This is a genomic window from Methylobacterium sp. 88A (genome assembly GCF_000376345.1).
GTDB classification, from domain to species: Bacteria; Pseudomonadota; Alphaproteobacteria; order Rhizobiales; family Beijerinckiaceae; genus Methylobacterium; species Methylobacterium bullatum.
In genome coordinates this window covers 1,053,480-1,108,752 of sequence record NZ_AQVT01000001.1, presented here as the reverse complement: position 1 = coordinate 1,108,752, position 55,273 = coordinate 1,053,480, and the positions used below count along the sequence as shown (strand labels likewise).

Genomic DNA, 55,273 nt, shown 5'->3' with positions numbered 1-55,273 from the left:
TTCCATGTCGGCATAGGTGGACAGGATGCGCCTTGCGCGCCTCACGGTGGGCAGATGGACGGGATCGCAGGACCGAGGCATCGTCCTGGAGACCGAGCGCAGCACGTTGATGGCGGGGTAGCGTCCCCGCTCGGCGATGCCGCGCTCCATGACGATATGGCCGTCGAGGATGCCGCGCACCGCGTCGGCCACCGGTTCGTTGTGGTCGTCGCCTTCCACCAGCACCGTGAAGAGGCCCGAGATCGCGCCCTGCCCCGTTCCGGGGCCGGCGCGCTCGAGCAGGCGCGGCAACTCGCTGAAGACCGTCGGCGTGTAGCCCTTGGCGGTCGGCGGCTCGCCCGCGGCGAGGCCGATATCGCGCTGGGCCATGGCGAATCGGGTGATCGAATCGATCATGCAGAGCACCTGCGCGCCCTGATCGCGAAAGTACTCGGCCATGGCCAGGGTGACGTAGGCCGCGTTGCGCCGCATGAGGGCCGGCTCGTCCGACGTCGCCACCACCACCACGGACCGGGCGAGGCCGGCGGGGCCGAGATCGTCCTGCAGGAACTCCTGCACCTCGCGCCCGCGCTCGCCCACGAGGCCGATCACCGCCACGTCCGCCGCCGTGTAGCGCGCCAGCATGGACAGGAGGACGGATTTGCCGACTCCAGAGCCGGCGAAGATGCCCATGCGCTGGCCGGCGCACATGGTGATGAAGGTGTTGATGCAGCGGATGCCCAGATCCAGGGGCGGGCCGACCCTGCGCCGGGCATGGGCCGGTGGCGGGTCCGCGCGCAGGGGGTAGATGGCCGGGCCGGGCGGCAGCGGGCCGAGACCGTCCACGGGTCGACCGAGGGCGTCGATGGTTCGTCCGAGCCAGCCGGCGGACGGACGAATCGCGCCGGCCGCCTCGTCGCGCACCATCGCCGGACATCCGCGACGGACGCCCTCGAGGGATCCGAACGGCATCGCCAGTGCCCGGTCGCCTTGAAAACCGATGATCTCGCAGGGAACGGCGCCTGTGGCGTTCTCCACCATGATGTCGAGGCGCCCTCCGAGGCGCATGGCGCCCACCGGCCCTGCGACCTCGACCAGCAGCCCCTTGATGGCGACCACGCGACCATAGGTCTCCAGCGTCTCGATTCCGGCCAGGGCGGCCTGGGCCGAGGCCAGATTGAGTGTGGAGGAAACCCGGGGTCGCACGGTCATCTGCGCTTCTCGCAACGTTTCGTTTACCTCCCTCCTTAACACTGCGTATATCGGGCACGAAGCGGTCCGTCGTCATTGGGTGGCGGATGCCTTTCGGTACCGGTCACGATGTGCCGCTTGGGAGTGTCTCTTGAGTTACATGTGACGACAAAGGCAAATCGATCAAGTGCTTAGCGGAATGTTTTGATGTAATGCATCTGCCGGCTCCTCACCTCGCGGGGCCAAATGACCGATCTGCGGCAGCATCATTTCTCGAGACATTCAAATCTGTGCTTGCCACCGAGAATCAGGTTTTGTTAACGATTAACCATTAGCGTTTCACGTCTATGACGAGGGAGCGTCCGCCACGGGCCGGTGGTGGACGAACGGCGGGGGCTTGCCCGAACGCTGAATACGGCCGGCTGGGCTGGGGACCGACGATGCGGGTACTTCTGATCGAAGACGACAGCGCGACCGCGCAGAGCATCGAACTGATGCTCAAGTCGGAGAGCTTCAACACCTACACGACGGATCTCGGCGAGGAAGGAATCGACCTCGGCAAGCTCTACGACTACGATATCATCCTTCTCGACCTGAACCTTCCCGACATGTCGGGCTACGAGGTGCTGCGCAACCTGCGCGTGGCGAAGGTCAAGACGCCGATCCTGATCCTCTCCGGCATGGCCGGCATCGAGGACAAGGTGAAGGGCCTCGGCTTCGGAGCCGATGACTACCTCACCAAACCTTTCCATAAGGATGAGCTGGTCGCTCGCATTCACGCGATCGTCCGCCGCTCGAAGGGCCACGCCCAGTCGGTCATCACCACCGGTGACCTGATCGTGAATCTCGATCAGAAGACCGTCGAGGTGACCGGCAGCCGGGTCCATCTCACCGGCAAAGAATATCAGATGCTGGAGCTTCTCTCGCTGCGGAAGGGCACGACTCTGACGAAGGAGATGTTCCTCAACCACCTCTATGGCGGCATGGACGAGCCAGAACTGAAGATCATCGACGTTTTCATCTGCAAGCTGCGCAAGAAGCTCGCCAACGCCTCCTCCGGCAAGAACTACATCGAGACCGTCTGGGGACGCGGCTACGTGCTGCGCGAGCCCAACGAAGGCGAAGAGCGCATCGCCGTCTGATCCTCCTCGCTTCGGAACTCGAAAAAGGCCTCGCGTGAGCGGGGCTTTTTTGTTGGGCGATGGTCGCGATGACGCCCAGTCGGAGAACACGTACGGTTCGAGCGGCTTCAACCCGGTGCAGTTCGTCGCGTGCGGTGATTTCATCCGGCCATGCCCAGCGCTCGATGGAAGAAGTCGATCAGGCAGCGGTTGTAGGAATTCTCATCCTCACCCATGGGGTTATGGTCTTGCTCGGATAGGAAGTGCACCTCCGGTGTACGACCGTGCTGCCGCAATCGTGCTTCCAGGCGCTGAGTCATCGAGACAGACCACATCGTGTCTTTCATCCCGTGCGTCAGGAGCAATGGTCCCTCGTACCGCTCGATCTCGATCGGCATCGTCGGCAACAGATCGTCCGATACTCCCCGCCACGTCCAAGCACGTTGGGCCGGATCCCAGCTCTGCCAGCCAGGATCTCCGCTGTCCCGCCAATTCGCACCGATGAAGGCGCCGCAGATTACGTCGGAGGCAGCATGGGCTGCAACGGCATCGGGGAGACCCGGAACTTTGTCCCGCGCCATCAACGCCGTCACGAGTAGGGCGTGTTCGGCACCTCGGGACACGCCGTAGAGGCCAACCTTCCCCGATACCGGTAGAGCACGAAGAGTCGCGAGGGCCTCAGCAGTTCGATCGAGGGGCACGTTCAGGATGTCGCCCGCATTCCAAGCGTTGCCACCCACGGAGTAGCCGAAAGGGACGGCCAAAAATCCATGTGCAGCCAGTATGGCGGCGGACAGATAGCTGTAACCGGACCAAGCACCCTCAGAGCCGTGAAGCACCATGACGGTGGGGAATGGCCCTTCGCCTAGTGGGCTGTAGCAATGGCCCAGGCCGGGCAGTGGGCGATTGATGATCCTGAGCATCACCATCCGAACCTAAGGAGAAACATACGAGAGCGCATGTCGGTTCATGCGCACAAGATCCGCTCACCAATTTGAGCGAACCGTCCGTCAACGCAATGGACGCGGCGCCCCCGACGGCAAACACGCGTTCGTGGAAACCTCGTTGCCCGGCCTGATTTCATCAGCCGTTCGGGCGAACCTCGCGGTATGAATGCCGCTACCCGAAAGCTCGTATGCGGGTGCCCGGCCCGCCGGGGATGTATCGGGGCATCATGCTGGCGCTATGCAGCTTCCTGGCCTCGATCGGCCCCGGCCGGCAGGTCCCGGGCTACAATCCCACGACTTTCCGCAGCGGAAGCGGCGGCTGGGTGGCCAGGCCCGGCCGTGCGGCGCTCGGCGCTTGGCCATATAGACCGCGATGCTGCGGGTGCGGTACGAGCCGGTCGGTGAGACCGATGACCGTCTCGGCGGCGCCGAGAAGAACGACGCCGTCCGGGGTCAGGCTGGAACTGAGACGTCCCAAGACGTCGCCCTTCGTCGGCGCGTCGAAATAGATCAGCACGTTGCGGCAATAGATGATGTCGAACGTCCCGAGCGAATCGAACGGATGCAGCAGGTTCAGGGGGCGGAAATCCACCATCTGGCGCAGGCTCGCGGAGATCCGCCATTGCTCGCCCAACTGCTCGAAATGCTTCAGCAGGGATTGCACCGGCAGGCCACGCTGGACCTCGAAATGGCTGTAGAGGCCGGCCTTGGCCTTCTCCAGCACCTCGGTGGACAGGTCGGTGGCAACGATGTCCACCTGCCATCCGGCGAGGCGCGGCGCCGCGTCCTGGATCAGCATGGCCAGGGAATACGGCTCCTGGCCCGTGGAGGACGCCGCGCACCAGATCCGCAGGCGGCGCTGGGCCGCACGGCGGACCAGGGCTTCCGGCAGCAGCACGTCCCGGAACAGGTCGAAGGGGACGCGGTCGCGGAAGAAGAAGGTCTCGTTCGTGGTCATCGCCTCGACCACCGCGCGTTCCAGGCTCTGGTCGCGTGATGCCTTCAGCATGGTGACGAGATCGTGGAGGGTCGCGAGATTGAAGCGACGGCAAACCGGCGTGAGCCGGCTTTCGATGAGGTAGCGCTTCTCGGCGCTGAGGGCGAGGCCAGAGCGCGTCTTGAGGTAGCCGCGCAGGAAGTCGAACTCGAGGTCGGTCATGCGCCATGCCCCGTCAGGAGGTTGCGGAGTGCCGATCCGAGCTCACCGAGCGGCAGGACGGCCTGGGCGAGGCCCGCCTTTGCGACGCTGCCGGGCATGCCCCAGACGGTGCTGGTCGCCTCGTCCTGGGCGAGCACGGGCGCACCGGCATCCGTGAGGGAGCGCGCGCCGTTGGTCCCGTCCGATCCCATTCCGGTGAGGATCACGGCGAGGGCCGCCGCGCCGTAGAGGGCGGCGGCATCGTGGAACAGCACGTCCACCGCGGGTCGGCAGAAATTCACGACCGGTCCGTCGTCGAGCCGGATCGAGAGGTCGTTTCGGCTTCCCTGCAGGCCCATATGGCGGCCCCCCGGCGCCACGTAGATGCGGCCCGGCTGGATACGCTCGTCGGGCTTCCCTTCCGCGGCCGGCAGGCCGACTCTGGCACCGAGATGTTCGGCGAACACCGCCGTGAAGACCGGGGGCATGTGCTGGACGATCAGCACCGGGAACTGGCGCAGGGTGGCACTGCCGATCTTCTCCAGTACTTCGCCGACCGCGCGCGGGCCGCCCGTGGAGGAACCGATGAGGAGGCAGCGCGGCGGGATCCCGGTGCGGGCCTTCGGGCGCAGGACGAACGGCGTCGCCGGTCGTTGAGCCGGCGCCGGGGCGATGTGGACCGCTCCCACCGCAGCCGGAGCCGCATGCGGTCGTCGCCGGGCACGGGCGGCTCCGAACACGCGGACGCGCTCGATCAGTTCGACGCGGAACGTGTCCGAGGTGGTGACGCCGCGATTGCTCTCCGGCTTGGCGAGGTAGTCGACGGCGCCGAGGGCGAGACATCGCAGGGAGATGTCGGCGTTGCGCGTCGTCAGCGTCGACATCATGACGACCTGGACGCCCGGGCTCTTGGCGAGAATCAGAGGCAGGGCCTGCGTCCCGTCGAGTTCCGGCATGTCGATGTCGAGGAGCACCACGTCGGGATCGGTGCGCGCCATGGAGTCCAGTGCGATCCGGCCGTTGGAGGCGGTCGCCACCACCTCGAATCCCGCCTCGCCGATCCATCGGGCGACGAGGCCGCGAACGACAGCCGAATCGTCGGCGATCATGACGCGCACACGAGCGGCGTTGTTCGCGGTGCCTCCCGCGGAGGGAGCGAAGACTGGAACGGAGGCGGCAGCGGCCATGGAACTCTACGCTTCGTCGTGATGACGGGGACTATTCAGCGACGATCCTGCGAGACCAGAGATCCACGCCGCCTTCCGTGTCAGGCGGCGTCGGCCTCCTGGCCGAAACCCACCTGTTCGAGCTTGGCCGTGACGATGTCGCGGTCGAAGGGCTTCATGATGTACTCGTCGGCGCCGGCATGCAGGGCCCTGGCGATGGCGCCGACGTCGTTCTCCGTGGTGCAGAACAAAACCTTCGGCACCATCCCGCCGGGGGTCTGGCGCAGGGCACGGAGGAACTCGTAGCCGTCCATGGTCGGCATGTTCCAGTCGAGCAGGATCACGTCGGGCATCGCTTCGATGCAGGCCGTGAGGGCCTTGGCGCCGTCCTCGGCTTCACCGACCTTGAAATTCATGGTCTCGAGGATGCGCCGCGCGACCTTCCGGATGACGGCGGAATCGTCGACGACGAGACAGTTTTTCATGGGGCTGTCCTCGATCTCGAAGGTCAGGCGGCGCCAGCGATGTCGCGCTGCGTTCCGAAGGCGAGAAGCGCATCGACATCGAGGATGACGAGGAGCCGGCCATCGAGGCGGTGCACACCGAGGGAGAGATTCCGCCAGCGGGAATCGAGGTTGATGGGCACCGGCTCGTGCGTGTCGCCTCCCAGCTTCAGCACCTCGCCGACACCGTCGACCACGAGGGCGAAGGTTTCTCCGCCCTGCTCGAGCCCGATCGCCATCTTCTGGCTATCGTCGGCACGATCCGGGAGACCGAGACGACGGCGCAGGCAAAGGGCCGTGACCACGCGTCCGCGCAGGTTGAGAAGACCGACGATCTCCGGCGGAGCCAGCGGTACGGGCGTCACCCCGGCGGGGATGAAGACGTCGTGAACCCGGTCGATGGCGAGGCCGAACATGGTGTCGGCGACGAAGACCGTGATGAAGTCGGTGATGGCGCCGTTCTCGACGCCCTTGTTGCTGTTGGCGGCCTGCATCATGGCTCAGATTGTCCGATCTCGTTCGAGGGCCAAGTTCAGGCGGCTTTGGGAAGGCTGACGATGTCGACTTCGCCGAGGGCCGAAATCAGCCCGCTGCGGTCGAACTTCGCCACCAGATCGAGGATCGAGAGGGATCGAGCCCGTTCGATGGCGTCGACGCCGACAGTGCCGGAGAGGCCGATGACCGGTAGCTGGGAGAGACGCTCGTCACCCTTCCGCATGGCGGCCACGAGGTCGAAGCCGTTTCGGCCCGGCATTTCCAGGTCGCACACCACCACGTCGATACGACCGTTGGCCATCAGCGTGGTGAGGGCGGCTTCCGCGCTTCCGGCGGTGATCACGTTGTAGCCGGCGGCCTTCAGGACCGGGCTGAGCATGTCGCGGAAGAAGGCCGAATCGTCCACGAGAAGCAGCGTCGCATTGCGCTTCTCGGGCTTGTGCGCGCCCCGTGCCCAGTCGTCATAGGCCAGCGGCAGGAAGTGGGCGATGTTGATGATCTCGGTGGCGCGTCCGCGCAGGACCGCCGAACCGATGAGGTCCGAACGCTCGGCTGCGATCTCCACGTCGAGACGCTCCTCGACGATGTCGATGATCTCGTCGACCACGAGGCCCATGGCCCGTTCGCCGTCCGAGAATACCACCAGGGCCTGCGTGCCTTCGCTCCTGATCTCGATCGATTGATCGGCCGGGACCAGCGGCATGAGCCGGCCGCGATACTGGATGAGCGGGCGTCCGCCGACCCACTCGATCTTGTCGGCTTCGATCTCCTCGAGCCGCGTGACGAGGGAGAGCGGTACCGCCTTGAAGCTGCCTCCGCCGCCCTTGAACACCAGCAGCGTCGCCTTGGCATCGGCGGCATCGGTCTCCTCCGGCTCGGCATCCACCGGGATGGCGCCCGTCTGCGTGCCCTGGCTGACCTGACGGGCGATGCCGTTGGGATCGACGATCAGGACCACCGCGCCATCGCCGAGAATGGTGTTGCCGGCGAAGAGCGGCAGGTGGCGCAGCTTGGACGACATCGGCTTCACGACGATCTCTTCCGTGTGGAAGACTTCGTCCACCAGGATGCCGAAGCGCTGGCGACCGACCTGTGCGACCACCACGAAACCGGAATCGATGCTCTCGGCATTCTCCTTCTGACCCAGCACCCCGGTGAGGGTCACGATCGGCAGAAGGCGCTCGCGCAGGCGCAGCACCGGCGAGCCGTTGATGCGCTCCACCTTCTGGGCGGTGGCCTTGTCGACGCGCACGAGTTCTAGCACGGCCACCTGCGGCACGGCGTAGCGAAGGTCGCCAGCCTTGACGATGAGGGCGGCGATGATCGCCAGGGTCAGCGGGATCTTGATGGTGAAGGTGGTGCCGCGGCCGAGCTGCGTGTTGATGTCGATGACACCGCCGATCAGCTCGATATTGGTCTTCACCACATCCATGCCGACGCCGCGGCCGGAGACGGAAGTGACCGCCTTCGCGGTGGAGAAGCCGGGATGGAAGATGAACTTCGCCACCTGGGCGTCGGTCATCTTGTCGATGTCGCTCTGACTCGCGACGTTGCGCTCCACGGCCTTGCGGCGGATGGCGGCGAGATCGAGGCCCTTGCCGTCATCGGCGATCTCGATCGTGATCGTGCCACCCTCGTGATAGGCGGCCAGACGGATCGTGCCGCGGGCCGGCTTGCCCGCCGCCTTCCGGTCGGCGGTGGATTCGATGCCGTGATCGGCCGAATTGCGCACCATGTGGGTGAGCGGGTCCTTGATGACCTCGAGGACCTGACGGTCGAGCTCGGTCTCGGCGCCGCTCATGATGAGCTCGATCTGCTTGCCGAGTTCCGACGAGAGGTCGCGGACCACGCGCGGCAGCTTCTGCCAGGCATTGCCGATCGGCTGCATGCGCGTCTTCATGACGCCTTCCTGCAGCTCGGCCGTCACGTGGCTGAGGCGCTGCAGGGGAACCTTGTAGGTCGAGTCGTCGTGGCGGCGGGCGATCTCGAGGAGCTGGTTGCGGGTCAGCACCAGCTCGGACACCATCGTCATGAGGTGTTCGAGCGTGTCGACGTTGACGCGGATGCTCTGAACCTTCGAGGCGCCGCCCTCGGATTCTCCTGAGGGAGCGTCCGACCCGTTCTTCCGGTTGGCGCCCTTGGAGGACGAATCCTCGGCGAGCGACGCAGGTTCGAACTCGGGAGCGGTGAATTCGGGCTGCTTCGGTTCGGCCATGGCGACGGGTGCCGGCTCCAGGGGGAGCGGCTCCGACAGGTCGGGACCTTCGGCTTCGAGGAAGGCGCGCTCCAGATCGTCGAGGGAGACTTCGCCGGGCTTCAGCTCACGAACGACGGGGTCGGGGAGTTTCGTTTCGACCACCGGGGCCGGCGCTACGAACGGGGCGGCCGACATCGCATCGAGGGCGTTGATCAGGTCGTCGTCGTTGCCGGTCGGCTCGGTGCCGGTGATTTCGAGATCGCCGAGGATCTGCTTGAGCCTGTCCAGCGTCACGAGGATGAGACTGACGGCGGGGCTGCTCACCGGCATGCCGTCGCGGAACTGGCCCATCAGCGTCTCGGCCGCATGCGCCAGCGCTTCGAGGCGCGGCAGGCCGAGGAAGCCGCACGTCCCCTTGATCGTGTGGACGAGGCGGAAAATGTTCCGGAGGATCGTCTGGTTGTTGGGATCCTGCTCGAAGCGGACGAGCTCGGCGTCCACGGTATCGAGATGCTCTGCGCTCTCGGTCAGAAACTCACGCAGCAAGTCATCCATTAGAGGCACTCGGTCCAGACGCGCACTAGGTTTGTGCGAGTTCCACCTTGAGGCCGACAGGTTAGTGAAGAGTTTCGAGAGAGAGACAAATTCACAAGTCGCGGCAGGATTTGATCCAGCCTGCCGCGACGGTCGTTCCGGCGATCAGGCGAGCGACGTCTCGGGCGGCTCGCTGTCGGAGGGGCGCGTGTCCTCAAGGGGGCGCCCGGCGGGTGCCGCAGCCGGTGCGACGGTGGCGGCCACGGGCTCGGCGCGGATCGTCACTTCGTCGCCCTCGATTCCGAAGCGGACGTTCATCGCGGCCGCGCGGGCCACGAGCCCGGCATAGAACGGCAGGATGCTGTGGGCGTCCACCGCGCCGTTCTCCGGCGTTCCCGCGATCAGATCCTCCACATGGGCGGGGATTCGGGCGTGCGACCCCTTCGATGTGATGACGATGGAGGGGGCCTCCCCGTCGCCGCTGACGAGCACGTCGATCCGGCCGCCACGGGGAATGGTGGTGGTGGCGATCATCACGAGGTTGAGGAGGAGCTTGACCTTGTTCTTCGGATAGAGCGCCTGCGGTGCGCTCCAGGCCAGTTGGGTCTTCTCGTCGCCGAACATCCCGCGCGAGACTTTCTCGGCATCGGCCAGGTCGATCGACGCGCCCGCGGATCCGGCGGCGCCGAACGCGATGCGGGCGAATTGCAGCCGTGCCGAGGCCTGCTTCGCGCTCTTGCCGATCAGTTCGAGGGCGAATTCCCGCATCGAGGTGTCGCTCTCGTCCTCCAGGACTTCGAGCCCGTTCACGATGGCGCCGACCGGGCTGATGACGTCGTGGCAGACGCGCGAGCAAAGCAGCGCGGAGAGATCGAGGGAATCGAGATCGACGGGGGTCATCGTGCTCTCCGCACAGGGCAATGAAGGGGCCGCGGATGCGGCCGGTCCGTCGGCTTCGAGAGATGAAACCAACCGAGGGCGGCACCGATAGACGGCACAGGATGCTTTGAAAAGCGACGCGAGGAGTGCGTAGTCCGCTTCGGAGCCGACTCTAGAGTCGACAAGGCGCGGCTCGCAAGGCAAGACTTTCCTATGCCCCTCGATCCGCGGATGCGCGACAGCATCGCGACGACATTGACCGACATCGCCTGCGAAGCCGGCGACATCCTCCGCCGACATCATGGTGGCGACTGCGCGCACGTGATCAAGCCGGACGGGACTCCGTCGAGCGTCGCCGACATCGCATCCGAAAAGCTGATCTTCGATGCCCTGAGGCAACGCTACCCGACGATCCCCATCGTCTCCGAGGAATCCACTCACGACCTGCCGCCGGCCGACTTGTTCTTTCTCGTCGACCCTCTGGACGGCACGCGCGACTTTCTGGCCGGAAACCCGGATTACAGCGTCAATATCTGCCTGATCGAAGGGAACAGGCCGGTCGCATCGGCCGTGGCGGGTCCGGGCATCGGCCGCGTCTGGGGGGCCGGCGCCACGGCCTTCGAGGCGGTGATCCATCGCGGGCGACCGACGACGCGGAATGCGATCCGGGTCCGGAAGGTGCCGGAGGACGGACTCGTCGCCCTGGTCAGCCGGCGCCACGGCGATACCGAGACGGAGGCCTGCCTCGCGGGACTTCCCATCGGCCAGAGGCGCGGCGTCGCATCGGCCTTGAAATTCTGCCTCATCGCGTCCGGCGAGGCCGACATCTACGTCCGCTGCGGCCCGACCATGGAATGGGACACCGCCGCCGGGGACCATGTGCTGACCACCGCCGGCGGCTGCGTCATCGTGTCGTCGGGGCGTGAGATCACCTATGGCCATTACGGCATTTTCTACCGTAACGGCCCTTTCGCAGCCCTCGGAGATCCGAGCTATACGGGTCGCCTCGGCCTGCCCGATCGCGGGCCGAGCACGAGTACGGTCCGCCAGGGATCTGCCGCGCAGACCACGCCTCCCGTGTGAGAACGCCGTCTCAGGGTGGCGCGCCATCCTCGGTGAGCTTGCGCAGGGCCGGCCATTTCTCCTCCGCCGCCACGACGATGGCCGGCGACGCGACGACCCTCGAACGGTGTTCCCGATTGCGGAACAGGTAGAGACCCTCCCCCGCCGGACCGGCCAGGATCGCGAAGATCTGCGGGTCCGTGTCCACGATCCGGCCATCGAGCACCCCGATCGGATCGTAGCCGGACAGACGCGGCGCATAGGCGGAGGGCGCATCGCGGAAGGCTGCGAGGTTTCCCGGGCGCGAGAAACGCCAGGTCCGACCTTTCCAATCCCATTCGAAGGCCGGTTTGCCCGGCACCGGCTGTCCCTCGGGATCGAGGAAATAGCTGACCGCGTCGAACCCATCGAGGGCGATGAGTCCTGGCCGCGCGAAGGAGGCACAAGGTGCGACGAGGCACGATGCCAGCGCGATTCCTGCAAGGTTACGGCGCGTTAACCCTATCATGCGGTACTTCATGCTCTAATCGGCGCTACGCGGGCTCGTGCCTCCGCTTGTCCCGGCTCGGACAAATCCGGCCAGGAGAATGTCGGCGAACGGGACGGATGTCGAACCTTGTGATGGGCGAACATGGTGCTCCGGATGACAGATCCTTCGAACCCCCTCGCCGCATCGGGCGAGCCCTCGCCGCTCACAGCCCGGCGCCGCGCTCTCATCCTCGGTGCAGCCGCAGCCGCCCTGCTCATCGCGGCGCCCGTAGCTCCGGCCCTGGCCTTCGACGAGCCGCCCCCCGGACGGTTCCGGTCCGCCGAGATCGTGGATAACGGGCATAAGTTCTTCGGCTCGATGTCGCGGGGTCTCGCCCTCACCGTGGAAGAGGCGACCCGGCGCTGGGGCGAGCCCAACGGCTACATCCTCGGGCAGGAAGCGTCCGGCGCCATCGTCGGCGGCGTCCGCTACGGCGAAGGCACACTCTATACACGCAATGCCGGGCAGCGCCGGATCTACTGGCAGGGACCGTCCATCGGGTTCGACCTCGGCGGCGACGGCGATCGCACGATGATGCTTCTCTACAACATGCCCTCGGTCTCCGGCCTCTACCGGCGCTTTGCCGGGGTCGACGGCTCCGCCTATTTCATCGGCGGGTTCGGGATGACCGCCGTGACGAATGACGGAATGGTGGTGGTGCCGATCAGGACCGGCGTCGGTGCGCGCCTGGGGATCAATGTCGGCTATCTGAAATTCACGTCGAAGCCGACCTGGAACCCCTTCTGATCCGACCCGACTCGTGGGCCTCGGCCGGCGGCGGTTCGTCTCGAACCCGTCAAAGGATTGGTCTCGCCTGGGGGATATGGTCTAAAGACATGCACGTCGCGGTCTGTCCGACCGCGCCAGGGGCTAGGAAGAGCATTCCCGCGTGATCGAAACCGTGATGATCTTCGCGCTCGGCTTCCTCGCTGCGAGCCTGTGCGCCCTCATGGTCCTGCCGGCCGTCAATGCCCGGGCGACCCGCCTCGCCAAGCGCCGGCTCGAAGGCCTCGTTCCCCTCTCCGCCTCCGAAATCGCCGCCGAGAAGGATTATCTGCGTGCGCGTTTCGCCGTCACCCAGCGCCGCCTCGAGCGGAAAGTGGAAGCGGCGCGCGCCAGCCGCCATGCGGATATGGCGGCCATCGGCGCGCGGACCCTCGAGATCGCCGCTCTGTCGCGGAACGTGGAGGAGCGGGATGCCGCCCTGGCATCGACGCGGGCGACCCTGGACGGTGTCGAGCGCGACCTCGCCACCGCGCGCGCGGAGGGAACCCTCAGCCTCGCCACGCTCGAAGTTCTCGAGAACGCCCATCGCGATCTCCTCGACGATCTCCACGCCCTGCGCGAGGCGCGAGCGGCGCAGGCTGACGCGCCAGCCGACGACGAGGCGGGGCAGGACCTGCAGGAGCGCTACTCGGCGCTCCTCGCCGAATGTGAGGCCCTGCGCACGGCAAAGGCGTCTCCCGACGCTGAGATCGCCGCCCTTCGCCAGCGCATCGTCGAGGTGGCGGATTCGCTGCTGCGACAGAACCGGCTTCCGTCCGTCGATGTTTTCGCCATGCCTGGCTCGCAGGCCGGTTCGATTCCGGTGAAACAGACCGAACCCGTCTGATTTACCCGCGGGTGGAGAGAGGGCCGTTGCAGGCGGCCGGAGGAGTGGCGTAGAAGCCGCGTCTTCATGGGATGACCACCGGCGTGCCTTGTTTCGACCATGCAAAGGCATCATCGGGTTCGTTACATCCTCACTGTCTGAGACGGATCGCGTTCCCTATGACTTCCAAGATGACTTCGCTTGCCCTCGCACTCGTGACAGTGTCCGTGTTCTCGTCGGCGGCGGCCTTCGCCCAAGCCGCTCCCCAGACGAAGCGGGGCAACGAGACGCTCAAGAAGTATTGCACCGGCGATTACCTCACCTATTGCGGCAACCTCTCTCCCGACGATCCGGCGGTGGACAAGTGCTTCCAGACCAACTGGACCAAGCTGTCCGAGAATTGCCGCCGCGCTATCGACGCCTACGAGAAGACGGGCGGCAAGAAGGGCTGATCCCCTTCATTGAGGCCCCGGTGCCTCAGGCAGCACAAAGCGTGGCCGTTGCGCTCGCATCAGCGGGACGCAACGGCTATGATGCCGACGCCCGAGGCTCCGGACCCACGTTGATGTTGTTTCGTTCCCGACTGACGCTGCTCCTCGTTCTGGGCTGCGTGTCCCTGGCCGGCTCCGGCTGCGGGCGACGCGGTGCCCTGCAGGCCCCCGATACGCGGGCACCGGTGCAATCCTCCGGAGTCGGGCTCGGATCGTCCCCGGTGGCGGATTCCACCGCCGTGGCCGACGGCGACGACCTCGACCCCTCGGCGATTTCCGGCACGCCTCAGGCGATCAAGGAAGCGCCCGTGCAGACATCGAAGGGCGTCAAGCGCGGCTACACCATTCCCAAACAGCCCTTCATCCTCGATCCGCTGCTGTAGAGGATCGCCGGCGGGCCGACCGCCGCGCTCTCCTTTTCAGATCCGCGTTTCAGGATCCGCGTCCCAAGGCCCGTCGATGCACCATTTCCATTATCGCGACGGCCTTCTGGCGGCCGAGGATGTCGATCTGACCGGCCTGGCCGCCGAGGTCGGTACCCCGTTCTATTGCTACTCCACCGCGACGCTCGAGCGGCATTACCGCGTCTTCGCCGAGGCCTTCGCCGGGGACGACGCCCTCGTCTGCTACGCGATGAAGGCGAATTCGAACCAGGCGGTGCTCACCACGCTGGCGCGTCTCGGCGCGGGGATGGACATCGTCTCCGAGGGCGAGCTGCGCCGCGCCCTTGCCGCCGGCGTCGATCCGCAGCGGATCGTGTTCTCCGGCGTGGGCAAGACCCGCGAGGAGATGGCGGCGGCGCTGCATGCCGGCATCTACTGCTTCAACGTGGAGAGCGAGCCCGAGCTCGAAACCTTGTCGGAGGTGGCCTCTTCTCTTGGCGCGACCGCTCCGGTCTCCGTCCGGGTTAACCCGGACGTGGATGCCGGAACCCACGCCAAGATCTCCACCGGAAAATCCGAGAACAAGTTCGGCATCCCCATCGGGCGCGCGGCCGATGTCTATGCCCGCGCGGCGTCCCTGCCGGGGATCGCGGTGTCCGGCGTCGACATGCATATCGGCAGTCAGATCACCGATCTCGCGCCCTTCGCCCATGCGGCCGGGCTGCTGGCGGAACTGGCGCGCAGCCTGATGGCGCAGGGTCACCCCCTGCATCACATCGACTTCGGCGGTGGCCTCGGCATTCCCTATCGCGAGGACAACGCCCCTCCCCCCGAGCCCGCCGCCCTTGCGGAGATTCTGCGCCCGCATTACCGGTCTCTCGGCCTGCGCCCGGTGTTCGAGATCGGCCGCATGATCGCCGGCAATGCCGGCATCCTCGTCACCCGCGTCCTCTATGTGAAGCGCACGGAGGGCCGGACCTTCGTCATCGTCGACGCGGCGATGAACGACCTGATCCGCCCGACGCTTTACGAGGCCTACCACGCCCTCCGTCCGATCATCGAGCCCGGTGCCGAGACGTCCCGCCTCGTCGCCGATGTGGTCGGACCGGTCTGCGAGAGCGGCGATTACATCGCGCTGGGCCGCGACATTCCCGATGTCGCACCGGGCGACCTCGTCGCCGTGATGACGGCGGGCGCCTACGGGGCTGTCCAGGCCGGAACCTACAATACGCGCCGCCTCGTGGCCGAGGTTCTGGTGAGCGGCGACCGCGCGGCCATCGTCCGGCCGCGTCAGACCTACGACGACCTCATCGGCCTCGACCGCGTGCCCGACTGGCTGCGGTCGGAATAGCCGCGCGCCCGCGATGCGGGTGGGCCGATTTGACCCGATCGCCGTGCGCCGCCACCATGCTAGGCTGACAGCGCGGGATGCGGCGAGCACTCACCGCCTCGGGAGCCCAGCAGAATGGACGAGGCCGACGCGACGACCTCCGGTGCGACCCAGATGACGACCCCGAAGCCGCCGGCCGCGCGAAGCCGGCTCGATCGGCTCGTGTCGCGTTCGCAGGCCGCCGGGCTGTGGGAGCGGGCATGGCCCCTGCTCTGGCGAGGGCTCGCCGTGATCCTCGCCTTCCTGGCGGTCTCATGGCTGGGGCTCTGGCTCGATCTGCCACCGATCTGGCGGATCTCGGGGCTTTCCGCTTTCGCCGTCGCACTCCTCGCCGCGTTGGTTCCCTTGATCCGGCTCTCCCGCCCGAGCCGCCGGGATGCCCTCGCGCGGCTCGACCGCGATGCCGCTGCGGGCAATTCCAGCCTGTCCCACAATCCCGCTTCCGCCATCGAGGATACGCTCGCCGTCGGTTCGTCCGATCCGGCGACACAGGCTCTCTGGGCCCTGCACCAGCGCCGTGCGGCCGAGGCGGTCGCACGATTGAACGTCGGCCTACCCCGTCCGGGCATGCCGCGCCGCGACCCCTTCGCCCTGCGCGCGGGCCTCGTCGTGGCGGCGGTCGCCAGCCTGTTCGTCGCCGGCCCGGAATGGCGCCAGCGCATCGGCAGCGCCTTCGACTGGCACGAGGCCGCCGGACCTGCACCGAGCTTTCGGGTGGATGCCTGGATCGATCCGCCGCTCTACACCCGGCTTCCGCCCCTCGTCGTCACCATGAACGGCACCGAGCAGCGCCTGCGCGCACCGGTGAACGCGACGCTGATCGTCCGGATCGCCGGCCAGGGCGATGTCGTGCTGACCCCGAATGCCGGTTTCAAGCCACTGCCTGGCAAGGAAGCGCGTCCAGACCTCCGTGAGGACCGCTTCCAGCTCGTCGGTGGCACCGCCGATCTCGTCATTGCCGCGGGCTCGGCGCCCACGCAGCATCTCATCGTCGAGACCATCCCCGATCTCGCCCCGGAAGTCAGGCGTATCGGCGGCCTGGAGGTAAATGCACGCGGTACCTTCAACCTGACCTACCGTGCCAAGGACGATTACGGCATTGCCTCTGCCGACGGGATCATCGAGCCCCTGGCCGGCGGGCGCTCCCTGGTTCCGGTGCCGAAGATGCCACTCGCCCTGCCTTCCGATGTGAGCGGGGACACCGACACGAAGACGCTGGTGGATCTTACCGACAATCCATGGTCCGGCGCGCGTGTCCGCCTCACCCTCGTGGTCAAGGACGAGGCCGGCCAGGAAGGGCGGACCGAGACGGCGGAGATCACGTTGCCGGCGCGGCCGTTCCGCGAACCTCTGGCGCGCGCCTTGGCGGAAGAGCGCCGACGCCTCGTCACCGCTCCCGACGAAAGCCGGCGCCGGGTGCAGACCGCCCTCGACGCGCTGATGATCGCGCCGGACCAGTTCACACCGCAGCCGTCGATCTTCCTCGGGCTGCGCACCGCATCCCGCCGGCTCAAAGCTGCGCGGACCGACGAAGCCCTCGTCGAGGTCGCCGACCTGTTGTGGGAGATGGCGCTCAAGATCGAGGACGGCGATCTGTCCGACGCGGAGAAGAGCCTGCGCGCCGCACAGGACAAGCTGAAGGACGCCATCGAGCGCAACGCGCCGGACGAGGAGATCAAGAAGCTGACGGAGGACCTGAAACAGGCCCTCGACAAGTTCATGAAGCAGATGGCCGAGCGCCAGCAGAAGCAGCCCCAGCAGCAGGGCGAGAAGGGCAAGTCCCAGCAGAACGCCAAGACCGTCACCCCGGACGATCTGAACAAGATGCTGAAGGACATGGAAGAGGCGATGAAGCGCGGCGACACCGCCGAGGCGCAACGCCTGCTCGAAGAGCTTCGCAGCATCCTCGAAAATCTTCAGACCGCCGAGCCGGGAGCCAAATCCGACCCGAATGGCCGTGAGATGAGCAAGCAGGCCGAGGAACTCGACAAGATGTCCCGCGAGCAGCAGGCGCTCCGCGACGAGACTTTCAAGGATGGCCAGAACAAGCGCGGCCAGCAGCCCGGGCAGAAGCAGGGCCAGAAGCCCCAGCGCGGCCAGCAGGGGCAGCAGCAGAATGGCGATCAGGGCCAGCAGGGCGGAGAGCAAGGGCAGCAAGGTCAGAAGGGCCAGAAAGGCGAGCAGGGCCAGGGCGGCGCCGGCGAACGCCAGCAGGCCCTGCGCCAGCGGCTCGAGGATCTGCAGAAGCGAATGAAGGAGCTCGGGATGCAGGGCGAGGAAGGCCTCGCCGACGCCGAGGAGGCGATGCGCGACGCCGAAGGCGCCCTCGGCGAGGGCAAGGAAGGCGATGCCGTCGACGCTCAGGGCCGCGCCCTCGATGGCCTCAAGCGCGGGGCCGACGGGATGCAGAAGCAGATGGAGGAGATGGCCCAGGGCGAGGGTGAAGGCGAGGGCGAGCAGGAGGGCGGCGAGAACCCCAGTCAGCAGGGGCAGGCCGGCAATCGCGACGACGATCCGCTCGGCCGTCCGACGAAGGGCCGCGACCTCTCCGACGGACGTGGCAAGGTTCCGACCGCCGACGAATCCGCGGTCCAGCGCACGCGCCGGATCATGGAGGAGTTGCGCCGCAAGCTCGGCGATCCGAGCCGGCCGAGAGAAGAGCTCGACTATTTCGAGCGACTGCTCCGGCGAAACTGAGGAGCGCATCCGTTCATCGGGTGCGATGCCCTGCCCTATGGGCTAGGGTAACACCGGAGCCATATGGGCTTCGTCCCCGCGTTCCGAGCCCGAGCCGTCATGTCCTCCAACTCCCTCGTCCTCGTCGCCTGTCTCGCCGTGGCCGTCGTGCTGTTGCTCGGCCTCGTCAACATGATGCGCGGCGGCAGCGCCAACACGTCCCAACGCCTCATGCGTCTGCGCGTATTGCTGCAGTTTGTGGCGATCGTCTTCATCATGGGCGTGGTGTGGTGGCGCTCCGCCTAAGCCACGATCACATCTCGGTGAGTGTGGCGGACGGGCCTCACACGCGATCTAACACGATGACGAGGCGGGATTACTGAGCCGCCGGACTGCCGCCAGCGTATTTCCGCGTGGTAGGAAGGTTCCGTTCACTTTGGATCCGTCATCGATGCAAGCCATCTGCTCTCGCCTGGTCGCCGGCATTCTCGCCCTGCCTGTCGTGTGTTCCGCCCAGGCCGCCGATCTTGGATCGCCGCCTCCCGCTGCGGCCTACGTCACGCCTGTCCAGCCGCTGAGCATCGTCTCCGAGGTGCGTATCGGCGGGGCCGTCCAGGATCCCGGCAGCGCCGAGAAGAACACCAACGCCATCAACGGCGAGATCCTGTTCTACAAGCCAATTGTGAGCCTCGACCCGTTCTGGCAGGCCTTCGTGGCGCGCCCAACCGTGGGCGGCAGCTACAACTTCGATGGCCGCACCAGCTACGCCTATATCGGCCTGACCTGGACGGTGGACCTCTTCCCGCAGACCCTGAACAACCGGGTCTTCCTCGAAGGATTCTTCGGCGCGGGCGCGCATAACGGCTATACCGGCCTGAAAGCCAACGCACCGGCCGGCTTCAACTCCCTCGGTTGTAATCCGCTGTTCCGCGAAGCCGCGGCGCTCGGCTATCGTCTGACCGAGCATTGGAGCATCATGGCCACCGTCGAGCACATGTCGAATGCCGGCCTGTGCCACGAGAATCGCGGCCTGACGAATTTCGGCGGCAAGATCGGTTACACGTTCTAAGCCCGACGCCTGGATCTGAGATCGGATAACCCTTGGTCACCCTGAACCGCATCTATACGCGAACCGGCGACAAGGGCTCCACAGCGCTCGCCAATGGCGAACGTCGCTCCAAGGCGGATCTGCGGGTCGAGGCCTACGGGACGGTCGACGAGACCAATGCCTGCATCGGCCTCGTCCGGCTCCATGCCGATATCGTCCTCGACGCCATGCTCGGCCGCATCCAGAACGACCTGTTCGATCTCGGTGCCGATCTCGCCACCCCGGAAAGCGACGAGCCGCCGGCTTACGAGCCCCTGCGTATCGTCGCCAGCCAGGTGAAGCGCATCGAGGCGGATATCGACCTGCTCAACGCCGAGCTGTCGCCGCTGAAATCCTTCGTGCTCCCCGGCGGTTCGGCAGCCTCCGCCGCGCTCCATCTCGCCCGCACGATCTGCCGCCGGGCCGAGCGCCTGACGGTGGCCCTCGCAGCCGTGGAAGGCGAGCGCGTCTCGCCGGAGGCACTGCAATACCTGAACCGCCTGTCGGACTTCCTCTTCGTGGCGAGCCGCACGGCCAATGCCAATGGAGCCGACGACGTGCTCTGGGTTCCGGGCAAGAACCGCTGAAGCGGGATATCTGGTAGACCGCATACAAGACGGCCCGGATTTCAAACCCCATGTGTTCGACGCGGGGCTAGACTGTCGCACGCGTTGACAAGTCTGAAATCCCCCCGTTACGGTCCGCCGCTTCATTCCAAGAGGGTGCCCGGACCTTCGACCGCGTCGAAGGCCCTTCGCGCGCTGCGCCGGCCCTTGCCAAGAAAATCATTGGAGGATTGTGACCGCCATGAAGGTTCTGGTGCCCGTCAAGCGGGTCGTCGACTACAACGTCAAGATCCGCGTCAAGGCCGATGGTTCGGGTGTCGAACTCGCCAACGTCAAGATGTCGATGAACCCCTTCGACGAGATCGCCGTCGAAGAGGCGATCCGTCTCAAGGAAAAGGGCAAGGCGACCGAGATCGTCGCCGTGTCCATTGGACCGCAACAGGCGCAGGAGACGTTGCGCACGGCTCTGGCCATGGGTGCCGACCGGGCGATCCTGGTAAAGACCGACGGGCTCGTGGAGCCGCTGGCGGTGGCCAAGATCCTGAAGGCAATCGTCGAGAAGGAGGCGCCCGGCCTCGTCATCCTCGGCAAACAGGCCATCGACGACGATTCCAACCAGACCGGACAGATGCTGGCCGCCCTGCTCGACTGGCCACAGGGCACCTTCGCCTTCAAGCTCGAGTTCGGCGAGGGTTCGATCGACGTCACCCGTGAGGTCGATGGCGGCCTGCAGACCGTCACCCTCGCCCTGCCGGCGATCGTGACCACGGATCTGCGCCTGAACGAGCCGCGTTACGCGTCGCTTCCTAACATCATGAAGGCGAAGAAGAAGCCTCTCGAGGAGCTCAGCCCCGATGCCCTCGGCGTCGACGTGACGCCCCGGGTCAAGGTGCTGAAGACCGTCGAGCCGGCCGGACGCAAGGCGGGCATCAAGGTCGGCTCCGCGGCCGAACTCGTCCAGAAGTTGAAGGGCGAAGCCTCGGTCATCTGAGCTTCGCGCTCGCGCATCGGCCGTCGCAGGATGGCCGGTGCCGGCCCACAATCCCTCCCTTCGGCCGCAGACCGGCGCGACGCCGCGACGGATGCCAGGCCGCACCGCATATGAGGTTCGACGCATAGCATGGCCATTCTCCTCCTCATCGAGCACGATAACGGCGCCGTGCGCGACGCCAGCCTGAAGGCACTCTCCGCCGCCAAGGAAATCGGCGGACCGATCCACGCCCTGGTCGCCGGTGCGGCGAGCCGCCCGGCAGCCGATGCCGCCGCCGCTCTCGACGGTGTCGACAAGGTGCTGCTGGCCGAAGACGCCGCCTACGACCACGCCCTGGCCGAGCCGACGGCCGCGCTGATCGTCTCGCTCGCGGGCGATTACGACGTGATCATCGCCGCCGCCTCCACCACAGGCAAGAACGTGCTACCGCGCGTGGCCGCCCTCCTCGACGTGGCGCAGATCTCGGACATCATGAGCGTGATCTCGCCCGACACGTTCGACCGGCCGATCTATGCCGGCAACGCGATCCAGACCGTCCAGGCCGCCGAGGGCAAGAAGGTCATTACGGTCCGCATGGCGGCGTTCAAGGCCGCTGCCGCCGGGGGATCGACGGCCCCGGTGGAGCCGGTCTCTGCGAGCGCGCCCGCTTCCTCCAAGTCTACCTTCAAGGGCGAGGAGATCGCCCAGTCCGACCGGCCCGAGCTGGCCGCCGCCAAGATCATCGTTTCGGGCGGCCGCTCGCTCGGCTCCTCGGACAAGTTCAAGGAGCTCATCGAGCCACTGGCCGATGCCCTCGGCGCGGCGGTGGGTGCCTCGCGCGCCGCTGTCGATGCGGGCTACGCTCCCAACGACTGGCAGGTCGGACAGACCGGCAAGGTCGTGGCGCCGGACCTCTACGTGGCGGTGGGCATCTCCGGCGCAATCCAGCATCTGGCCGGAATGAAGGACTCGAAGGTCATCGTCGCCATCAACAAGGACGAGGACGCGCCGATCTTCCAAGTGGCGGATTACGGCCTGGTCGGCGACCTGTTCCAGATCGTCCCCGAGCTTCAGGCCGAGATCGCCAAAGCCAAGGGCTGATCCCGGGTCCCGGAACCACGACAGGACTTCGCCGCGGGCATCCGCGACGGAGTTCTTTTCCCATTTAAGCGCTTGCCCGGGCTGCACCTCAGCGAGAAAATGATCTAGGAATTTTGTGCGCCGCATTTCAATTGCGGTGCCAACGCCTCGATCGCTAGGCGGGCGTTCTGCGGCCGAACCGGCCGCGCCTCAGGGGTGCGAGTTCAAGCGATGGCCATCGAGATCAAGACCGTCGGAATCATCGGCGCCGGCCAGATGGGTAGCGGCATCGCCCATGTCTGCGCCATGGCCGGGCTGGACGTGCGGCTGAACGACCGCGACACCGCCCGCATCCATAGCGGGCTCGCGACGATCGACGGCAATCTGGCACGTCAGGTCTCCAAAGGCACGATCACCGATGAGCAGAGGCGCAGTGGCGTCGCCCGTATCCTCGCCGCCGAAAGCTACGACGACCTCGCCCCCTGCGATCTCGTCATCGAGGCGGCGACGGAAGACGAGGCGACCAAGCGCCAGATCTTCACCGCCCTGTGCCCGTCGCTGAACCCTGATGCCATCGTGGCGACCAACACGTCGTCGATCTCGATCACGCGCCTCGCAGCCGCGACCGACCGGCCGGAGCGGTTTATCGGCATCCATTTCATGAATCCGGTTCCGGTCATGCAGCTCGTGGAGCTGATCCGGGGCATCGCCACGGCGGACCCGACTTACGTCTCCGCTAAGGCCTTCATCGCCAAGCTCGGCAAGACCTCCACCATGTCGGAGGATTTCCCGGCCTTCATCGTCAACCGCATCCTGCTGCCGATGATCAACGAGGCGATCTATACGCTCTACGAGGGTGTCGGCTCCGTGGAGGCCATCGACACCGCGATGAAGCTCGGCGCCAACCATCCGATGGGCCCGCTGCAGCTGGCCGATTTCATCGGTCTGGATACCTGCCTCTCGGTGATGCAGGTGCTCTACGAAGGTCTGGCGGATTCGAAGTACCGTCCCTGCCCGCTTCTGGTGAAATATGTCGAAGCCGGCTGGCTCGGCCGGAAGACGAAGCGCGGCTTCTACGATTATCGCGGCGAAGTCCCGGTTCCGACCCGCTGAGAGGCGGCAGGCCGGGAAAGCTCAAGCCCAGAGTGAGAGTCGTGGCTCATCGGGCGAAGATTTCTTGCGAGTGATCTCGCCAGATCAACGACGCTTCTCAAAAAAAAACGCTACGGCTTGGAAGCGGTTAAGTCCGCTGCAATGCCGTAGCGCGCTGTCGTCGTTGCCGGTCGTTAGAACCGACATGACGTCTGGCCTATTTCTGGCCACCGTTAGCCGACGGCTGGGCCGGCGCCGGGTAGGCCGGGTTGCCAGCGGGAACGTTGCCGGTGTTCGCCGACGAGGTTCCGTTTCCAGACCCGTTCACGGAGCCGGTGACCTGGCCACGGGAAGCGTCCTGGCTCTGTGAGGCGTAATCCTTCGGAGAATTCGCACCCTGCCAGGTCATCAGACCGGTGATGGCGATGGCGAGGAGGACGAGGCTGCCGATCAGCACGTAGAGGACAGGCTTGCCCTTTTTGCCCTGACGCGCGTCCTGACCTTCGAGTCGTTCTGCCATGAGATACCTTTCCGAGCTCGGCCGGGGACGGCCGTCATGTTCATCCTGAGACGCGGGTGTCTCATTTGGTGGATTGAACGCGACGGCCGAGGTGCCTGTTCCGAGGCGATCGGCCCTGGCGGTGGCATCTGACGGAAAAGCCGCACCGCTATCGAGGTGAAGTCCTGGTTCAGCGCCCGGTCGTCAGCATGATCTTGCCGAGATGCGCGCTCGACTCCATGAGCGCATGGGCCTCGGACGCCTTCTCCAAAGGGAAGGTGGCGTGGATGATCGGCTTCATCCGGCCGTCGGCGAGGAGTGGCCAGATATCCCGACGCAGGCCCTCGGCGATGGCCGCCTTTTCTGCTTTGGGACGCGCCCGCAGGGTCGCACCGGTGAATGTGAGCCGCTTCATCATGATCGGCGTCATGCTGAAGCTCTCGACCTTGTAGCCTTGCATGAAGGCGATCTGCACGAGGCGTCCCTCGATCGCCAGGGAGGCGAGGTTGCGGGCGAGGTAGGGCGCGCCCACCATGTCGAGGATGACGTCGACGCCCTTGCCCTCGGTGAAGCGCTTGATCTCCTCGGCAAAATCCGTCTCGCGGTAATTGATCGCCTCGTCGGCGCCGAGCTCCTTGCAGAACGCGCATTTCTCGGTCGAGCCGGCGGTGGCGAAGACCCGAGCGCCGTGCAGCTTCGCCATCTGGATCGCCGTGGAGCCGATGCCGCTCGATCCGCCATGGACGAGGAAGCTTTCGCCCGGCTTCAGGCGTCCGCGCTCGATAACGTTGCTGTAGACGGTGAAATAGGTCTCCGGCAGTCCGGCGGCCTCGATCAGCGAGAGCGGAGCCGGGCGCGGCAGGCATTGTCCGGTCTCGGCCACGGCGAATTCGGCATATCCGCCGCTGATGGTGAGGGCGCAGACCTCGTCGCCGATGGCGAAGCCCTCAGCCCCCTCGCCGAGGGCCGCGATCCGGCCGGCGACTTCGAGGCCCGGGATTTCGGTGGCGCCCTTCGGCGGCGGATATTTGCCTTCGCGTTGCTGGATGTCGGGCCGGTTCACGCCGGCCGCGACCACTTCGATGAGCACCTGGCCGGGACCGGGCTGGGGCCGCGGCACCGTCTCGAGCGTCAGGACGTCCGGCCCACCTGCTCCCGCGAACCGGATCTGGCGCATGGTCTCTGGCAGGTCTGGGCTTGACGTCATCGCATCACATCTCCGGTTGGCGTGACCCGTCATGTGCGGCCGGAGGGCGGGTTGGCAAGGGCGCAGTTGGTAAGCGAGGACTGTCTCAACGGGTGCCGTACATCCGGTCGCCGGCATCGCCGAGTCCGGGCACGATATAGCCGTGGTCGTTGAGGTGGCTGTCGATGGAGGCGGTCCAGACCGGCACGTCGGGATGCCTCGCCTGGAGCTTGGCGACGCCTTCCGGTGCCGCCAGGAGGCAGACGAAGCGCAGGTCGCGCGCGCCGCGCTGCTTCAGGAGGTCGATGGCGGCGATGGCCGAATTGGCCGTGGCGAGCATAGGGTCGAGGACGAGGACGGTGCGGTCGGCGAGGTCGGACGGTGCCTTGAAATAGTATTCCACCGCCTCAAGCGTCTCGGGGTCGCGATAGAGCCCGACATGGGCGACGCGCGCGGAGGGCACCAGCGAGAGCATGCCGTCGAGGAAGCCGACGCCCGCGCGCAGGATCGGGGCGAGAACCAGCTTCTTGCCCGCGATCTGCGGCGCTTCCATCGCCTGGATCGGGGTTTCGATCGTCACCCGCTCCAGGGGAAGGTCGCGGGTGACCTCATAGGCGAGGAGCATCCCGATCTCGTTGAGGATCTGGCGGAAGCCCTTGGTCGAGCGCTCCTTCTGTCGGAGCAGGGTCAACTTGTGCTGGACCAGGGGATGGTCGACCACCGTGACCGTCGCGCGGATCTCCGCGCCGGTAACGTCCGTATTCGCCATCGCCTTCACTCCCCCGAGAAGCGGCCTACCGTGCCACGAGCGGCACCGGACCGACCCCACCCTCTTTTGAACTCCCGCCCTTATGGCCCCCCAGGGCATGAAAATCCGATAAAGAAGCGCGGCCATGACGCGGCGGGGGCGCGTCCCGGTCGTCGGAGCGAGGCAAACAGGGTGGTCCGGATCGTCGATGAAACTTATCCGAAACAGCACGCCCATGAGCAAGTCCGCCCGTAACGACCGGGTCCGCTATCGCGCCACGTTCCTCAACACGCTCGGGGCGTCCCTGGTGATGGTCGGCTTCTTCCTGCCAGGGATGCGGCTCTACGAGGGGTATGACCACCGCCTGTCCCGCGCCGAGGCGTGGAGCGTCTCGCTGCGGTTCTTCCAGACCGAGCCGGGTGCGGTGAGCGTGACGGCCCTGATCCTCGGCTTCTGCCTGCATTTCATCGCCCTGCATCACCTGAAGAAACTGCAGGATTGATCGGGCCGCTGGACGAACGAAAAAGGGCTCCCGGCATTGCTGCCGGAAGCCCTCCGTGACCCCGGATGGGGTATCGATCAGACGTTCTGCGTCGAGCCGCTCGTATTGCGCTTGGCCATGAAGGCGTCGAACTGCTCGCGGTCCTTGGCGCGCTTCAGTTCTTCCACGAACTCGGCGAAGGCACGGCTCTCCTCCTGCAGCGCCTTGCGCTGGGCATTGAGCCGGTCGAGTTCGGCGCGGCGGTAATCGTCGAAGGCGAGGTTACCGGTGCCGCGCAGATCCGCGGCCTCGAACGCCTGAGCGAAGCGCGATTTGCGCATGCCCGCCTGCCAATCGGACCCACGGCCGATCATGCCGCGCAGTTCGGACAATGCCGGGTAACCCGCCACCTTCCAGGCGATGTAGGCCGCCGCCAGCGGCCACCAGTAGAAGAACGCGACGACGACGGCGCCGATCTCGAAAGAGCGGCGGGCAAACGGACCGCTGCGGCAGGCTTTGCCGGTGGCCCAGGGAGAGGTCGAGGAAAAGCTCACGGCTCACAGCTCCGATGTTAATGTGAACCACATTTACTTGCGAACGCGACGTGGTGGTTTCAAGGGTCGTTTTCAGAGAGTGTCAGGCCGAGTGTCGGGGACGACCCGCGCCATGGACGAGGGCCAGCACTCCGGCACGTAGCAGCTCGTATTTGTCTGGCATGCCCGGCCCCTTCGGCAGATGGCCGGAGGCCGAGAGCGTGGCGAGCCCGTGCGAGAGGGCCCAGACTTCCAGGGCGACGAAACGAGGCTCGACTCCGCCGAAGCCATCCGGAAACGTCGATTTCAGCGCTTCGAGCAGAAGGTCGAAGGGGCTGGGCCTCGGCGGGACGTCGGAGGCTGCTTGCTCCGCCGTCATCGGGGCGCCACGCGTCTCGAAGATGGCGGCATAATAGCCGGGCTCTTCCTCCGCGAAGGCGAGATAGGCCTCCCCCATTCGGGTGAAGCGCTCCAGTGGTGTTCCGCGTGAGGTGAGTGAGCGTGCCAGACGCTCGGCGAGGTCGGTGAAGCCACGGCCGGCCACCTCCTCCAGCAGAGCTTCGCGACCCCGGAAATGGCGATAGAGCGCGGCCGGTGTCACGCCGACGAGGCGTGCCGCATCCACCAGGGTGAAACCGCCCACACCACGTTCGGCGATGAACCGGCGCGCCGCTTCGATCAGCGCCTCTTTGAGGTTGCCGTGATGGTAGCTTCGCCGGTCTCCCGGTCCTTCTCGCCAGGGTCGCACTGGATTCCATCCTCGGGCGATCGCCGGCCAGCGGCTGCACCTTTGCCGCGACTCTGCCGGGATGGCCCTCCCCTAACACGCGGAGCGCGCTTTTCGACCCTCCTCTGTCTACCCGTGGACAGAGATTTTCGAACGGCGATTGACAAGCACGATCCTACAAAATGTAATGGTATTACATTGCATTGTGGATATCCGATGAGCCAGCGCGATCACCGTCTCCCCGTCACCGTCCTTTCCGGCTTTCTCGGTGCCGGCAAGACGACGCTGTTGAACCACATTCTCAACAACCGCGAGGGGCGACGCGTCGCCGTGATCGTCAACGACATGAGTGAGGTGAATATCGACGCCGCCTTGATCCGCGAGGGCAGCGCCAACCTCTCTCGCACCGACGAACGCCTGGTGGAGATGACCAATGGCTGCATCTGCTGCACGCTGCGGGACGACCTCCTGGCCGAAGTCCGGACGCTCGCGGAGGAAGGGCGGTTCGATTACCTCCTGATCGAAGGCACGGGCATCGCCGAGCCGCTGCCGGTGGCGAGCACCTTCTCCTTCCGCGATGAAGACGGGGCTGCGCTGAGCGATATCGCCCGCCTCGACACCATGGTCACCGTGATCGACGCCGTGAGTCTCCTGCGCGATTACGGTTCGACGGCGTTCCTGCGCGACCGGGGCCAGACCGCGGGAGAGGAGGATGCCAGGACCCTCGTTGACCTTCTCGTGGAGCAGATCGAGTTCGCCGATGTGGTCGTCGTCAACAAGGCGGGTGATGTCGGGGCGGATCAGCTCGCTCTGGTCCGCTCGGTGATACGCGGACTCAATGCCGATGCCCGCATCATCGAGGCTTCCCATGGCCGCGTCGCGCTCGATCAGGTTCTGGATACCAGCCTGTTCAGCGAAGAGAAGGCGCAGAAGCACCCGCTTTGGTTCAAGGAGCTCTACGGCGCCGCCGAGCATGTGCCCGAAACCGAGGAATACGGAATTGGCTCCTTCGTCTACCGCGCCCGCCGTCCCTTCGCCCCCGAGGCATTCGACGCTTTCACCAAGACCACATGGCCGGGCCTCATCCGCGCGAAGGGGCATTTCTGGTTGGCGACGCGGCCGGACTGGGTCGGCGAATTCTCCCTTGCCGGTGCCATCGCGCGGGTCTCGCCGATGGGGGCGTGGTGGGCCTGTGTGCCGAAGGCCCGCTGGCCGGAGGATGCGGAGTGGCGCACCCATTTGTCCCGGACCTGGAGTGAGCCCTGGGGCGACCGCCGCCAGGAACTCGTCTTCATCGGAACGGGCCTCGATCGCGTGGCGATCACCGCCGCACTCGATGCCTGCCTAGTTGGTTCCGAGGATGTGACGCGGTTCGATCCGGCGCCGTACCGCGCCCTGCCCGATCCGTTTCCCGCCTGGCAGCGTGCCGCCGCCTAATGGCGTTCTTTTCCCTCAAGGATGCCCGCGCTCGCTCGGCCGCACGCTCGGCCGATGCGGCGAGCCTCAAAGGCGAGCTTCGCCTGGGTCTCGGGCTCGGCGAGGATGACGTCCTCGCCGTCAACGAAATCGCCTGTGGCGAGCCCGGCTGCGCCGATCGCGAGACCATCGTCCTGGTGATGCGGGTCGGCGAGCCGACGCGGGCGCTGAAGATCGCGCGTGGACTGGAGGCGGTCGAGCCCGACGACATCGCCCGGCTGGGGGCGGAAGAGGATGCCATGAGGCGGGAGGGCGCGACCCCGCCCGGAGCTTCCGCGCCTATAGTTTGAAAATCGAGGATGCCCGGTCCAGGGCGGTCTTCTTGCCCGTTCGGGCCGATTCCAGCCGCTCGATCTCGGCGCGCAGCAGGGCGATCCGTTCGGCGATCTCGTCGAGGGAGAGGGTGTCGAGGCTTTCGCCGATCGTATGGGAGACCGTGCGCTTCGGCCGGTCCGTGTCGTCGTCGCGCATGGCTCGTCCCCCTGTCATCCGGCGCTCGCCTAACGGTCCCACCGCGAGACCGAGCGAACGTGCTGCTGAGTGCCGGCATATTGCTTGAGGAATGTCGTCATTTCCGACAGTTCCGGCGCCTTCGAACGGAAGGTGACCGAGAGGGCTAGAAGCGTGTCGGCATGGTCGAGACCGGGATAGATCCGCTCCTGCACCGGCACGCGCACCGCGCGCAGCCGCGCCGCGAGGCTCTGGGTATTCTGCGGGCGCACGATGGTGTCGTTGTCTCCGCTGGCGAGGAAGGCTGGGGGCGAATGGGGACCGGCGAAGGTGATCGGCTGCGTCGCCGCCGGATCGGGGGCCTGTCCGAACACGTCCCGCGAGGTGTCCTGGTCGAAAGGATGGAAGTCATAGGGGCCGGATAGACCGGCCACGGCCCGGATCACCTTCGGGTCGACCCCCGCCTTGCGCAGGTAGCGCGGATCGAGCCCGAGCATCAGGGCGTTGTAGGCCCCGGCCGAATGGCCCGCGAGAACGATGCGGCGCGGGTCGCCGCCATATTCGGCGATGTTGTCGCGGACCCAGGCGATGGCGGCGGCACCATCGTCGAGGAAGTCGGGGAACCGCACTTCCGGGTAGACCCGGTAATCGGGGATGACGGTGACGAAACCCTGGGCCGCCAAGGCCTGACCGACGAATTCGTAATCGTCCTTCGCGCCCGATTTCCACGAGCCGCCATAGAAGAAAACCAAGACCGTCGCATCCGCCGCGCCGCCGACGGGCGTGAAGACATCGAGGCGCTGCCGCGGATGGGTGCCGAAGGCGGCGCTCTTCTGGGCGAGCCGGCCGCCTTGGTCGCGCGGGCCGATGGCATCGAAGAGGGCGAGGGGCGAACAGGCCGTGACCCCGAGGGCGGCCAGTGCGAGGCAGGCGAGAGTGGCGAAGGCGGCGAAGGCGCGGGTCATGCATCTCTCAAACGGGGAAACGAAGACCCGAATGACACGTGCCGCACGGCGGATTCATGACCGGAAGAAGGGTTTTTCGGATTCAGGTGCGCAGCACGATGCAGGCGCCTCCGACCTTGCGGATGCGGCTGCACAGGATATCGCCCGCCGCCCGGCTCTCGGCCGGGATGCGGACCCGGTAGAAGGCGCGCGTGCCGCGACTGCGCAGGCGCGTCCCGATGATCATCGGCCGCACCTCGCCGATCACGCCGGCGTAGAGTTTCCGGGTGCGGGAGAAGCTCTGGAGGGCGAGGGATTTCGAGAAATTTCCGGCGAGCTGAATGCCCCAAGGCGCGGCCGGCCCCTCGTTGCCGCCGAGGGCGAAGCGATCGCCGCGTGAGGGTATCCGCAACGCGGCGGTGACCTGCAGGCAGGTCTTCGGCGCTTCCGCCTTCGATGATTCCTTCTTGGGGGCTTCTGCCTCCCCCTCGGCTCCGTTGACGGCCGCGCCCCCGCGCCAATCCTCGGCCGGTGCACCGGTGATCGCCATGACATAGGCGCGCGTCTCGGCGGGCAGGCCGCCCGTTCCGGCGAGCCAGCCCGAGACCCGGCCCGCGCCGCCGTTATAGGCCGCGGCCGCGAGGCCGAGATTTCCGAACTGGCGATTGAGGTCGGCGAGGAGATGGGCGGCGTGCGGGATCGCCTGTTCGGGATCGAACGGGTCGGTCAGCCCGCGCTCGCGTGCCGTTCCCGGCATGAACTGCGCAACACCCTGCGCGCCCACCGGGCTCACGGCCGTGACGCGAAAACTGCTTTCCCGCCAGATCAGCCGTGTCAGGAACGGCACGGGCAAGCCGCGCACCCTGGCCGAATCCTCGATGAGGCGGCAGAGCGCCTGCTCCACGGTTTCGGTCGCCACCTCGGCCGAGGCCGGCGCGGCGGCGAGGAGACAACAGGCGAGGATCAGGCTGCGGAGGGATGTCACGGGGCGTTTGTAATGGCGTCTGGCGCCGGATCAATCGCCGTTCGCCGATCTCATCGCGCCGCGCTATAAGAGCCTCGGCTTCCCCTCTCCGCGGACCCGGTGCCCTTCCCTCGATGACTGACACGCTGCTCGACGTCCAAGACCTGTCGGTCGCCTTTCGCTCGCGTGAGCGTGAGACGCTGGCAGTGGATCGCGTGAGCTTCACGATTCACAAGGGCGAGACCGTGGCCCTGGTCGGCGAGTCCGGGTCGGGCAAGTCGGTGACGGCTCTGTCGATCCTGCGTCTCCTCGATGGCAGCGCCGTCCATCCCGGCGGTCGCATCCTGTTCAAGGGACGGGACATTCTGGCCTTGCCGGAGCCGGAGCTGCGTAAGATCCGCGGTGCCGACATCACCATGGTGTTCCAAGAGCCGATGACCTCGCTCAATCCGCTGCACACGATCCAGCGGCAGATCGGCGAGGTTCTGGAGATTCATCGCGGCCTGTCCGGCCGCAAGGCCCGGGTCCGCATTCTCGAATTACTCGAACTCGTCGGCGTCCGCGACGCCGAGCGGCGCATGGGCGCCTATCCGCACGAATTGTCGGGGGGGCAGCGCCAGCGCGTGATGATCGCCATGGCGCTCGCCTGCGAGCCGGACCTGCTGGTGGCGGACGAGCCGACCACCGCCCTCGACGTCACCGTCCAGGCGCAGATCCTCACGCTCCTGGCCGATTTGCAGAAGCGCCTTGGCATGTCGATGTTGTTCATCACCCACGATCTCGGCATCGTGCAGCGCATCGCCTCGCGGGTCTGCGTGATGCTCGCCGGCCGCATCGTCGAAGCGGGGCCGGTGGACGAGATCTTCGCCAGACCCAAACACGAATATACCCAGCGCCTGCTCGCCTCGGAGCCGAAGGGGCGTGCGAACCCGGTTGCGGACGACGCTCCGCGCCTGCTCGAAGCCGGTCCGCTCAAGGTGTGGTTCCCGGTCCGCGAGGGGCTTCTCCGGCGCACCACCTTCCACGTGAAGGCGGTGGATGGCGTGTCACTCGCCGTCCGCGAGGGGGAGACGATCGGGATCGTCGGGGAATCCGGATCGGGCAAGACCACTCTGGGGCTCGCCCTGCTGCGCCTCACCGGCAGCGAGGGCCCTATCGTCTTCCTCGGCCAGTCCATTGCCGGGCTCGGCCCCGGAGCGATGCGACCGTTCCGGCGCGACATGCAGGTGGTCTTCCAGGACCCCTACGGCTCGCTCTCGCCGCGCATGACGGTGGCCGACATCGTCGCCGAGGGCCTCGTCGTGCAGGGGGCGGTGACGTCGCGCACGGAGCGGCGCGCTGTGGTCGCCAAGGCACTGACCGATGTCGGTCTCGATCCGGCGACGATGGATCGCTACCCGCACGAGTTCTCCGGCGGCCAGCGCCAGCGCATCGCCATCGCCCGCGCCATGGTGCTGAAACCGCGCTTCGTCGTCCTCGACGAACCGACCTCGGCCCTGGATCGGTCGGTTCAGGCTCAGATCGTCACCCTGCTCCGCGACCTGCAGAAGGAGCGCAAGCTCGCCTACCTCTTCATCAGTCACGATCTGAAGGTCGTGCGCGCGTTGGCGAACTACGTGCTGGTGATGCAGAACGGCAAGGTCGTGGAGGAAGGCCGGGCGGAGGCCATCTTCGCCCGGCCGCAGACCGAGTACACGAAGGCCCTGTTCGCTGCCGCCTTCGATCTCAACAGCGCCACCACCGAAGACGTGGTCCCGGCCTGAACACGACGGGACCCATGGCGCGCGTCTTTCTCATCGTCCTCGATTCGGTCGGCATCGGCGGAGGGCCGGACGCTGCCCGCTACGGCGACGAGGGCTCGGACACGCTTGGCCATATCGCGGAAGCCTGCACCGCCGGTGTGGGCGATCGCGAGGGCCTGCGAGGCGGCCCCCTCGCTCTGCCGAATTTGACGCGTCTCGGCCTCGGTCTCGCCGCCGAGGGGGCGAGCGGCCGCATCCCGCCCGGTCTCGAGCCATCCGGTCCGGTCGATGGGGCCTACGGCCATGCCGTCGAGACCGCGCCCGGCAAGGATACACCCTCCGGCCATTGGGAGATCGCGGGCGCCCCCGTCACCGAGGAATGGGGCTACTTCCCCGACAGGGTGCCGGCCTTCCCTCCTGCCCTCACTCAAATGCTGATCGAACGGGGCGAACTCCCCGGTATCCTCGGCGATTGCCACGCCGCCGGCATCCCGATCGTCGAGCGCCTCGGGGCAGAGCATGTCCGGACGGGTAAGCCGATCTGCTACACCTCGGCCGACAGCGTCTTCCAGATCGCCGCTCACGAGGAATCGTTCGGGCTGGACCGGCTCTACGAGCTCTGTCGGACCGCCCGCGAGATCTGCGACCCCTACCGGATCGGCCGAGTCATCGCCCGCCCCTTCCTCGGCTCGGAGGAGACCGGTTTCCGGCGCACGGCGAATCGTAGGGATTTCGCCACGCAGCCGCCGGGCGAGACCCTCCTCGACCGCTTGAGCGAGCGGGGACGCGTCGTGGTCAGCGTCGGCAAGATCGGCGACATCTTCGCCCACCGCGCCACAGGCCGCGAGATCAAACCGGCCGGCAATGCCGCCTGCCTCGATGCGGCGCTGGCCGCGTTCCGCACCCTCCCCGATGGCGGGCTGGTCTTCCTGAACCTGGTCGATTTCGACACGGAATACGGCCACCGCCGCGATGTGCCCGGCTACGCCGCCGAGCTGGAGCGCTTCGATGCGCGCGTGCCCGAGATCCATGCGGAGCTCGCGGAGGGCGATGTCTGCATCGTCACTTCCGACCATGGCAACGACCCGACATGGCCGGGGACGGAGCACACCCGCGAACAGGTGCCGGTTCTGGCCTTCGGTCCCGGTCTTTCCGCCCGGTCACTCGGGCGTAGGGAAACCTTTGCGGATATCGGCGCCTCCATCGCCCACCATCTCGACGTCGGCGAATTGGTACGCGGCACGTCGTGGTGGTGAGTCGGTCCCGCTCATTCCCGGCGGGAGCGAACCTCACACCTCCCAGGTCTCTTCCACTTCCGGCGGGATCGGCCTCGGACGGCGGTCGCTGCCGATGGCGACGAAGGTGAACAGGCCTTCCGTCACCTTCATGGTGGTCTCGCCTTCGCGCTCGCGGCGCCAGACCTCGACCTGGATGCGAAGCGAGGTGCGGCCGACCTTCACGATCCAGGCATAGATGCTGACCTCGTCGCCGACGATGACAGGGCGATGGAAGGTCATGGCATCGACGGAGATCGTGGCGCAGCGGCCCCGCGCCCGCCGCGCGGCCACGTTGCCCGCCGCCAGATCCATCTGCCCCATCAGCCACCCGCCGAAAATATCCCCGGCCGGATTGGTGTCCGCGGGCATCGCGATCGTGCGAACTACGGGAGAGCCGCGGTCGGTGGGCTGTCGCGTCTCGGAAACATCGGTCGACATGGGGTGGTGCGGGCTCCCGTGATCTCGGCCGGCCAATGCAAGCGGCACGCCGCCTGTGTCCTCCTGTCACATCCGACCGGCGGCGAACAGGTGAGCCGCTTGAGGGGTGGCGGAGGTCGTCACGCCCTGATCACAGTCCGGACCGTCCCGTTCCTCCCTGCGCCGGCGAAGGCGGGCGCTTGCGCAGAATTACCGCCCCGCCCGCCAGCAGCGCGATGCAGAGCAGGGCGTAGGGCAGGCTCAACAGCAACAGGAAGAAGCCGACGCTCGCTTCATCACCGCTGGCGCCGCCAGGGTTCCGATCGAGAAGCCAGCCCAGGACGCCCGTGACCGCCAGGAGGACGATACCGTTCAGCAGGATGGCACCCCCGACGGCGAGGCAGCCCCAGCCGATGCGTCGACGCTCATCGCCCACGCGGGCAAGGAGGAGCGTCACGGCGATCACCACGGCGGCCTGAAGACCGATGGCGAGGAAAGGCAGCATGTCTAAAGCCGGTCCCGGCAAGGGTATGGCGGCATCCCGAATTCCGGGGTTGGGTCGGACCATCATACCGATGAGGGCGGTCAGGGCGGGAAAGATCACCCCGCCGATCGCCCAGCCCACGAACAGGCCGAAGACGCTACTGATGAGCCAGCGCCGGGTGTTGGGGTTCATGTGATCGCTTCCCGCCATTGGGCAAATACGCTTCGCCCGGTCATCGCAAGCTGGCGTCCGTCGTACGCCGTCTCCTCGATCATGCCGATTCTCGAACCCCTACCACGGTGGTTCGTAGCCTTGCAGGCCAAGCTTGCAGGAGGGAGGTTCGGCATGGCGTCGCCGCGGCCGAATGCGCCACGCTTTTAAAGGCGATGTGAAGTCCGTCGAGGCAAGCATGCAAAATGACGAGAGCCCGTCAGTCCGGCAGGGCGAACACGATGAGCGCGTCGCCGGTGCCGAAGCCCGAGCCCTTGGTGAACGAAGCTCCGCCGGCCGCCACGGCCACGTATTGCCGGCCGTCCAGTGAATAGGTGATCGGCGGCCCGCCGATCCCGGCGCCGCACTGGAACCGCCACAGCATCTCGCCAGTGGCAGAGTCATGGGCGTCGAGATGTCCGTCTTCCTCACCGGAGAAAACGAGACCGCCGGCGGTAGCGAGCGTGCCGCCGGAAAGGCGGCTTCCCGCCTTGACCGACCACTTGATCGCGCCGCCCTTGGCGAGGTCGATGGCCGTGAGCGTGCTGAAGGAGGGCTCTCCCTTCGCCTCGCTCGTTTCGGTGAAGCGGATCTGCGGCCTGCCATTCGATGCCGGGACGGTCCTCACCGTGTAGGTGGTCGCGCCGTGCCGGACCTGGGCGTAGGCCATGCTCGTTGTCGGATCGAAGGCGACCGGATGCCAGGAGATCGCCCCGAGGGGACCGGGGCTGACCACGGTTCCGGTTTCTGTGGGCGGTGCGTAGAGGTTCTTCTGCGTGGTCAGCGGCGCGGACTTGCCGAGGAGCGTGCCGGTCGCCCGGTCGTGAACGTAGAGCCAGCCGGTCTTGCTCGCCTCTGCGACCGCCTTTACCGGCCCTTTGGGCGTCGGGTAATCGAGAAGGAAGGGCGGGCTCGCGACGTCGTAGCCCCATTCGTCGTGCGGGACCTGCTGATAGTACCAGCGCAGCGTGCCGGTCTTCACGTCGAGCGCAACGAGGCTCATCGTGTAGAGGTTGTCGCCAGGCCGTGAGAGGCCGAAATTCTGCGGTGCGGGGTTGCCCGTGCCGACATAGATCAGGCCGAGATCGGCATCGTAGGCCGGGGTCATCCAGAGCGAGCCACCGCCGACCTTCCAGGCCTCCCTCTGCCGGGGGGCGGCCGCCTTCTCGGCGGCGATGTCGCGGTTGAGCGGCACCCCATCGGCGGTCTTCTCGGCGAAGCCGCCTTCCCAGCCATCCTCCTTGGTGACGTACCAGCGCCAGCGCTCCTCGCCGGTGGCCGCATCGTAAGCGGCGAGCCAGCCGCGGCGTCCGTAGCCGCCTTCGATCCCGACCACGGCGCCGCCGTCGAGCCCGCCCTTCTCGTCCTCCACGTGGAGGCCGTAACCGGCCCCGGCCACGCCGACGATGACGAGCCCGTCGGCCACGAGGGGCGGCATCTTGAACCCGAGCCGGCTCGATCCCTGGATCGCACCCGCGCCGAGCGTTCCGGCGAGATCGGAGGCGGTTTCGGACTCGCCCTCCTCCGGGCGGACGGCCTCATGGTCCCACAAGACCTTTCCGGTCTTGGCCTCGAGAGCGATGACCCGCCCGTCCATAGTCGCCTCGAAGACCTTGCCGCCCGAGACTGCGACACCGCGATTCGAGGGCGGGCCGAAGATCTTCTCCGTCCGGGCCTTGTGGGTGTAGGTCCAGATCACCCGGCCGGTCTTCGCCTCCAGGGCAGCCACGTGGTTCTGAGTGGTGGAGAGATACATCACGCCGTCCACCACCACCGGCTCGGCCTGGAAGTAGCCGGTGATCCCTGTCTGGAAGATCCAGGCCGGGCGCAGCTTGGCGACGTTGCCTCGGTCTATGATTGTGAGCGGCGAGAAATGCCGGTTGGTATGGTCGCGGCCGAACATCGGCCATTCCTCGGCGTGCGCACTTGGAGTGAGCGTCAGCGTGCCGGCCAGCAGGGACAGGGAGGACGCGCGCGCGATCGAAATCCGAGTTGTCATGCCGCTTCGCCCCTGGTGAATCATGAAAACCCGGCTCAATCGATCACGAGTCGGGCGAGTCGTTCGACGGCCTCGAGCTGAAACGGGGTATCCGCAGCATTCATGGAGCGGGCGAGATCGGCGGCGCTCTGCCCGTTTCCGTCGCGCTTGGTTGGGTCGGCGCCTTTCGACAGGAGCAGTTCCACCATTTCGGTGCGGTTGAACATGGCCGCCGTCATCAGCGCCGTACGCGTACCGGTTCCGGTGCCGTCGATAGTGGCGCCCTTCTCCAGCAACAGCTCGACGATGGCCATGTCGCCCTTGAAGGCTGCGCCGGCGAGTGGCGTCTGTCCGCGGTCGTTGGAGAGTTCGGGGTCGCCACCGTTGTCGAGGATGAGGCGCGTGGTCTCGACCTGCCCGTTATAGGCGGCCAGCATCAGCAGGCTGTCGCCCTTATCGTTGAGGAGGTTCGCCGGGAGCCCCTGTGCGAACAGTTCCGCCAACTCGTCCACATGCCCCGCTCGCGCGTATTGAAAGACCCGGCCCGCGAAGGCCAGGGTCTCCGAGTCGAGTTCTGGAAGCGCTGGGGTGGGCGAGGCCGGCGTTTCGGATTGCATCGTCACTTTCTGTCTCAGTGAATGCTGTCTCAGGGAATGACTTTTTCGGCCCGCAGCCGGCCGAACAGGTCGAGGAAGCTGTCGTCGCTGGGCTGATAATCGAGGAAGCCGAGCCGGCGGCTGCGCGCCATGTCGGTGACAACCTCGATCGGACGGCCGAGATCCGCATCGGTGTGCCATGCGGAGGCGAGACGGTCGAGATCGGACTCGACCAAGCCATGGCGCTTCGCCAGCTCGGCCCAGACCGGCCCGTCCTGCGCCATCTGCTCCTCGAGTGGGGTCGGCGAGCCGGGATAGGGAGCCGGTTCGAGGCCGAACCATTCCGCGATGCGGCCCCACATCCACGACCAGCGGAAGACGTCGCCGTTGACCACGTTGAACGCGGTGTTCGCCGCGGCGGGATCGGTGGAAGCCCAGGCGAGATGACGGGCCAGCAGCCGCGCATCGGTGACGTCGGTCAGGCCGTTCCATTGCTGCGGCGAGCCCGGGAACAGGAACGGACGTCCGGTCTCGCGGCACAGAGAGGCGTAGACGGCCAGCGTCACACCCATGTTCATGGCGTTGCCGAGGGCATAGCCGACGATGGTGTGCGGACGGTGCACGCTCCAGCCGAATCCCTGGCGCTTGGCGGCAGCGAAGACCTCGTCCTCCTGTACGTAGTAGAAATTCTCCACCGGCAGGCGGTCCTGGTCCTCGCGAAACGGCGTCTGCGGCAGCGTGCCCTTCCCGTAGGCTTCGAAGGGTCCGAGATAATGCTTGAGGCCGGTCACCAGGGCCACGTGGCGCAACGGAGCGGATTGCAGGGCGTCGAGGAGGTTGCGCACCATGGCGCCGTTGACGCGGCAATTCTCGGCCTCGGTCGCCTGCCGCATCCAGGTGGTGATGAACACATGCGTCGGCGCGAGGTCCGACAAGGCCGCCAGCAGGGAAGCAGGATCGGTGAGGTCCGCCGTCACCGGGGTCACACCCTCGATATCCACGGGCCGGCGCGCCAGACCCAGGACGTTCCAGCCCTCGGCGACGAGGTGACGGGCGAGGTTGTTGCCGACGATGCCGCTCGCACCGGCGATGAGCGCCGTACCCTTGATCCTGTCCGACATGCTGTCTCCAGTAGAGGTGCATTCCTCCTCTGCCCATCCGATGGAGGGACCGGCTAAGGAGGGAATGTGTCTATCGGAACGCGGGAGGTCGGATGTCGATCCGGCGCGGATCCGCTTCAGGCGACGGGTGTCAGTTCGCCGGTCTCGCTGATCTCGTCGGTATGCACGTCGAAGCTCGCGAGCAGGGCCGTGCTGAAGCTCGTGGAGATCGCCACGTCGGTGGCGTCGCGGCCGCGCGCGATGAGGATGCGGCCGATGCGGCGCTTGTTGTTGCGGGCGTCGAAGGTGAACCAGCGCCCGTCGAGATAAACTTCGAGCCAAGCCGAGAAGTCACCCGGCGGCACCACGGGCACGCCGATATCCCCGAGATAGCCGGTGCAGTACCGCGCCGGGATGTTCATGCAGCGGCAGAAGGCCACGGCCAAATGGGTGAAGTCGCGGCAGACGCCGATCTTCTGGGTATAGGCCTCGTAGGCCGTACGGGTGGCGTCGGCCTTCTGGTAATCGAACTTGATGTGCCGATGCACGAAATCGTGGATCGCCTGGACCCGTGCCCAGCCCTCGGGTGTGGTCCCGAATAGACCCCAGGCGATGTTCGAGAGCTTGTCGGTCTCGCAGTAGCGGCTGCCGAGCAGGAACGGCATGACGTCGTCCGGCAGATCCTGCACCGGATGCTGTTTCGCCTCGGGTACGAGCTCGTCCAGCTCGCCGGAATCTTCGATCATGAAATCGGCCGACACCGTGATCCGGCCACCGGGGGCGAGGATGCGGGTGCAGACGTTGCCGAACGGATCGAGGTAGCTGTGGGCCTCCACCGGCGGCTCGATCGTCATCGTCTCCGGTGTCAGCAGGTCTCCCGCGCGCGAGGGATGGACGTTGAGCATCAAGGTGATCGGCGTCGGGCCGAACGTGTCGTAGCCGATCGTGTAGCCGGTCCGGATTTTCATAAGGTCGCTCGCATCAGGCAATGGGACAGGTGGGATCGCTACTCATTTCCACCCGCCGCCGGCGCGCTCCCGCGGCCTTCGGCCTTGCTCGAGCGAGGGGCGTCGAGGCGGCGACGGTCTGGTGCCGTCATGCTCGCCTCAGCCACCCTCACCGAGGGTGGCATCGTCTGAACAAGCAGGTAGCACACCGGAGGGTTGCCGCCTAACGGTTTGCCGCTCCTCATGAATGCTCTCCAGCCGCGCGGAGATCGGCGAGGTCGAGGCGGCGGGTGAACATGGTGAGGCCGCCCTCCGCGTCACGCGGCCAGTCCGCTTCCGGTCTGTCCCGGTAGAGTTCGACCCCGTTCATGTCGGGATCACGCAGGTAGAGCGCTTCGCTGACACCATGGTCGCTGGCGCCGTCGAGGGCGATGCCGGCTTCGTCGAGTCGGCGCAGTGCGTCGGCCAGGCTTGCCCGCGTCGGGTAGAGTATGGCGAGGTGGAACAGGCCGGTCGTGCCGGGCGCTGGCGGGCTGCCGCCTTCGCTCTCCCACGTGTTGAGCCCGATATGGTGGTGGTAGTCCCCGGCGGCTATGAAGGCGGCCTGGGTGCCATAGCGAGCCTTCAGGGTGAAGCCGAGCACTCCGCAATAAAAGGCCAGCGCTCGGTCGAGATTCGCGACCTTGAGATGGACATGGCCGATCCGCGCCTGCGGATGGATCGGGTTCGACGTCGTCGTCATGATGGGTCTCGCTCCTGATCGTCGCGAAGCGATGGGCCGCCCTTTCCCCTTTCGTTCCGCGGGGCCATATTCCACCCATGCCTCCTGCGAACAAACCCCGCGTCTCCTCGGCGAAGGCTTCGAAGCCCGAGCTGAAACCGCTCGACGAGCATCTGGCGGCCCTGCTGAGCCCGGCGCTCAACCGCAACCGGCTGCCCGCCGTGGAGAATCCCACGCCGCCGGCTCCGCCGAAGAAGCCCGGCAGGCCCAAGAAAGCCGCATTGCCCCCCGGCGGTTTCGGTGAAGCGCCGCAGGCCGGGTTCACCCTCGGCGACGCTGCCGAGGTCGACCCACGCCTTGCGCAGGCGTTGGGGATCACGCCGCCGGAAGACGGTCCGGCACCCGAGGCGCTGGCGAACGAGGATGAGGGTTCGCTGGCCAGCGACGGCGTGTCCGCCACGGTGGACGCCCTGTCGCGCCTCCTCACCGAAGGCAACCCGCTGTTCCGGGACGGCAAGACCTGGGCGCCGCATCGCCCGGAGCGGCCGAAGAAATCCGAGGGCGGCCTCGCCTTCACGTTGAAATCCGAGTTCGAGCCCGCGGGCGACCAGCCCCGCGCCATCGCCGAACTGGTGGAGGGGGTGAACAAGAACGAGCGCGATCAGGTGCTGCTCGGCGTCACCGGCTCTGGCAAGACCTTCACCATGGCCAAGATCATCGAGGCGACGCAGCGCCCCGCCCTGATCCTGGCGCCGAACAAGACGCTGGCGGCGCAGCTCTACGGCGAGTTCAAGAGCTTCTTCCCCGACAACGCGGTGGAGTATTTCGTCTCCTACTACGATTACTACCAGCCCGAGGCCTATGTGCCGCGCTCCGATACGTTCATCGAGAAGGAATCCTCGATCAACGAGCAGATCGACCGGATGCGCCACTCGGCCACCCGCGCTCTGCTCGAGCGCGACGACGTCATCATCGTCGCGTCGGTCTCGTGCATCTACGGTATCGGCTCGGTGGAGACCTACACCGCCATGTCGTTCACGGTGTCGCTGAACGAGCGGATCGAGCAGCGCCAACTGGTCGCCGACCTCGTGGCTCTCCAATACAAGCGCATCCAGTCCGATTTCGCCCGCGGCACCTTCCGGGTGCGTGGCGACGTGATCGAACTCTGGCCCGCCCACTTGGAGGATCGCGGCTGGCGCATCGGCCTGTTCGGCGACGAAATCGAGTCGATCACCGAATTCGATCCGCTCACCGGTAAGAAGATCAACGACCTGAAATTCGTGAAGGTCTACGCCAACTCGCACTACGTTACGCCACGCCCGACGCTCCAGCAGGCGATCAAGGGCATCAAGACCGAGCTGAAGCTCCGGGTCGACGAGTTGACCAAGATGGGCCGGCTGATCGAGGCACAGCGGATCGAGCAGCGCTGCACCTTCGACATCGAGATGATCGAGGCGACGGGCGCCTGCAACGGCATCGAGAACTATTCGCGCTACCTCACCGGCCGCAAGCCCGGCGAGCCGCCGCCGACGCTGTTCGAATACCTGCCCGACAATGCCATCGTCTTCACCGACGAGAGCCATGTCACGGTTCCGCAGATCGGCGGCATGTACAAGGGCGACTTTCGCCGCAAAGCGACGCTGGCCGAATACGGCTTCCGCCTGCCCTCCTGCCTAGACAATCGCCCGCTCCGGTTCGAGGAATGGGACGCCATGCGGCCGCAATCGGTCCACGTCTCGGCGACCCCGGCGAAATGGGAGATGGAGCAGACCGGCGGTGTCTTCGCCGAACAGGTCATCCGCCCCACCGGCCTCGTCGATCCGGTGATCGAGATCCGCCCTGCCCGTTCGCAGGTAGACGATCTATTGGGCGAAGTGCGCGAGGTGGCTCAGGCCGGCTACCGCACCCTGGTGACCACGCTCACCAAGCGCATGGCCGAGGACCTGACCGAGTATTTGCACGAGAACAGCGTCCGCGTGCGCTACATGCATTCGGACATCGACACGCTGGAGCGGATCGAGATCATCCGCGACCTGCGGCTCGGGGCGTTCGACGTGCTCATCGGCATCAACCTGCTGCGCGAGGGCCTCGACATCCCGGAATGCGCCCTCGTGGCGATCCTCGACGCCGACAAGGAGGGCTTCCTGCGCTCCGAGACCTCGCTGATCCAGACCATCGGCCGCGCCGCACGCAATGCCGATGCGCGCTGCATCCTCTACGCGGACAACATCACCGGCTCGATGGAGCGGGCCATGGCGGAGACCGAGCGTCGCCGCCTGAAGCAGCTCGCCTATAACGAGGAGCACGGCATCACGCCGCAGAGTGTGAAGCGTGGCATCTCCGACATTCTCAGCAGTGTGTTCGAGGGCGACCACGTCAAGGTGGATACCGGGCTCGCCAAGGACGCCGTCACCATCGGCCATAACTTCAAGGCCGTCATCGCGGATCTCGAGAAACGCATGCGCACGGCCGCCGCCGATCTCGATTTCGAGGAAGCGGCGCGCCTGCGCGACGAGCTCAAGCGCCTGCAGGCGACGGAACTCCTGCTCTCGGATGATCCGATGGCGCGCCAGGGTGACGTCGAGCGCGACGCGGGCAAATACGGCGCGAAGCGGAGCCGCATCTCGAAGCCGAGCCTCGACAATATGGGCCCGGGCACCGACCGCGAACTACCCGTGGGAGGCGAAGCGCCGCTTTGGGCCGAGCGGCCGAAGCCGCGTTCGACGCAGGGGCTCGGCGGCCAGAAGCCGAAATACAAGGGCGGTGTCGGGCGCAAGCGCGACTGAAACACGCATCGTCGTCGGAACCCCCGGCCTAGGCTCGGGCTTGGAGAAGCATGTGACGGCGGCCCTTCACCTGTCGCCCCCATGCCTCGAACCGACGGAGCGATCCCATGCGCAAGGAACCTCTTATCCGGGCGAGCCTGCTCCTCGCTGCCGGAATCCTCCTGGTGCATACCGCGCCCGCCCAGGCGATCTCCGATCGTCGCGACCAACCGACGGCTGCCGACGTGCCGTCCGAAACCCGATCGGGCGAGACAGCCGGTTCGAAGCCCATCGGCGACGTGAAGCCGCCGAGCGCCATCCGCCCCTCGACGGCTGTCACCGAGGATGACGGAAAGACCTCTCGGACCAACCCACTCGATCATCTGCCCGCGCGCGACCGCGCCGGGACCGGCGGACGCCGGGAATAGAATTCGCCGTCAAGGCTCGATGCTCAGGAGGAACAACCATGGGATTGCTCGATCAGGTCATCGGCGGTGTGCTCGGTAACGTCCTCGGAGGTGGCCGGGGCAGCGATCACCAGCAAGGCGGCGGTTCCAGTGGCGGCGCGCTCGGAGGCTCCCTGTCGCCCATCGTCCAGGCTTTGCTGATGCTGCTTCTGCAGAAGGGCGGCGGCGGCTTGAGCGATATCCTCGGCGGCGGTCGGGGCGGCCCGCCGGATATGGAGCAAGGCCGGCGCGGGCCGCCCGAACCCTATGACGACGGCGACCAGGGCGGCTTCAATCAAGACCCGTACAATGAGGGCCGAGACCGGGGCGGCCATGGCGGCGGATCGCGCGGATCGTCGCCCGAAGGCGATTTCAGCGACCTGTCGGGGATGCTCGACGGACCCGGCGGCGGCCAGGGCTACCAGGGCTCTCGCGATCAGGGCCATTCCTCCGGCGCGGGGCCTTACAGCCGCCTCGACCAGGAGCAGGGCGACGATCTCGGTGGGTTCGACGGGTTGATCGACCGGCTCCAGCGGGGCGGTCTCGGCGACGCCATCGGTTCCTGGATCGGGCATGGACAGAACCAGTCGGTGGAGCCGAACCGGCTCGCGGATGCCCTCGGTTCGGACACGGTGAACACGCTGCAGAGCCGCACCGGCCTCTCCCGCGACGATCTGCTGTCACAGCTTGCCCAGGCGCTACCGGGCGTCATCGACGGGCTGACCCCGCAGGGACGGAAGCCGGAGCCAGAGGAGCGTCGTGGCTGGTAATCTAGCCTTCAAGCCCGGCGGATCGTGGGTTTGCCGGGCTTCGCAGGCTGACAAGTGGCACAGTAGAAGGTCGAGCGGCCCGATTGCACGATCCGCGCGATGGTGCCGCCGCAGCCTTTCGTGGTGCAGGGCTCGCCGGTGCGGTCGTAAACCCGGAACGCATGCTGGAACGAGCCCGACCCGCCATCGGTATGGGCATAGTCGCGCAGGGTGGACCCGCCGGCGGCAACCGCCTCGGTGAGCACGTCGCGGATCATCCGCGCGAGCAACCGCGCTTTCGTCGTCGGCCGCCCATCGTCTTTCGCCAGGATTCCCGCCGGTAATTCGGGATGCAGTCCAGCACGGTGAAGCGCTTCGCAGACATAGATGTTGCCGAGACCCGCAATCAGCCGCTGATCGAGGAGAGCGGCCTTCAGCGGCGTGATCTTGTTGCGGAAGAGCAGCGCCAGGCTCTCCGGGCTCATGGCCTCGCTCAACGGTTCGATCCCCATTGCGGCGAAATGCTTGCAGCCGGCGAGGTCCACGGTCGGCACGAGGTCCATGAAGCCGAAGCGGCGCGCGTCGTTATAGGTGACGGTGGCGCCGTTCGACATCGCCATCACCACATGGTCGTGCTTGGCGTTGCCGAGCGCCCCTTCGAGATAGAAATCTCCCGGCGAGACGTTACGACCGTCCGGCAAGGCCACGTCGAAGCGCCCGCTCATGCCGAGATGCAGGATCAGCGTCTCCCCGGTGTCGAGACCGGCGGTGAGGTATTTCGCCCGTCGCGCCAGATCGGTCACCGTGGCGCCTTCGAGCCGCTGTGCGAAGCGCTCGGGGAAGGGAAACCGCAGGTTCGGCCGGCGCAGGGTCACACGGGAGAACGTCGCGCCCACCATGGCGGGGGAAAGACCGCGACGGACGGTTTCGACTTCGGGCAGTTCGGGCATGGAGGGGGGCGAGGCTCTGGATCGGGGACGGCGCCTACATGACAAGAGCGGCATCCGCCACCCGATCGTTATGCACCTGTCTAACCCGGCACATGGCGATCCGTGCCGGCTTTCGCTATGACGCTCGCGCAAGAGGATGGTGACATGAGTTCGGCCGAGCGATCGAAGGAAGAGACCAGCACGCATTTTGGGTTCGAGCAGGTTGCGCTCGACGAAAAGCAGGGGCGTGTCGACGACGTGTTCCGCTCTGTGGCGAAACGCTACGACCTGATGAACGACCTGATGTCGGGCGGGCTCCACCGCGCCTGGAAGTCGCATCTCATCTCGATGCTGCGGCCACCGCGCAACCGGCCTTTCCACCATCTCGACGTGGCCGGCGGCACCGCCGACATCGCCTTCCGCTGCCTGGAGGCGGGGGGCTCCGAAACCCATGTCACAGTGCTCGACATCAACGAGTCGATGCTGCGGGTCGGTGCGGAGCGGGCCGGCCACCGCTATGACGGCCGGATCGATTTCGTCACCGCGAATGCCGAGTCGCTTCCCCTGCCGAACGAGGCGTTCGACGCCTACACCATCGCCTTCGGCATCCGGAACGTTCCCCGGATCGACCTGGCCCTGGCCGAGGCACGCCGCGTCCTGAAGCCCGGCGGGCGCTTCCTCTGCCTGGAATTCTCAAAAGTCGATCTGCCCGTCCTCGACCGGATCTACGACGCCTACTCGTTCCACGTGATTCCTCGCTTGGGCGCGAGCGTGGCCGGCGATGCGGATTCCTACCGGTACCTCGTGGAATCCATCCGCAAATTCCCGACCCCTGGTCGATTTGCCGGCATGATCGAAGACGCCGGGTTCAAGCACGTCACCCACCGGCCCCTGTCCGGCGGAATCGTCGCGATCCATTCCGGCTGGAAGATCTCGTGACGTCAGATCGGATCGATCTGCCCGATCTGGTCCTACACAGCTCCCTCATCCTGAGGTGCCGCGATAGCGGCCTCGAAGGAGGCCTCCAGATCGCAGGGTGGCCTCTGGAAACCTCCTTCGAGGCCGCCGCTCCGCATCGTCACCTGAGGATGAGGTTCAGTGGTGGGACGAGTGCTGGTCCTGCCGTGATCACGCACGTCGAAAGCATCCCATGCTAGGCGCCATCGTCTATCTCATCCGCGGTGCCGGGGTCGGCTTCGTGCTGGCACGCGAAGGCGGGCTGTCGTTCATCGACCCCACCGAGCTGCCGCCGCATCTTCGCTTCGCCCTTAAGCTCGGGCGGATGCTGGAGCGGCCGGGCCTCGGCGCCGGGGCGGGTCCGCTGCAACGTGCGCTGACCCGGCTCGGCCCTTCCTACGTCAAGTTCGGCCAATTCCTGGCGACGCGGCCCGACATCGTCGGCATGAATGCCGCCCTCGATCTCGAGAAGCTGCAGGACCGGGTTCCGCCCTTCCCGCAGGAACAGGCGATCCGCGTGGTCGAAGCCGCCTTCGGCAAGCCGGTCCGCGAGCTGTTCCTGTCCTTCAGCGAGCCCGTGGCCGCCGCGTCCATCGCCCAGGTCCACAAGGCCCACATCCTCGACGCGAACGGCGTCGAGCGCGTGCTGGCGGTGAAGATCATGCGGCCCGGCGTGCGCGAGCGGTTCCAGCGCGATCTTCAGGTGATGCGGTTCATGGCTCGCGTGGTCCATGCCCTGTCGCCGAAGGCGGAGCGCCTGCGCCCGCGCGACGTGGTCGAGATCCTGGCCCGCTCCGTGATGATGGAGATGGATTTCCGGCTCGAAGCCGCGGCCATGTCCGAGCTCGCGCAGAACACAAAGGACGATGCCGATTTCCGCGTGCCGAAGCCCGAATGGGAGCTGACCGCGCGGGACGTGCTGTCGAGCGAGTGGATCGAGGGCATCCGGCTCAATGATCGCGCCGCCATCGTCGCTGCCGGCCACGACCCCAAGGCGCTCGGCCTCGCGGTCATCCAGTCCTTCCTGCGGCAGGCGATCCGCGACGGCTTCTTCCACGCCGACATGCATCCCGGAAACCTGTTCGTCGATGCGAGCGGCACGCTCGTGGCGGTCGATTTCGGCATCATGGGCCGGCTCGGGATGATGGAGCGGCGCTTCCTCGCCGAGATCCTGCTCGGCTTCATCCTGCGCGATTACAAGCGCGTGGCCCAGGTGCATTTCGAGGCGGGCTACGTGCCGGCCCACCATTCGGTGGAGGATTTCGCCCAGGCCATCCGCGCCATCGGCGAGCCGATCCACCAGCGACGGGCCGACGAGATCTCGATGGCCAAGGTGCTGACGCTGCTCTTCGACATCACTGCCCTGTTCGACATGAGCACGCGCACCGAATTGGTGATGCTGCAGAAGACCATGGTGGTGGTGGAGGGCGTCGCCCGCTCCCTCGATCCGCAGCTCGACATGTGGACCGGGGCGGAGCCGGTGGTCCGCTCGTGGATCGCGCGTAATCTCGGACCTCTCGGGCGAATCGAGGGTGCGGGACGTGCTGCCCTGACCTTGTCCGACGTCGTCACCGACCTGCCCGACCTCGCTCAGCGCCTGCGCCGGATTCTCGTGCGTCTCGACGAGAGCGGAACCGGCGACCGCAAGGCGTTGGAGAGCATAGCCCGCAAGGAGCGTCGCCGGGCGCTGTGGTCCACGGCGGCGCTCTGGGCCATCGCGGTAGGCGCACTGGTGATGGCGTTCCGGTAAGGGCCGAGTGAACGGGATGGCGCGGACACCGCTGTTCGTGGCCGCACTGTCATATCCGTTCGCTGTGGACGATCACGAAGTGCGGGAGTAGCCCTCCATCATGACCCTCCCCCTCCAGAACCGACGCATCCTGCTCGTGATCGGTGGCGGTATCGCCGCCTACAAGTCGTTGGACCTGATCCGCCGCCTCCGCGAGCGCGGGGCGCGGGTGCGTCCGCTGCTCACGGCGGGGGCACAGGAATTCGTCACCCCCCTCGCCGCTGCCGCCCTCGCCGGGGAGCGCGCCCATACCGACCTGTTCGACCGGGCGGAGGAAGCCGATATCGGCCATATCAAGCTGGCGCGCGATGCGGATGCCATCGTGGTCGCGCCTGCCACCGCCAACCTGATGGCGCGGATGGCGAGCGGAGACGCCTCGGACCTCGCCTCCACGGTTCTCCTTGCGACGACCCTCCCGATCCTGATCGCTCCGGCGATGAATGTCCGCATGTGGCAGCATCCGGCGACGCGTCGGAACCTGGCGACGCTCAAGGGCGACGGTGTCCGAGTGGTCGGACCCAATGACGGCGCCATGGCCGAAGCGGAGTTCGGTCCGGGCCGCCTCGCGGAACCCCTGGAAATCGCCGATGCGGTCGAGGCCATGCTCGGTGAAATTTCGACGGCATCCTCGGCGGCGACCGGGGGATTCGGATTTCTCGCCGGTCGTTCGCCGCAGAAGCCTCTCGCGGGCCGGCGCGTCCTCGTGACGTCCGGCCCGACGCATGAACCGATCGACCCCGTACGATACCTCGCCAACCGCTCGTCGGGGCGACAGGGCCATGCCATCGCCGCCGCTGCCGCAGAAGCGGGCGCGGAGGTCACGCTGATCTCCGGTCCCGTTTCCATCGCCGACCCGAAGGGCGTTACAATCGTGCGTGTGGAGACCGCGCGGGAGATGCTTGCTGCGGTGGAGGCCGCCCTCCCCGCCGACCTCGCTGTCTTCGCCGCGGCGGTGGGGGACTGGCGCCCGGCTCAGGACAGGACGTCGAAGATCAAGAAGGACGGAGCGGCCGTGCCGCCCCTCTCCCTTGTGGAGAATCCGGACATTCTCGCCACCATCGCCAAGCGCAGTGAAGGGCGCCCGAAGCTGGTGGTCGGCTTTGCCGCCGAAACCGATTCGGTGATCGCCCACGCTCGGGCGAAGATCGCCCGCAAGGGCTGCGATCTGCTCGTCGCCAACGATGTCTCCGCCGAGGGCGGCGTGATGGGCGGCACCGCCAACACCATCCATCTGCTCGACCGGGACGGTGGGTTGGAGACATGGCCGACCCTCGACAAGGACGAGGTCGGGCGACGACTCGTGGAGCGCTTCGCCGCGCGGCTCGCACCGTGATGCGGATCAATCTCGCAGATGCCACGTTAAGGCTTGACGAACACTTCGCACCGCATCATGTGGGCGCAACCGCCGTTGCCCCGCATATGCTCGGCTCGGTGGATCACAGGAACTTTCGAACCCAATGCCCAGCGACAGTAGTCGATGGACCGCGCCGAATTTGGCCGACCGCGTGTTGAGCGCCTGATCGCGTGATCGGGTTCACCCGCGATCGGCCTTGACGGCCGGTCGAACGAGGTGAGCCCATGACCTTCCAGACTCTTGCTTTCCGCCGTGCCCGCTCGCGCGTCGCTTCGCCCGCCCGCGACAACAGCGTGGCGTTGATCCTTCTCGTGATGATGTCGCTGGTCTTCGCGCCCGTCATCGGCATGCACCTCGTGGCGGCCTTCGCCCCCGCTTCGCTTCCTTCGACGCTGATGACGCGCTCGGCCGGCACGGCGCTTCCGCCGGGCTGAGCTCGGCGGCCACGAAGCACGCTTTAGGATCGCGGCGGCATGGCTGCCGGATCCATATGCATCAGCTCCCAGACGTGGCCGTCCGGATCCTGGAACGAGCAGCCATACATGAAGCCGTAATCCATGTTCGGCTTCCAAGGCTTGGCACCGGCCGCCAGCGCCTTGGCCAAGGTATCGTCGACCTCCTGACGTGATTCGCAGGAGAGGCAGGTCAGCACTTCGGTGGCCTTCGACGCATCGCAGATGTCGCCGGTGATGAAGTCACGAAAGCGCGCTTCCGTCAGCAGCATCACGAAAATTCTGTCCGACACCACCATGCAGGCCGCATTCTCGTCGGTGAAGGCCGGATTGAACGTGAAGCCGAGGGCGCCGAAGAAGGTCTTTGAGGCTTCGAGATCCTTCACCGGCAGATTGACGAAGATCATCCGCATGTCTGTCGCTCCTTCTCATGATTCCGGTGGGCATGGTGGGTCGCGGACAGCGATCAGCCCGCTTCCTGCTGCTGGGCCGCCAGGGCGGATTCTTCGGCCGTGATCTTGCGGAAGGAGGGGCGATCCTTGATCCGGGCCACGTAGGCGACGATCAAGGGTTCTTCCGGGACGAGTTTGAAGGCGGTCATCCAGCCGAGTGCGGTACCCCAAAGGATGTCGGCGGCGCTGAATTGCTCGCCTAGAAGATACGGCCCCTTCGACAGGCCCGCGACGATGCTGTCGAGAACCGCGTCGAAGCTGCCATAGGGGGACATCGCCATCGGGCCCGGCTCTCTTTCGAGCGCGCGGTCGATCACCGCCGGCTCGAAGCACGACCCGTACAGAATCATCCAGCGAAGATAGGGACCGCGCAGCGGGTCCCCGATCGGCGGCGCGAGGCCCTTCTCGGCGAACTCATCGGCGAGATAGAGATAGATCGCGGCCTGCTCGGTGATGACCGCATTCCCGTGCCGGATGGCGGGGACCTTGCCCAGGGGATTGATCGCCAGATAGGCGGCCTCGCGATGCTCCCCCGCCCTCATATTGAGGACGTGTAGGCGGTAGGGCACCTGGAGCTCGTCCAGCAGGATGCGGACGCCAGACGAGCGCGTGTTGGGTGAATGATAGAGCGTGATGTCGGAGGTCATCGATTCCGTTTCGCGTGCGAATCGTGGAAGGCCACTTTCTCCGAAGCCTTGTCCCGGTCAAACATCGTCTCATCGTTAGGCGAAAAAAGACGGTCGCCGGATGATCGTGTCGGGAACGAGAGGGTTGTGTCGGGGCGCCCCCTTCAATTGTCGAAGTGGCTGATAACCTCTCCGTATTCCAACGCAATACTTACCGTGATGGTGCTGCGTTGTCCGATCGGCGTCATTCTGTGCAGAATGTCGATGGCTCGACCGAGGGTTCGGCAGCATCGGCGGCGCGGACATTCGCGCCTGTCGCGTTGACGGAATGCCGGGGCGTGTCTATAGAGCGCGCTTCGCCGACAGGCCGGACTCAAGCAGCCCGTCGGCTTCGCCATTGCCCGAACAACCTTCGCGCGTAGACCGACACACCAAGCCCGCGGGCTCGTCGGCATCGCCCTACATGAACGAGGATGCCCCATGGCCAACACCGTGTCGGCCAAGAAAATGACCCGCAAGATCGCGAAGCGGACCGCTGTGAACCGCTCGCGCCGCAGCCGTATGCGTACCTTCCTCCGCAAGGTCGAAGAGGCGATTTCCGGCGGCGACCAGTCCGTTGCGCTGACCGCCCTGCGGGCAGCCGAGCCCGAGATCATGCGGGCCGCTCAGCACGGCATCGTTCATAAGAACAACGCCTCCCGGAAGGTTTCGCGCCTCGCGGCGCGGGTCAAGGCTCTCGCAGCCTGATCCTTCCTTCCTCGGATGACGCGAAAGAAGCCCGGCCTCAGTGCCGGGCTTCTTTCGTTTCAGGCTCGGTTTTCCGCCCCGTTCCCGATACTTTTTCCGCACGAGCACGCCGGATGTCTCGTGGCGGGTGCCGGTCATCTCTCGATGGTCCGGCCGGCTGGTCATCGCTTCAATTTGAGTCGAACCGTTAACCCTACTTGCGAATCTGCCGTGTTGCGGAGTCTAGGAGGGCTGTGTAGATTAATGATCTCTCGCCAGAAGCGGGAAAATTCACACTTAATTCAAACCTATCCGAATCGTCCGCAAGGTTTCGGGCGGCTCAGGACTCGGTGCGGATCAGCGAGACTCTCACGGCACCTCACACAGCTTTCCCCGCAACCCCCGTTGTTAGGAGAACCGTAGCTTATTGTTGATAGGCTCCTCTCATCGGCAAAAGCCTGCGGTGGAGATGTTGACTCCGCAGGATCTCTATGGGTTCCGCGAATTCCTTGCGGGGCGTGAAGTCAGTCCAGTGTGCGTACGTTCCGAGCGGCGGCTTCGCCCTCGGCGCGAGGAGAGCGATGATGCATGTCGACGGTAGCGTGGCGGGTAACGCCGAGACCGGCATGGGTGGCGCAGGGGGATCGGACACGGTTGCTGCCTGGGCGCGCGTGAAGCGGCGCCTGCGGGCGGAATTGGGCGAAGACGTCTTCGCCAGCTGGTTCGCGCGTCTCGAATTGGTGGAGGTGGTCTCCGGGACCGCCCGCCTTAGCGTGCCGACCCGATTCCTTAAGAGCTGGATCGAATCCCATTATCTCGACCGTGTCCTGGCCACGTTCCGCAGCGAGGTAGAGAGCGTCTCGCTTATCGAGGTGGGCGTGCGCGGGGCAGGTGCTCCCCCACGCGTCGTTTCGGGTGCGGTCAAGTCCTCGGCTCCCGCGAGTTCCCTCGCCCGTCTCCAGGCCGCCAGCAACGCGCAGCCCTCATCCGGCGAGATGAGCTTCCCAGCCGAGGCGGAATCCTCCTCTCAGGCGCGCGGCGAAGCCTCCAGTGACCTCAACGGCGCGCCCCTCGACAATCGCCTCACCTTCGCGAGCTTCGTCGTCGGCCGATCCAATGCCCTGGCACACGCCGCAGCCGAGCGCGTGGCCCGTCATGATGGGCAGGGCGCCCTCTACAATCCGCTCTATTTCCATGCCGGCGTGGGCCTGGGTAAGACCCACCTTCTCCACGGCATCGGCCATGCCGCTCGTGAATCCGGCCGCCGTGTGATCTACCTGACCGCCGACCGCTTCATGTACGGCTTCGTCAACGCCCTGAAGACCCAGAGCGCGCTCGCCTTCAAGGAGAAGCTGCGCGCCATCGATCTCCTCATCCTCGATGACGTCCAGTTCATCCAGGGCAAGTCGATCCAGGCCGAGTTCGGGCACACGATCAACTCGCTCATCGATGCGGGCCGTCAGGTCGTCGTCGCCTCGGACCGCCCGCCTACCGAACTCGAAGCCCTGGAAGAACGGGTCCGTTCCCGTCTGGCCGGGGGCCTCGTGGTCGAGATCGGCACGCTGGACGAGCAACTGCGCATGTCGATCCTGTCGGCGCGGCTCGCTGCCGTGCGGGTGGCGCACCCGAATTTCGAAGTGTCGCCCACCGTCGCCACCTATGTCGCCCGCGCGATCACCGCCAATGGCCGCGATCTCGAAGGCGCCGTGAACCGGCTTCTCGCCCATGCCACGCTCACCGGCACCGCCGTGACCATGGAGACGGCAGAAACCGCGATCCGCGACCTCGTGAAGAATCGGGAGCCCAAGCGCATCAAGATCGAGGACATCCAGAAGCTGGTTGCCTCGCGCTACAACGTCTCGCGTTCCGACATCCTGTCGGAGCGGCGGACCGCCGCCGTGGTCAAGCCGCGCCAGATCGCGATGTATCTGTCGAAGGTGCTGACTCTACGGTCGCTGCCCGAGATCGGCCGCCGCTTCGGAGGCCGCGACCACACCACAGTGCTCCACGCGGTCCGCAAGATCGATAAGCTGATCGGCGAGGACAATGTGCTGAACGACGAGGTCGAGCTCCTCAAGCGGATGCTGCAGGACTGACTGGCGGGATCGGAGCAATGCGGGAGACGTCCCTCCCGCATTGCCCTGGATAGAGCGTTCCGCGCTCTTGCGTTCGGACAGGGCCTTCGCCAAGTTCACCGGCCAAGCCGCCGGCTCCATCCGTCACCGTTTTCGGGGTGGGCGACGTTTTTTTAGAATGACCACGAGTTGTTGCGATGAAAGTCACTGTCGAGCGCGCGGCTCTCCTTCGATCGCTCGGCCACGTGCATCGTGTGGTGGAGCGGCGCAACACGATTCCGATCCTCTCCAACGTGCTCCTGCGCAGCGGGCCTGATGGACTGGAGCTGAAGGCGACCGACCTCGACATCGAGGTGACGGAATCCGTGCCCGCCGACATCGTCGATCCGGGTGCCACCACGGTGCCCGCGCATGTGATCTACGACATCGTGCGCAAGCTTCCCGATGGAGCGCAGGTCTCGCTGGAGACGAGCGGCGAGACCGGTCAGATGACGATCCGTTCCGGGCGCTCGCGCTTCTCCCTCGGTGCCCTGCCCGAGGGTGACTTTCCGGATCTCGCCGCCGGCGAACTCGGCACCAGCTTCGCCATTGGTGCCAGCGACCTCAAGCGCCTCATTGAGAAGACACAGTTCGCCATCTCCACAGAGGAGACGCGTTACTACCTCAACGGCATCTACCTCCACACGATCGAGGTCGACGGCGCGCTGAAGATGCGTGCGGTCGCCACCGATGGCCATCGCCTCGCCCGCGTCGAGATCGATGCCCCCGAGGGCAGCCGTGGCATGCCGGGCATCATCGTGCCGCGTAAGGCCGTGGCGGAGATTCAGAAGCTGGTCGAGGATGGCGGCGAGACCGTCGAGATCGACCTCTCGCCGGCCAAGATCCGCTTCCGCTTCGCCAGCGGCGTGACGCTGATCTCCAAGCTCATCGATGGCACCTTCCCCGACTACCAGCGGGTGATCCCGTCGGGGAACGACAAGTTCCTCACTGTGCAGCGCGACCAGTTCGCCCGTGCCGTCGACCGTGTCTCGACGATCTCGTCAGAGCGCGGCCGCGCGGTGAAGCTCGCCGTGCAGGAGGGCCGCCTCGCCCTCTCCGTCAACAACCCGGATTCCGGTAGTGCCACGGAAGAGCTCGACGTCGATTACGAGGCCTCCGCCCTCGATATCGGCTTCAATGCCCGCTACCTCCTCGATATCACCAGCCAGCTCGAGGGCGACACCGCTCTGTTCAAGCTCGCCGATCCCGGCTCGCCGACCCTGATCCAGGACCGCGAGGGCGCTTCGGCGCTGTATGTGCTGATGCCGATGCGGGTGTGATCGAGGTCGTTTCGCCGATTACCCAAGAAAGTTCGGGCATCGTGGATCCATCCACCGACGAACCGTCCGTCGTCGGTCTGCGTCTCA

Annotated in this window: 57 protein-coding genes (2 of these 57 only partly in view); 30 read left to right on the top strand and 27 right to left on the bottom strand. The window is 66.3% G+C overall.

Features of this window, described 5'->3' with window-relative positions; genetic code table 11:
- Positions 1-1,191, bottom strand: the 5' portion of a protein-coding gene (gene fliI, locus A3OM_RS0105250; protein ID WP_018042683.1) for a flagellar protein export ATPase FliI. The gene continues 165 nt to the left of window position 1, outside the view; the window shows 1,191 of its 1,356 coding nt (coding positions 1-1,191); the start codon lies at positions 1,189-1,191; the stop codon falls past the left edge of the window.
- Between the two features lie 419 nt (positions 1,192-1,610).
- Between fliI and A3OM_RS0105245 the strand changes: the two genes are divergently transcribed.
- Complete coding sequence (locus A3OM_RS0105245) at positions 1,611-2,312, top strand: response regulator transcription factor CtrA (protein WP_018042682.1); 702 nt, start codon at positions 1,611-1,613, stop codon at positions 2,310-2,312.
- Positions 2,313-2,452: 140 nt separating this feature from the next.
- Here the strand turns inward: A3OM_RS0105245 and A3OM_RS0105240 are convergent, their stop codons facing one another.
- From A3OM_RS0105240 to A3OM_RS0105210, 7 genes are all read right to left on the bottom strand, one after another.
- Positions 2,453-3,214, bottom strand: coding sequence for an acyl-CoA thioester hydrolase/BAAT C-terminal domain-containing protein (locus tag A3OM_RS0105240; RefSeq protein ID WP_245257761.1), 762 nt, complete (start codon positions 3,212-3,214; stop codon positions 2,453-2,455).
- A gap of 307 nt (positions 3,215-3,521) precedes the next feature.
- Positions 3,522-4,397 (bottom strand): protein-glutamate O-methyltransferase CheR, encoded by an 876-nt coding sequence (locus A3OM_RS0105235; RefSeq protein ID WP_018042680.1) that lies wholly within the window; start codon positions 4,395-4,397, stop codon positions 3,522-3,524.
- The gene (cheB, locus tag A3OM_RS0105230) at positions 4,394-5,563 is read right to left on the bottom strand and encodes a chemotaxis-specific protein-glutamate methyltransferase CheB (protein ID WP_018042679.1); all 1,170 of its coding nucleotides are present in this window, start codon (positions 5,561-5,563) and stop codon (positions 4,394-4,396) included. Before cheB ends, A3OM_RS0105235 begins: the two co-directional genes overlap by 4 nt.
- 80 nt (positions 5,564-5,643) lie before the next feature.
- Positions 5,644-6,027, bottom strand: coding sequence for a response regulator (locus A3OM_RS0105225; protein WP_018042678.1), 384 nt, complete (start codon positions 6,025-6,027; stop codon positions 5,644-5,646).
- A gap of 23 nt (positions 6,028-6,050) precedes the next feature.
- A complete protein-coding gene (locus tag A3OM_RS0105220; protein ID WP_026175731.1) occupies positions 6,051-6,539 on the bottom strand; it encodes a chemotaxis protein CheW in 489 nt (162 codons plus the stop codon).
- Between the two features lie 38 nt (positions 6,540-6,577).
- On the bottom strand, positions 6,578-9,292 hold the full coding sequence (locus A3OM_RS0105215; protein WP_018042676.1) for a hybrid sensor histidine kinase/response regulator: 2,715 nt from the start codon (positions 9,290-9,292) through the stop codon (positions 6,578-6,580).
- Between the two features lie 144 nt (positions 9,293-9,436).
- Positions 9,437-10,171 carry a histidine phosphotransferase family protein gene (locus A3OM_RS0105210; protein WP_018042675.1) on the bottom strand — a complete coding sequence of 245 codons (735 nt, stop codon included), beginning with the start codon at positions 10,169-10,171 and terminating at the stop codon, positions 9,437-9,439.
- A gap of 210 nt (positions 10,172-10,381) precedes the next feature.
- Between A3OM_RS0105210 and A3OM_RS0105205 the strand changes: the two genes are divergently transcribed.
- A complete protein-coding gene (locus tag A3OM_RS0105205; protein WP_245257760.1) occupies positions 10,382-11,233 on the top strand; it encodes a 3'(2'),5'-bisphosphate nucleotidase CysQ in 852 nt (283 codons plus the stop codon).
- A gap of 10 nt (positions 11,234-11,243) precedes the next feature.
- Here A3OM_RS0105205 and A3OM_RS0105200 read toward each other — a convergent pair whose 3' ends face one another.
- Complete coding sequence (locus A3OM_RS0105200; protein ID WP_157196434.1) at positions 11,244-11,720, bottom strand: YHS domain-containing (seleno)protein; 477 nt, start codon at positions 11,718-11,720, stop codon at positions 11,244-11,246.
- A 135-nt stretch (positions 11,721-11,855) separates the two neighbouring features.
- Here A3OM_RS0105200 and A3OM_RS0105195 point away from each other — a divergent pair, with 135 nt between their 5' ends.
- From A3OM_RS0105195 to A3OM_RS0105140, 12 genes are all read left to right on the top strand, one after another.
- Positions 11,856-12,488, top strand: coding sequence for a DUF1134 domain-containing protein (locus A3OM_RS0105195; protein ID WP_051074370.1), 633 nt, complete (start codon positions 11,856-11,858; stop codon positions 12,486-12,488).
- Positions 12,489-12,630: 142 nt separating this feature from the next.
- Positions 12,631-13,353, top strand: coding sequence for a hypothetical protein (locus A3OM_RS0105190; RefSeq protein WP_018042671.1), 723 nt, complete (start codon positions 12,631-12,633; stop codon positions 13,351-13,353).
- 158 nt (positions 13,354-13,511) lie between these two features.
- Positions 13,512-13,784 (top strand): hypothetical protein, encoded by a 273-nt coding sequence (locus A3OM_RS0105185; protein WP_018042670.1) that lies wholly within the window; start codon positions 13,512-13,514, stop codon positions 13,782-13,784.
- Between the two features lie 113 nt (positions 13,785-13,897).
- Complete coding sequence (locus A3OM_RS0105180) at positions 13,898-14,206, top strand: hypothetical protein (RefSeq protein ID WP_018042669.1); 309 nt, start codon at positions 13,898-13,900, stop codon at positions 14,204-14,206.
- A 76-nt stretch (positions 14,207-14,282) separates the two neighbouring features.
- Positions 14,283-15,557 (top strand): diaminopimelate decarboxylase, encoded by a 1,275-nt coding sequence (gene lysA / locus A3OM_RS0105175; RefSeq protein WP_018042668.1) that lies wholly within the window; start codon positions 14,283-14,285, stop codon positions 15,555-15,557.
- Positions 15,558-15,671: 114 nt separating this feature from the next.
- Positions 15,672-18,293, top strand: coding sequence for a TIGR02302 family protein (locus tag A3OM_RS0105170; protein WP_018042667.1), 2,622 nt, complete (start codon positions 15,672-15,674; stop codon positions 18,291-18,293).
- 99 nt (positions 18,294-18,392) lie between these two features.
- Positions 18,393-18,578 carry a twin transmembrane helix small protein gene (locus tag A3OM_RS0105165; protein ID WP_018042666.1) on the top strand — a complete coding sequence of 62 codons (186 nt, stop codon included), beginning with the start codon at positions 18,393-18,395 and terminating at the stop codon, positions 18,576-18,578.
- Positions 18,579-18,723: 145 nt separating this feature from the next.
- Entirely contained in the window at positions 18,724-19,341 is a 618-nt protein-coding gene (locus tag A3OM_RS0105160) for an acyloxyacyl hydrolase (protein WP_018042665.1), read from the top strand.
- A gap of 32 nt (positions 19,342-19,373) precedes the next feature.
- A complete protein-coding gene (locus A3OM_RS0105155; RefSeq protein WP_018042664.1) occupies positions 19,374-19,946 on the top strand; it encodes a cob(I)yrinic acid a,c-diamide adenosyltransferase in 573 nt (190 codons plus the stop codon).
- A gap of 220 nt (positions 19,947-20,166) precedes the next feature.
- The gene (locus A3OM_RS0105150; RefSeq protein ID WP_018042663.1) at positions 20,167-20,916 is read left to right on the top strand and encodes an electron transfer flavoprotein subunit beta/FixA family protein; all 750 of its coding nucleotides are present in this window, start codon (positions 20,167-20,169) and stop codon (positions 20,914-20,916) included.
- 129 nt (positions 20,917-21,045) lie between these two features.
- A complete protein-coding gene (locus A3OM_RS0105145) occupies positions 21,046-21,996 on the top strand; it encodes an FAD-binding protein (RefSeq protein ID WP_018042662.1) in 951 nt (316 codons plus the stop codon).
- Positions 21,997-22,206: 210 nt separating this feature from the next.
- Positions 22,207-23,088, top strand: a complete 882-nt coding sequence (locus A3OM_RS0105140) for a 3-hydroxybutyryl-CoA dehydrogenase (protein ID WP_018042661.1) — start codon at positions 22,207-22,209, stop codon at positions 23,086-23,088.
- Between the two features lie 196 nt (positions 23,089-23,284).
- On the opposite strand, the gene A3OM_RS0105135 is transcribed toward A3OM_RS0105140, so the two are convergent.
- From A3OM_RS0105135 to upp, 3 genes are all read right to left on the bottom strand, one after another.
- On the bottom strand, positions 23,285-23,587 hold the full coding sequence (locus A3OM_RS0105135; RefSeq protein WP_018042660.1) for a hypothetical protein: 303 nt from the start codon (positions 23,585-23,587) through the stop codon (positions 23,285-23,287).
- 169 nt (positions 23,588-23,756) lie between these two features.
- Positions 23,757-24,773, bottom strand: a complete 1,017-nt coding sequence (locus A3OM_RS0105130) for an NAD(P)H-quinone oxidoreductase (protein WP_026175730.1) — start codon at positions 24,771-24,773, stop codon at positions 23,757-23,759.
- A gap of 85 nt (positions 24,774-24,858) precedes the next feature.
- Positions 24,859-25,521, bottom strand: a complete 663-nt coding sequence (gene upp, locus A3OM_RS0105125) for a uracil phosphoribosyltransferase (protein ID WP_018042658.1) — start codon at positions 25,519-25,521, stop codon at positions 24,859-24,861.
- 214 nt (positions 25,522-25,735) lie between these two features.
- Between upp and A3OM_RS0105120 the strand changes: the two genes are divergently transcribed.
- Positions 25,736-26,002, top strand: coding sequence for a hypothetical protein (locus A3OM_RS0105120; RefSeq protein WP_018042657.1), 267 nt, complete (start codon positions 25,736-25,738; stop codon positions 26,000-26,002).
- Positions 26,003-26,079: 77 nt separating this feature from the next.
- On the opposite strand, the gene A3OM_RS0105115 is transcribed toward A3OM_RS0105120, so the two are convergent.
- Positions 26,080-26,535, bottom strand: coding sequence for a DUF2852 domain-containing protein (locus A3OM_RS0105115; protein ID WP_018042656.1), 456 nt, complete (start codon positions 26,533-26,535; stop codon positions 26,080-26,082).
- A gap of 82 nt (positions 26,536-26,617) precedes the next feature.
- Positions 26,618-27,262 (bottom strand): TetR/AcrR family transcriptional regulator, encoded by a 645-nt coding sequence (locus A3OM_RS0105110; RefSeq protein ID WP_018042655.1) that lies wholly within the window; start codon positions 27,260-27,262, stop codon positions 26,618-26,620.
- A gap of 195 nt (positions 27,263-27,457) precedes the next feature.
- Here A3OM_RS0105110 and zigA point away from each other — a divergent pair, with 195 nt between their 5' ends.
- Positions 27,458-28,678 (top strand): zinc metallochaperone GTPase ZigA, encoded by a 1,221-nt coding sequence (zigA, locus tag A3OM_RS0105105; protein ID WP_018042654.1) that lies wholly within the window; start codon positions 27,458-27,460, stop codon positions 28,676-28,678.
- Positions 28,678-29,007 carry a hypothetical protein gene (locus A3OM_RS0105100; RefSeq protein WP_018042653.1) on the top strand — a complete coding sequence of 110 codons (330 nt, stop codon included), beginning with the start codon at positions 28,678-28,680 and terminating at the stop codon, positions 29,005-29,007. Before zigA ends, A3OM_RS0105100 begins: the two co-directional genes overlap by 1 nt.
- Here A3OM_RS0105100 and A3OM_RS0105095 read toward each other — a convergent pair.
- From A3OM_RS0105095 to A3OM_RS0105085, 3 genes are all read right to left on the bottom strand, one after another.
- Positions 28,997-29,188 carry a DUF1192 domain-containing protein gene (locus tag A3OM_RS0105095; protein WP_018042652.1) on the bottom strand — a complete coding sequence of 64 codons (192 nt, stop codon included), beginning with the start codon at positions 29,186-29,188 and terminating at the stop codon, positions 28,997-28,999. The genes A3OM_RS0105100 and A3OM_RS0105095 overlap by 11 nt on opposite strands.
- 29 nt (positions 29,189-29,217) lie before the next feature.
- Positions 29,218-30,132, bottom strand: coding sequence for an alpha/beta hydrolase (locus A3OM_RS0105090; RefSeq protein WP_018042651.1), 915 nt, complete (start codon positions 30,130-30,132; stop codon positions 29,218-29,220).
- Positions 30,133-30,214: 82 nt separating this feature from the next.
- Positions 30,215-31,078, bottom strand: coding sequence for a transglycosylase SLT domain-containing protein (locus A3OM_RS0105085; protein WP_051074369.1), 864 nt, complete (start codon positions 31,076-31,078; stop codon positions 30,215-30,217).
- A 131-nt stretch (positions 31,079-31,209) separates the two neighbouring features.
- Here A3OM_RS0105085 and A3OM_RS0105080 point away from each other — a divergent pair, with 131 nt between their 5' ends.
- Positions 31,210-32,838, top strand: a complete 1,629-nt coding sequence (locus A3OM_RS0105080) for an ABC transporter ATP-binding protein (RefSeq protein WP_018042649.1) — start codon at positions 31,210-31,212, stop codon at positions 32,836-32,838.
- 14 nt (positions 32,839-32,852) lie between these two features.
- Positions 32,853-34,073 carry a phosphopentomutase gene (locus tag A3OM_RS0105075; RefSeq protein WP_018042648.1) on the top strand — a complete coding sequence of 407 codons (1,221 nt, stop codon included), beginning with the start codon at positions 32,853-32,855 and terminating at the stop codon, positions 34,071-34,073.
- Positions 34,074-34,106: 33 nt separating this feature from the next.
- On the opposite strand, the gene A3OM_RS0105070 is transcribed toward A3OM_RS0105075, so the two are convergent.
- The 7 genes from A3OM_RS0105070 to A3OM_RS0105040 form a co-directional block, all read right to left on the bottom strand.
- Entirely contained in the window at positions 34,107-34,532 is a 426-nt protein-coding gene (locus tag A3OM_RS0105070) for an acyl-CoA thioesterase (protein ID WP_018042647.1), read from the bottom strand.
- Between the two features lie 130 nt (positions 34,533-34,662).
- Positions 34,663-35,187 (bottom strand): hypothetical protein, encoded by a 525-nt coding sequence (locus A3OM_RS0105065; protein WP_043764301.1) that lies wholly within the window; start codon positions 35,185-35,187, stop codon positions 34,663-34,665.
- Positions 35,188-35,425: 238 nt separating this feature from the next.
- Positions 35,426-37,204, bottom strand: coding sequence for a PQQ-binding-like beta-propeller repeat protein (locus A3OM_RS0105060; RefSeq protein ID WP_018042645.1), 1,779 nt, complete (start codon positions 37,202-37,204; stop codon positions 35,426-35,428).
- A gap of 35 nt (positions 37,205-37,239) precedes the next feature.
- Positions 37,240-37,800, bottom strand: coding sequence for an ankyrin repeat domain-containing protein (locus A3OM_RS0105055; protein WP_018042644.1), 561 nt, complete (start codon positions 37,798-37,800; stop codon positions 37,240-37,242).
- A 29-nt stretch (positions 37,801-37,829) separates the two neighbouring features.
- Positions 37,830-38,888 (bottom strand): SDR family oxidoreductase, encoded by a 1,059-nt coding sequence (locus A3OM_RS0105050; RefSeq protein WP_026175727.1) that lies wholly within the window; start codon positions 38,886-38,888, stop codon positions 37,830-37,832.
- Between the two features lie 128 nt (positions 38,889-39,016).
- Positions 39,017-39,847 carry a transglutaminase family protein gene (locus tag A3OM_RS0105045; RefSeq protein ID WP_018042642.1) on the bottom strand — a complete coding sequence of 277 codons (831 nt, stop codon included), beginning with the start codon at positions 39,845-39,847 and terminating at the stop codon, positions 39,017-39,019.
- Positions 39,848-40,067: 220 nt separating this feature from the next.
- On the bottom strand, positions 40,068-40,568 hold the full coding sequence (locus A3OM_RS0105040; RefSeq protein WP_018042641.1) for a VOC family protein: 501 nt from the start codon (positions 40,566-40,568) through the stop codon (positions 40,068-40,070).
- Positions 40,569-40,645: 77 nt separating this feature from the next.
- On the opposite strand from A3OM_RS0105040, the gene uvrB reads away from it, so the two are divergent.
- The 3 genes from uvrB to A3OM_RS0105025 all read left to right on the top strand — a co-directional run bounded on the left by uvrB (position 40,646) and on the right by A3OM_RS0105025 (position 44,528).
- Entirely contained in the window at positions 40,646-43,333 is a 2,688-nt protein-coding gene (uvrB, locus tag A3OM_RS0105035) for an excinuclease ABC subunit UvrB (RefSeq protein WP_018042640.1), read from the top strand.
- 107 nt (positions 43,334-43,440) lie between these two features.
- Positions 43,441-43,740: a hypothetical protein gene (locus A3OM_RS0105030; protein ID WP_018042639.1), complete on the top strand. Its 300-nt coding sequence runs from the start codon at positions 43,441-43,443 to the stop codon at positions 43,738-43,740.
- Between the two features lie 38 nt (positions 43,741-43,778).
- Positions 43,779-44,528, top strand: coding sequence for a YidB family protein (locus tag A3OM_RS0105025; RefSeq protein ID WP_018042638.1), 750 nt, complete (start codon positions 43,779-43,781; stop codon positions 44,526-44,528).
- A gap of 8 nt (positions 44,529-44,536) precedes the next feature.
- Here the strand turns inward: A3OM_RS0105025 and mutM are convergent, their stop codons facing one another.
- Positions 44,537-45,457, bottom strand: coding sequence for a bifunctional DNA-formamidopyrimidine glycosylase/DNA-(apurinic or apyrimidinic site) lyase (mutM, locus tag A3OM_RS0105020; protein WP_026175726.1), 921 nt, complete (start codon positions 45,455-45,457; stop codon positions 44,537-44,539).
- A 144-nt stretch (positions 45,458-45,601) separates the two neighbouring features.
- On the opposite strand from mutM, the gene ubiE reads away from it, so the two are divergent.
- From ubiE to A3OM_RS0104995, 4 genes are all read left to right on the top strand, one after another.
- Positions 45,602-46,375, top strand: coding sequence for a bifunctional demethylmenaquinone methyltransferase/2-methoxy-6-polyprenyl-1,4-benzoquinol methylase UbiE (gene ubiE, locus A3OM_RS0105015; protein ID WP_026175725.1), 774 nt, complete (start codon positions 45,602-45,604; stop codon positions 46,373-46,375).
- 211 nt (positions 46,376-46,586) lie between these two features.
- Entirely contained in the window at positions 46,587-48,143 is a 1,557-nt protein-coding gene (gene ubiB, locus A3OM_RS0105005; protein ID WP_018042634.1) for a 2-polyprenylphenol 6-hydroxylase, read from the top strand.
- A gap of 100 nt (positions 48,144-48,243) precedes the next feature.
- Positions 48,244-49,515, top strand: a complete 1,272-nt coding sequence (locus A3OM_RS0105000) for a phosphopantothenoylcysteine decarboxylase (RefSeq protein WP_018042633.1) — start codon at positions 48,244-48,246, stop codon at positions 49,513-49,515.
- Positions 49,516-49,760: 245 nt separating this feature from the next.
- Positions 49,761-49,970, top strand: a complete 210-nt coding sequence (locus A3OM_RS0104995; protein WP_018042632.1) for a hypothetical protein — start codon at positions 49,761-49,763, stop codon at positions 49,968-49,970.
- 23 nt (positions 49,971-49,993) lie between these two features.
- Here A3OM_RS0104995 and A3OM_RS0104990 read toward each other — a convergent pair whose 3' ends face one another.
- Complete coding sequence (locus A3OM_RS0104990) at positions 49,994-50,401, bottom strand: VOC family protein (RefSeq protein WP_018042631.1); 408 nt, start codon at positions 50,399-50,401, stop codon at positions 49,994-49,996.
- A gap of 53 nt (positions 50,402-50,454) precedes the next feature.
- Entirely contained in the window at positions 50,455-51,087 is a 633-nt protein-coding gene (locus A3OM_RS0104985; protein ID WP_018042630.1) for a glutathione S-transferase family protein, read from the bottom strand.
- A 459-nt stretch (positions 51,088-51,546) separates the two neighbouring features.
- On the opposite strand from A3OM_RS0104985, the gene rpsT reads away from it, so the two are divergent.
- The 4 genes from rpsT to recF form a co-directional block, all read left to right on the top strand.
- Positions 51,547-51,813: a 30S ribosomal protein S20 gene (rpsT, locus tag A3OM_RS0104980; protein WP_018042629.1), complete on the top strand. Its 267-nt coding sequence runs from the start codon at positions 51,547-51,549 to the stop codon at positions 51,811-51,813.
- Positions 51,814-52,376: 563 nt separating this feature from the next.
- Entirely contained in the window at positions 52,377-53,888 is a 1,512-nt protein-coding gene (gene dnaA, locus A3OM_RS0104975; RefSeq protein ID WP_026175724.1) for a chromosomal replication initiator protein DnaA, read from the top strand.
- A gap of 176 nt (positions 53,889-54,064) precedes the next feature.
- The gene (gene dnaN / locus A3OM_RS0104970) at positions 54,065-55,186 is read left to right on the top strand and encodes a DNA polymerase III subunit beta (protein WP_018042627.1); all 1,122 of its coding nucleotides are present in this window, start codon (positions 54,065-54,067) and stop codon (positions 55,184-55,186) included.
- A gap of 41 nt (positions 55,187-55,227) precedes the next feature.
- Positions 55,228-55,273, top strand: partial view of a DNA replication/repair protein RecF gene (gene recF, locus A3OM_RS0104965; RefSeq protein ID WP_026175723.1) — the start only. 1,118 nt of this gene lie beyond the right edge of the window; only the first 46 of its 1,164 coding nucleotides appear in the window; its start codon is at positions 55,228-55,230; the stop codon falls past the right edge of the window.

Bases quoted from the DNA above. Each gene is read 5' to 3' on its own strand.
- A3OM_RS0105245 (WP_018042682.1), top strand. From the start codon at position 1,611: ATGCGGGTACTTCTGATCGAAGACGACAGCGCGACCGCGCAGAGCATC.
- A3OM_RS0105240 (WP_245257761.1), bottom strand. From the start codon at position 3,214: ATGCTCAGGATCATCAATCGCCCACTGCCCGGCCTGGGCCATTGCTAC.
- A3OM_RS0105235 (WP_018042680.1), bottom strand. From the start codon at position 4,397: ATGACCGACCTCGAGTTCGACTTCCTGCGCGGCTACCTCAAGACGCGC.
- cheB (WP_018042679.1), bottom strand. From the start codon at position 5,563: ATGGCCGCTGCCGCCTCCGTTCCAGTCTTCGCTCCCTCCGCGGGAGGC.
- A3OM_RS0105225 (WP_018042678.1), bottom strand. From the start codon at position 6,027: ATGAAAAACTGTCTCGTCGTCGACGATTCCGCCGTCATCCGGAAGGTC.
- A3OM_RS0105220 (WP_026175731.1), bottom strand. From the start codon at position 6,539: ATGCAGGCCGCCAACAGCAACAAGGGCGTCGAGAACGGCGCCATCACC.
- A3OM_RS0105215 (WP_018042676.1), bottom strand. From the start codon at position 9,292: ATGGATGACTTGCTGCGTGAGTTTCTGACCGAGAGCGCAGAGCATCTC.
- A3OM_RS0105210 (WP_018042675.1), bottom strand. From the start codon at position 10,171: ATGACCCCCGTCGATCTCGATTCCCTCGATCTCTCCGCGCTGCTTTGC.
- A3OM_RS0105205 (WP_245257760.1), top strand. From the start codon at position 10,382: ATGCGCGACAGCATCGCGACGACATTGACCGACATCGCCTGCGAAGCC.
- A3OM_RS0105200 (WP_157196434.1), bottom strand. From the start codon at position 11,720: ATGATAGGGTTAACGCGCCGTAACCTTGCAGGAATCGCGCTGGCATCG.
- A3OM_RS0105195 (WP_051074370.1), top strand. From the start codon at position 11,856: ATGACAGATCCTTCGAACCCCCTCGCCGCATCGGGCGAGCCCTCGCCG.
- A3OM_RS0105185 (WP_018042670.1), top strand. From the start codon at position 13,512: ATGACTTCCAAGATGACTTCGCTTGCCCTCGCACTCGTGACAGTGTCC.
- A3OM_RS0105180 (WP_018042669.1), top strand. From the start codon at position 13,898: ATGTTGTTTCGTTCCCGACTGACGCTGCTCCTCGTTCTGGGCTGCGTG.
- lysA (WP_018042668.1), top strand. From the start codon at position 14,283: ATGCACCATTTCCATTATCGCGACGGCCTTCTGGCGGCCGAGGATGTC.
- A3OM_RS0105170 (WP_018042667.1), top strand. From the start codon at position 15,672: ATGGACGAGGCCGACGCGACGACCTCCGGTGCGACCCAGATGACGACC.
- A3OM_RS0105165 (WP_018042666.1), top strand. From the start codon at position 18,393: ATGTCCTCCAACTCCCTCGTCCTCGTCGCCTGTCTCGCCGTGGCCGTC.
- A3OM_RS0105160 (WP_018042665.1), top strand. From the start codon at position 18,724: ATGCAAGCCATCTGCTCTCGCCTGGTCGCCGGCATTCTCGCCCTGCCT.
- A3OM_RS0105150 (WP_018042663.1), top strand. From the start codon at position 20,167: ATGAAGGTTCTGGTGCCCGTCAAGCGGGTCGTCGACTACAACGTCAAG.
- A3OM_RS0105145 (WP_018042662.1), top strand. From the start codon at position 21,046: ATGGCCATTCTCCTCCTCATCGAGCACGATAACGGCGCCGTGCGCGAC.
- A3OM_RS0105140 (WP_018042661.1), top strand. From the start codon at position 22,207: ATGGCCATCGAGATCAAGACCGTCGGAATCATCGGCGCCGGCCAGATG.
- A3OM_RS0105135 (WP_018042660.1), bottom strand. From the start codon at position 23,587: ATGGCAGAACGACTCGAAGGTCAGGACGCGCGTCAGGGCAAAAAGGGC.
- A3OM_RS0105130 (WP_026175730.1), bottom strand. From the start codon at position 24,773: ATGACGTCAAGCCCAGACCTGCCAGAGACCATGCGCCAGATCCGGTTC.
- upp (WP_018042658.1), bottom strand. From the start codon at position 25,521: ATGGCGAATACGGACGTTACCGGCGCGGAGATCCGCGCGACGGTCACG.
- A3OM_RS0105120 (WP_018042657.1), top strand. From the start codon at position 25,736: ATGAGCAAGTCCGCCCGTAACGACCGGGTCCGCTATCGCGCCACGTTC.
- zigA (WP_018042654.1), top strand. From the start codon at position 27,458: ATGAGCCAGCGCGATCACCGTCTCCCCGTCACCGTCCTTTCCGGCTTT.
- A3OM_RS0105100 (WP_018042653.1), top strand. From the start codon at position 28,678: ATGGCGTTCTTTTCCCTCAAGGATGCCCGCGCTCGCTCGGCCGCACGC.
- A3OM_RS0105095 (WP_018042652.1), bottom strand. From the start codon at position 29,188: ATGCGCGACGACGACACGGACCGGCCGAAGCGCACGGTCTCCCATACG.
- A3OM_RS0105090 (WP_018042651.1), bottom strand. From the start codon at position 30,132: ATGACCCGCGCCTTCGCCGCCTTCGCCACTCTCGCCTGCCTCGCACTG.
- A3OM_RS0105080 (WP_018042649.1), top strand. From the start codon at position 31,210: ATGACTGACACGCTGCTCGACGTCCAAGACCTGTCGGTCGCCTTTCGC.
- A3OM_RS0105075 (WP_018042648.1), top strand. From the start codon at position 32,853: ATGGCGCGCGTCTTTCTCATCGTCCTCGATTCGGTCGGCATCGGCGGA.
- A3OM_RS0105070 (WP_018042647.1), bottom strand. From the start codon at position 34,532: ATGTCGACCGATGTTTCCGAGACGCGACAGCCCACCGACCGCGGCTCT.
- A3OM_RS0105065 (WP_043764301.1), bottom strand. From the start codon at position 35,187: ATGAACCCCAACACCCGGCGCTGGCTCATCAGTAGCGTCTTCGGCCTG.
- A3OM_RS0105060 (WP_018042645.1), bottom strand. From the start codon at position 37,204: ATGACAACTCGGATTTCGATCGCGCGCGCGTCCTCCCTGTCCCTGCTG.
- A3OM_RS0105055 (WP_018042644.1), bottom strand. From the start codon at position 37,800: ATGCAATCCGAAACGCCGGCCTCGCCCACCCCAGCGCTTCCAGAACTC.
- A3OM_RS0105045 (WP_018042642.1), bottom strand. From the start codon at position 39,847: ATGAAAATCCGGACCGGCTACACGATCGGCTACGACACGTTCGGCCCG.
- A3OM_RS0105040 (WP_018042641.1), bottom strand. From the start codon at position 40,568: ATGACGACGACGTCGAACCCGATCCATCCGCAGGCGCGGATCGGCCAT.
- uvrB (WP_018042640.1), top strand. From the start codon at position 40,646: ATGCCTCCTGCGAACAAACCCCGCGTCTCCTCGGCGAAGGCTTCGAAG.
- A3OM_RS0105030 (WP_018042639.1), top strand. From the start codon at position 43,441: ATGCGCAAGGAACCTCTTATCCGGGCGAGCCTGCTCCTCGCTGCCGGA.
- A3OM_RS0105025 (WP_018042638.1), top strand. From the start codon at position 43,779: ATGGGATTGCTCGATCAGGTCATCGGCGGTGTGCTCGGTAACGTCCTC.
- mutM (WP_026175726.1), bottom strand. From the start codon at position 45,457: ATGCCCGAACTGCCCGAAGTCGAAACCGTCCGTCGCGGTCTTTCCCCC.
- ubiE (WP_026175725.1), top strand. From the start codon at position 45,602: ATGAGTTCGGCCGAGCGATCGAAGGAAGAGACCAGCACGCATTTTGGG.
- ubiB (WP_018042634.1), top strand. From the start codon at position 46,587: ATGCTAGGCGCCATCGTCTATCTCATCCGCGGTGCCGGGGTCGGCTTC.
- A3OM_RS0105000 (WP_018042633.1), top strand. From the start codon at position 48,244: ATGACCCTCCCCCTCCAGAACCGACGCATCCTGCTCGTGATCGGTGGC.
- A3OM_RS0104995 (WP_018042632.1), top strand. From the start codon at position 49,761: ATGACCTTCCAGACTCTTGCTTTCCGCCGTGCCCGCTCGCGCGTCGCT.
- A3OM_RS0104990 (WP_018042631.1), bottom strand. From the start codon at position 50,401: ATGCGGATGATCTTCGTCAATCTGCCGGTGAAGGATCTCGAAGCCTCA.
- A3OM_RS0104985 (WP_018042630.1), bottom strand. From the start codon at position 51,087: ATGACCTCCGACATCACGCTCTATCATTCACCCAACACGCGCTCGTCT.
- rpsT (WP_018042629.1), top strand. From the start codon at position 51,547: ATGGCCAACACCGTGTCGGCCAAGAAAATGACCCGCAAGATCGCGAAG.
- dnaA (WP_026175724.1), top strand. From the start codon at position 52,377: ATGCATGTCGACGGTAGCGTGGCGGGTAACGCCGAGACCGGCATGGGT.
- dnaN (WP_018042627.1), top strand. From the start codon at position 54,065: ATGAAAGTCACTGTCGAGCGCGCGGCTCTCCTTCGATCGCTCGGCCAC.